Annotated in this window: 54 protein-coding genes (2 of these 54 running past the window's edge); 37 read left to right on the forward strand and 17 right to left on the reverse strand. The window is 67.2% G+C overall.

The genetic code is table 11. From position 1 onward, the window contains the following. Positions 1–2,242, forward strand: partial view of a penicillin-binding protein 1A gene (locus tag CMV14_RS23265; protein WP_066968738.1) — the 3' portion only. Its footprint begins 230 nt before the window's first position; the window shows 2,242 of its 2,472 coding nt (coding positions 231–2,472); its start codon lies beyond the left edge, outside the window; it ends in the stop codon at positions 2,240–2,242. 157 nt (positions 2,243–2,399) lie between these two features. Then, complete coding sequence (prfB, locus tag CMV14_RS23270; RefSeq protein WP_066968750.1) at positions 2,400–3,527, forward strand: peptide chain release factor 2; 1,128 nt, start codon at positions 2,400–2,402, stop codon at positions 3,525–3,527. 116 nt (positions 3,528–3,643) lie between these two features. Here prfB and CMV14_RS23275 read toward each other — a convergent pair whose 3' ends face one another. Both CMV14_RS23275 and CMV14_RS23280 read right to left on the reverse strand, forming a co-directional pair. Beyond that, a complete protein-coding gene (locus CMV14_RS23275) occupies positions 3,644–4,168 on the reverse strand; it encodes a CAP domain-containing protein (RefSeq protein WP_066968735.1) in 525 nt (174 codons plus the stop codon). 23 nt (positions 4,169–4,191) lie between these two features. After that, positions 4,192–5,412, reverse strand: a complete 1,221-nt coding sequence (locus CMV14_RS23280) for a hypothetical protein (RefSeq protein ID WP_139114782.1) — start codon at positions 5,410–5,412, stop codon at positions 4,192–4,194. A 136-nt stretch (positions 5,413–5,548) separates the two neighbouring features. On the opposite strand from CMV14_RS23280, the gene CMV14_RS23285 reads away from it, so the two are divergent. The 7 genes from CMV14_RS23285 to CMV14_RS23310 all read left to right on the forward strand — a co-directional run bounded on the left by CMV14_RS23285 (position 5,549) and on the right by CMV14_RS23310 (position 12,973). After that, a complete protein-coding gene (locus tag CMV14_RS23285; RefSeq protein ID WP_096367880.1) occupies positions 5,549–5,797 on the forward strand; it encodes a hypothetical protein in 249 nt (82 codons plus the stop codon). A 143-nt stretch (positions 5,798–5,940) separates the two neighbouring features. Then, positions 5,941–7,131 carry an efflux RND transporter periplasmic adaptor subunit gene (locus CMV14_RS23290; protein WP_066968729.1) on the forward strand — a complete coding sequence of 397 codons (1,191 nt, stop codon included), beginning with the start codon at positions 5,941–5,943 and terminating at the stop codon, positions 7,129–7,131. Positions 7,132–7,140: 9 nt separating this feature from the next. Further along, positions 7,141–10,302: an efflux RND transporter permease subunit gene (locus CMV14_RS23295; RefSeq protein WP_066968727.1), complete on the forward strand. Its 3,162-nt coding sequence runs from the start codon at positions 7,141–7,143 to the stop codon at positions 10,300–10,302. Next, the gene (locus CMV14_RS23300) at positions 10,299–11,723 is read left to right on the forward strand and encodes an efflux transporter outer membrane subunit (RefSeq protein WP_066968725.1); all 1,425 of its coding nucleotides are present in this window, start codon (positions 10,299–10,301) and stop codon (positions 11,721–11,723) included. The genes CMV14_RS23295 and CMV14_RS23300 overlap by 4 nt, the downstream gene beginning before the upstream one ends. Positions 11,724–11,776: 53 nt before the next feature. After that, complete coding sequence (locus CMV14_RS27255) at positions 11,777–11,968, forward strand: hypothetical protein (protein WP_238147129.1); 192 nt, start codon at positions 11,777–11,779, stop codon at positions 11,966–11,968. A 54-nt stretch (positions 11,969–12,022) separates the two neighbouring features. Continuing rightward, complete coding sequence (locus tag CMV14_RS23305) at positions 12,023–12,505, forward strand: hypothetical protein (protein ID WP_238147130.1); 483 nt, start codon at positions 12,023–12,025, stop codon at positions 12,503–12,505. Between the two features lie 66 nt (positions 12,506–12,571). Next, positions 12,572–12,973, forward strand: a complete 402-nt coding sequence (locus CMV14_RS23310) for an EF-hand domain-containing protein (RefSeq protein WP_066968723.1) — start codon at positions 12,572–12,574, stop codon at positions 12,971–12,973. Between the two features lie 73 nt (positions 12,974–13,046). Here the strand turns inward: CMV14_RS23310 and pyrG are convergent, their stop codons facing one another. From pyrG to tpiA, 3 genes are all read right to left on the reverse strand, one after another. After that, positions 13,047–14,681 carry a CTP synthase gene (pyrG, locus tag CMV14_RS23315; RefSeq protein ID WP_066968720.1) on the reverse strand — a complete coding sequence of 545 codons (1,635 nt, stop codon included), beginning with the start codon at positions 14,679–14,681 and terminating at the stop codon, positions 13,047–13,049. Between the two features lie 139 nt (positions 14,682–14,820). Beyond that, positions 14,821–15,192: a preprotein translocase subunit SecG gene (secG, locus tag CMV14_RS23320; protein WP_066968719.1), complete on the reverse strand. Its 372-nt coding sequence runs from the start codon at positions 15,190–15,192 to the stop codon at positions 14,821–14,823. 77 nt (positions 15,193–15,269) lie between these two features. Further along, positions 15,270–16,022, reverse strand: coding sequence for a triose-phosphate isomerase (gene tpiA, locus CMV14_RS23325; protein ID WP_066968716.1), 753 nt, complete (start codon positions 16,020–16,022; stop codon positions 15,270–15,272). A 133-nt stretch (positions 16,023–16,155) separates the two neighbouring features. Here tpiA and CMV14_RS23330 point away from each other — a divergent pair, with 133 nt between their 5' ends. The 3 genes from CMV14_RS23330 to CMV14_RS23340 all read left to right on the forward strand — a co-directional run bounded on the left by CMV14_RS23330 (position 16,156) and on the right by CMV14_RS23340 (position 20,611). Further along, the gene (locus tag CMV14_RS23330; protein ID WP_066968714.1) at positions 16,156–18,093 is read left to right on the forward strand and encodes a peptidylprolyl isomerase; all 1,938 of its coding nucleotides are present in this window, start codon (positions 16,156–16,158) and stop codon (positions 18,091–18,093) included. A 7-nt stretch (positions 18,094–18,100) separates the two neighbouring features. Then, positions 18,101–19,612, forward strand: coding sequence for an anthranilate synthase component I family protein (locus CMV14_RS23335; protein WP_066968712.1), 1,512 nt, complete (start codon positions 18,101–18,103; stop codon positions 19,610–19,612). A 144-nt stretch (positions 19,613–19,756) separates the two neighbouring features. Beyond that, complete coding sequence (locus tag CMV14_RS23340; RefSeq protein WP_066968710.1) at positions 19,757–20,611, forward strand: outer membrane protein; 855 nt, start codon at positions 19,757–19,759, stop codon at positions 20,609–20,611. Between the two features lie 76 nt (positions 20,612–20,687). On the opposite strand, the gene CMV14_RS23345 is transcribed toward CMV14_RS23340, so the two are convergent. The 3 genes from CMV14_RS23345 to hflK form a co-directional block, all read right to left on the reverse strand. After that, positions 20,688–22,247, reverse strand: coding sequence for a Do family serine endopeptidase (locus CMV14_RS23345; RefSeq protein ID WP_066968747.1), 1,560 nt, complete (start codon positions 22,245–22,247; stop codon positions 20,688–20,690). A 109-nt stretch (positions 22,248–22,356) separates the two neighbouring features. Continuing rightward, entirely contained in the window at positions 22,357–23,226 is an 870-nt protein-coding gene (gene hflC / locus CMV14_RS23350; RefSeq protein ID WP_066968708.1) for a protease modulator HflC, read from the reverse strand. After that, entirely contained in the window at positions 23,223–24,272 is a 1,050-nt protein-coding gene (gene hflK / locus CMV14_RS23355) for an FtsH protease activity modulator HflK (RefSeq protein ID WP_176489023.1), read from the reverse strand. The genes hflC and hflK overlap by 4 nt, the downstream gene beginning before the upstream one ends. Positions 24,273–24,343: 71 nt before the next feature. Between hflK and CMV14_RS23360 the strand changes: the two genes are divergently transcribed. Together CMV14_RS23360 and CMV14_RS23365 are read left to right on the forward strand one after the other, a co-directional pair. Then, the gene (locus CMV14_RS23360; RefSeq protein WP_066968704.1) at positions 24,344–25,345 is read left to right on the forward strand and encodes a P-loop NTPase; all 1,002 of its coding nucleotides are present in this window, start codon (positions 24,344–24,346) and stop codon (positions 25,343–25,345) included. A 26-nt stretch (positions 25,346–25,371) separates the two neighbouring features. Further along, on the forward strand, positions 25,372–25,788 hold the full coding sequence (locus CMV14_RS23365; protein ID WP_066968702.1) for a CoA-binding protein: 417 nt from the start codon (positions 25,372–25,374) through the stop codon (positions 25,786–25,788). Between the two features lie 9 nt (positions 25,789–25,797). Here CMV14_RS23365 and CMV14_RS23370 read toward each other — a convergent pair whose 3' ends face one another. From CMV14_RS23370 to ubiA, 3 genes are read right to left on the reverse strand one after another with little or no spacing between them, the layout of a single operon-like run. After that, the gene (locus CMV14_RS23370; RefSeq protein WP_066968700.1) at positions 25,798–26,577 is read right to left on the reverse strand and encodes a 3'(2'),5'-bisphosphate nucleotidase CysQ; all 780 of its coding nucleotides are present in this window, start codon (positions 26,575–26,577) and stop codon (positions 25,798–25,800) included. Continuing rightward, the gene (locus CMV14_RS23375; protein WP_066968698.1) at positions 26,570–27,916 is read right to left on the reverse strand and encodes a TldD/PmbA family protein; all 1,347 of its coding nucleotides are present in this window, start codon (positions 27,914–27,916) and stop codon (positions 26,570–26,572) included. The genes CMV14_RS23370 and CMV14_RS23375 overlap by 8 nt, the downstream gene beginning before the upstream one ends. Before the next feature lie 59 nt (positions 27,917–27,975). Then, entirely contained in the window at positions 27,976–28,935 is a 960-nt protein-coding gene (ubiA, locus tag CMV14_RS23380) for a 4-hydroxybenzoate octaprenyltransferase (RefSeq protein ID WP_408014354.1), read from the reverse strand. Here ubiA and CMV14_RS23385 point away from each other — a divergent pair. The 3 genes from CMV14_RS23385 (at position 28,934) to CMV14_RS23395 (ending at position 32,114) form a co-directional block, all read left to right on the forward strand. Beyond that, entirely contained in the window at positions 28,934–29,674 is a 741-nt protein-coding gene (locus CMV14_RS23385) for a 16S rRNA (uracil(1498)-N(3))-methyltransferase (protein ID WP_066968743.1), read from the forward strand. The genes ubiA and CMV14_RS23385 overlap by 2 nt on opposite strands. 111 nt (positions 29,675–29,785) lie before the next feature. Next, complete coding sequence (locus CMV14_RS23390; protein ID WP_066968695.1) at positions 29,786–31,156, forward strand: glutamate--cysteine ligase; 1,371 nt, start codon at positions 29,786–29,788, stop codon at positions 31,154–31,156. A gap of 442 nt (positions 31,157–31,598) precedes the next feature. Further along, entirely contained in the window at positions 31,599–32,114 is a 516-nt protein-coding gene (locus tag CMV14_RS23395) for a CAP domain-containing protein (protein ID WP_238147131.1), read from the forward strand. A 153-nt stretch (positions 32,115–32,267) separates the two neighbouring features. Here the strand turns inward: CMV14_RS23395 and CMV14_RS23400 are convergent, their stop codons facing one another. After that, positions 32,268–32,744, reverse strand: a complete 477-nt coding sequence (locus CMV14_RS23400) for a PEPxxWA-CTERM sorting domain-containing protein (RefSeq protein ID WP_238147132.1) — start codon at positions 32,742–32,744, stop codon at positions 32,268–32,270. Between the two features lie 254 nt (positions 32,745–32,998). Between CMV14_RS23400 and xrtV the strand changes: the two genes are divergently transcribed. Together xrtV and epsI are read left to right on the forward strand one after the other, a co-directional pair. Next, positions 32,999–33,931 carry an exosortase V gene (gene xrtV / locus CMV14_RS23405; protein ID WP_238147133.1) on the forward strand — a complete coding sequence of 311 codons (933 nt, stop codon included), beginning with the start codon at positions 32,999–33,001 and terminating at the stop codon, positions 33,929–33,931. Further along, a complete protein-coding gene (epsI, locus tag CMV14_RS23410; RefSeq protein ID WP_066968686.1) occupies positions 33,928–34,650 on the forward strand; it encodes an exosortase-associated protein EpsI, V-type in 723 nt (240 codons plus the stop codon). Before xrtV ends, epsI begins: the two co-directional genes overlap by 4 nt. Positions 34,651–34,652: 2 nt before the next feature. Here epsI and CMV14_RS23415 read toward each other — a convergent pair whose 3' ends face one another. After that, on the reverse strand, positions 34,653–34,922 hold the full coding sequence (locus CMV14_RS23415) for an XrtV sorting system accessory protein (RefSeq protein WP_066968684.1): 270 nt from the start codon (positions 34,920–34,922) through the stop codon (positions 34,653–34,655). Positions 34,923–35,031: 109 nt separating this feature from the next. On the opposite strand from CMV14_RS23415, the gene CMV14_RS23420 reads away from it, so the two are divergent. Continuing rightward, complete coding sequence (locus tag CMV14_RS23420; protein ID WP_066968682.1) at positions 35,032–35,886, forward strand: SurA N-terminal domain-containing protein; 855 nt, start codon at positions 35,032–35,034, stop codon at positions 35,884–35,886. Between the two features lie 126 nt (positions 35,887–36,012). On the opposite strand, the gene CMV14_RS23425 is transcribed toward CMV14_RS23420, so the two are convergent. Then, positions 36,013–37,479, reverse strand: coding sequence for an undecaprenyl-phosphate glucose phosphotransferase (locus CMV14_RS23425; RefSeq protein ID WP_066968680.1), 1,467 nt, complete (start codon positions 37,477–37,479; stop codon positions 36,013–36,015). Further along, positions 37,473–39,119 (reverse strand): tetratricopeptide repeat protein, encoded by a 1,647-nt coding sequence (locus tag CMV14_RS23430; RefSeq protein WP_238147134.1) that lies wholly within the window; start codon positions 39,117–39,119, stop codon positions 37,473–37,475. Before CMV14_RS23430 ends, CMV14_RS23425 begins: the two co-directional genes overlap by 7 nt. Positions 39,120–39,205: 86 nt before the next feature. Here CMV14_RS23430 and CMV14_RS23435 point away from each other — a divergent pair, with 86 nt between their 5' ends. Both CMV14_RS23435 and CMV14_RS23440 read left to right on the forward strand, forming a co-directional pair. Next, positions 39,206–40,210, forward strand: a complete 1,005-nt coding sequence (locus tag CMV14_RS23435) for a glycosyltransferase family 2 protein (RefSeq protein ID WP_066968676.1) — start codon at positions 39,206–39,208, stop codon at positions 40,208–40,210. Next, positions 40,207–41,322: a glycosyltransferase family 2 protein gene (locus tag CMV14_RS23440; RefSeq protein WP_066968674.1), complete on the forward strand. Its 1,116-nt coding sequence runs from the start codon at positions 40,207–40,209 to the stop codon at positions 41,320–41,322. The genes CMV14_RS23435 and CMV14_RS23440 overlap by 4 nt, the downstream gene beginning before the upstream one ends. Here the strand turns inward: CMV14_RS23440 and CMV14_RS23445 are convergent. Then, a complete protein-coding gene (locus CMV14_RS23445; RefSeq protein ID WP_066968672.1) occupies positions 41,319–42,686 on the reverse strand; it encodes an oligosaccharide flippase family protein in 1,368 nt (455 codons plus the stop codon). The two genes, CMV14_RS23440 and CMV14_RS23445, sit on opposite strands and share 4 nt — an antisense overlap. Continuing rightward, positions 42,683–44,182 carry an O-antigen ligase family protein gene (locus CMV14_RS23450; protein WP_066968670.1) on the reverse strand — a complete coding sequence of 500 codons (1,500 nt, stop codon included), beginning with the start codon at positions 44,180–44,182 and terminating at the stop codon, positions 42,683–42,685. The genes CMV14_RS23445 and CMV14_RS23450 overlap by 4 nt, the downstream gene beginning before the upstream one ends. Before the next feature lie 121 nt (positions 44,183–44,303). On the opposite strand from CMV14_RS23450, the gene CMV14_RS23455 reads away from it, so the two are divergent. The 15 genes from CMV14_RS23455 to CMV14_RS23525 form a co-directional block, all read left to right on the forward strand. Then, a complete protein-coding gene (locus CMV14_RS23455; protein ID WP_066968741.1) occupies positions 44,304–44,876 on the forward strand; it encodes a NifU family protein in 573 nt (190 codons plus the stop codon). A gap of 41 nt (positions 44,877–44,917) precedes the next feature. After that, positions 44,918–45,520, forward strand: coding sequence for a malonic semialdehyde reductase (locus tag CMV14_RS23460; RefSeq protein ID WP_066968668.1), 603 nt, complete (start codon positions 44,918–44,920; stop codon positions 45,518–45,520). A 9-nt stretch (positions 45,521–45,529) separates the two neighbouring features. Then, positions 45,530–46,147 (forward strand): tRNA (adenosine(37)-N6)-threonylcarbamoyltransferase complex dimerization subunit type 1 TsaB, encoded by a 618-nt coding sequence (gene tsaB / locus CMV14_RS23465; protein WP_066968666.1) that lies wholly within the window; start codon positions 45,530–45,532, stop codon positions 46,145–46,147. Continuing rightward, complete coding sequence (locus tag CMV14_RS23470) at positions 46,144–46,614, forward strand: GNAT family N-acetyltransferase (RefSeq protein ID WP_066968664.1); 471 nt, start codon at positions 46,144–46,146, stop codon at positions 46,612–46,614. The genes tsaB and CMV14_RS23470 overlap by 4 nt, the downstream gene beginning before the upstream one ends. Positions 46,615–46,742: 128 nt before the next feature. Next, positions 46,743–47,156 (forward strand): Ros/MucR family transcriptional regulator, encoded by a 414-nt coding sequence (locus CMV14_RS23475; RefSeq protein ID WP_066968739.1) that lies wholly within the window; start codon positions 46,743–46,745, stop codon positions 47,154–47,156. 99 nt (positions 47,157–47,255) lie between these two features. Next, on the forward strand, positions 47,256–47,678 hold the full coding sequence (locus CMV14_RS23480; protein ID WP_066968662.1) for a Fur family transcriptional regulator: 423 nt from the start codon (positions 47,256–47,258) through the stop codon (positions 47,676–47,678). Between the two features lie 6 nt (positions 47,679–47,684). Further along, the gene (locus tag CMV14_RS23485) at positions 47,685–48,401 is read left to right on the forward strand and encodes a lysophospholipid acyltransferase family protein (protein WP_066968660.1); all 717 of its coding nucleotides are present in this window, start codon (positions 47,685–47,687) and stop codon (positions 48,399–48,401) included. 83 nt (positions 48,402–48,484) lie between these two features. Then, a complete protein-coding gene (locus CMV14_RS23490; protein ID WP_066970399.1) occupies positions 48,485–49,465 on the forward strand; it encodes an IS481 family transposase in 981 nt (326 codons plus the stop codon). Positions 49,466–49,523: 58 nt separating this feature from the next. Then, positions 49,524–50,873: a tRNA (N6-isopentenyl adenosine(37)-C2)-methylthiotransferase MiaB gene (gene miaB, locus CMV14_RS23495; protein WP_066968210.1), complete on the forward strand. Its 1,350-nt coding sequence runs from the start codon at positions 49,524–49,526 to the stop codon at positions 50,871–50,873. Positions 50,874–51,059: 186 nt separating this feature from the next. Next, positions 51,060–52,058, forward strand: a complete 999-nt coding sequence (locus tag CMV14_RS23500; protein WP_066968213.1) for a PhoH family protein — start codon at positions 51,060–51,062, stop codon at positions 52,056–52,058. A 91-nt stretch (positions 52,059–52,149) separates the two neighbouring features. Continuing rightward, entirely contained in the window at positions 52,150–52,659 is a 510-nt protein-coding gene (gene ybeY / locus CMV14_RS23505) for an rRNA maturation RNase YbeY (protein WP_066968216.1), read from the forward strand. 2 nt (positions 52,660–52,661) lie between these two features. Continuing rightward, entirely contained in the window at positions 52,662–53,228 is a 567-nt protein-coding gene (locus tag CMV14_RS23510) for a hypothetical protein (protein WP_066968219.1), read from the forward strand. Positions 53,229–53,313: 85 nt separating this feature from the next. Next, positions 53,314–54,831, forward strand: coding sequence for a PQQ-dependent sugar dehydrogenase (locus CMV14_RS23515; RefSeq protein ID WP_202820878.1), 1,518 nt, complete (start codon positions 53,314–53,316; stop codon positions 54,829–54,831). A gap of 76 nt (positions 54,832–54,907) precedes the next feature. Then, positions 54,908–55,804, forward strand: coding sequence for a hemolysin family protein (locus tag CMV14_RS23520; RefSeq protein WP_066968222.1), 897 nt, complete (start codon positions 54,908–54,910; stop codon positions 55,802–55,804). 106 nt (positions 55,805–55,910) lie between these two features. Beyond that, on the forward strand, positions 55,911–56,575 hold the start of the coding sequence (locus tag CMV14_RS23525) for a PQQ-dependent sugar dehydrogenase (protein ID WP_066968225.1). The gene runs 682 nt beyond the window's last position; only the first 665 of its 1,347 coding nucleotides appear in the window; its start codon is at positions 55,911–55,913; the stop codon falls past the right edge of the window.

Genomic DNA, 56,575 nt, shown 5'->3' on the forward strand with positions numbered 1-56,575 from the left:
CGCCGATTTCGCCCGCGAGCGGCGGGTTCAGCTGAGCTATGGCGAATATCCGCCGCTGCTGATCAACGCCTTCATCTCGGCCGAGGACAAGACCTTCTTCAGCCACCCGGGCATCGACATCGGCGGCCTCGCCGGCGCGGTGGTCGACTATGCGACCAAGTTCGGCAGCGGCCGCCGCGCCAAGGGCGGATCGACCATCACCCAGCAGGTCGCCAAGAACCTGATCGTCGGCGACGACTATTCGATCGCGCGCAAGGTGCGCGAGGCGATCCTGGCCTTCCGGATCGAGGACGCGCTGACCAAGCAGCAGATCCTGGAGCTGTACCTCAACCAGATATTCCTCGGCCGCAACGCCTATGGCGTGCAATCGGCCAGCCGCGCCTATTTCCGCAAGGATGTCGGCGAGCTGACCCTGCCCGAGATCGCCTATCTGGCGATCCTGCCCAAGGCGCCGTCCAATTACACGGTCGAGCGCCACGCAGAGCGCGCGCTGGACCGGCGCAACTACGTCCTCCACCAGATGGCCGAGAATGGCTTCATCACCGAGGAACAGCGCCAGTCCGCCGCCGCCGCGCCATTGGGGATCGTGCCGCGCTATGCGCCGCGGCCCAGCGTCGGCGGCTATTTCATGGAGGAGGTCCGCCGCCAGCTGATCGAGCGATACGGCCAGACCGCGACGGACGGCCCCAACGGCATCTATTCGGGCGGCCTGTGGATCCGCACCTCCTATGACGGCAAGGTCCAGGATGCGGCCGAGGGTGCGCTGCGCGACGGGCTGGTGCGCTTCGAGGCGGCGGCCGGCTGGCGCGGGCGGCTCGGCAAGGTCGATGTCGACGGCAATTGGGCGCGCGACCTTGCCGCGCTCAATGTCGGCGCCGGCTATGCCAACTGGTATCCGGCGGTGGTCCTGTCGAAGAGCGGATCACAGGCCGAGATCGGCTTCGAGAATGGCACCAGGGGCGTTCTGCCCAGCTGGGGGGCGACGATGCCCAAGGCGGGGATCGGCGGCCGCGCCTTCGATTTCCTGAAGGCCGGCGACGTCATCGTCGTGCGGCGCGAAGGCGACGCCTTCTCCCTGCGCAGCATCCCCAACATCTCGGGCGGCATGGTCGTCCAGAACCCGCATACCGGCCAGGTGCTGGCGATGCAGGGCGGCTTCGATTCGCGCGGCTCCTCGTTCAACCGGGCTACCCAGGCGATGCGGCAGCCCGGCTCCACCTTCAAGCCGTTCGTCTATGCCGCCGCGCTCGACAACGGCATGACCCCGGCCTCGATCATCATCGATGGCCCCTTCTGCGTGTTCCAGTCGGCTCGGCTCGGCCAGAAATGCTTCCGGAATTTCTCGGGCGAGAATGCCGGCCAGCAGACTATGCGCTGGGGTGTCGAACAATCGCGCAACCTGATGACGGTGCGCACCGCCAGCCAGATCGGCATGGACAAGGTCGTCAAGACCGCCAAGGCGATGGGGATCGGCGATTATCCGCCCTATCTCGCCTATTCGCTGGGCGCCGGGGAGACGACGGTGCTGCGCATCGTCAATGCCTATTCGATGTTCGCCAACCAGGGCCGGGCCCTCACGCCGACGCTGATCGACTATGTGCAGGATCGTAACGGCAAGCTGATCTGGCGTGCCGACAAGCGCCCCTGCGAGGGCTGCAACATGGCCAAATATGACGGCAAGCCGATGCCGCGCCCACGCCTTCGCTCGCGCCAGGTGATCGATCCGATGACCGCCTATCAGATGCTCCACATCATGGAGGGCGTGGTCGAACGCGGCACCGCGACCGTGCTGCGCGATCTCGGCCGCCCGATGTTCGGCAAGACCGGCACCTCGTCGGGCCCCACCAATGTCTGGTTCGTCGGTGGATCGGCCGACATGGTCGGCGGCCTCTATCTCGGCTACGACAATCCGCGCTCGATGGGCGGTTACGCGCAAGGCGGCACGATCGCCGCGCCGATCTTCCGCAGCTTCGCCGGCAAGGCGATGAAGGACATGGACGTCGTCCCCTTCCAGGCCCCGGCGGGCGTCCGCATGATCCGGATCGATCGCAAGACCGGCCGCCGCGTGTTCGGCGCCTGGCCCGACGGCAGCTATTACAGCTCGGTCATATGGGAAGCGTTCAAGCCCGAGAGCGAGCCGCGCCGCACCATCCGCCGCGACGAAATCGCGAAGCGCGCCGCCCCCGCGCGCCGCGCGACCACCGACAGCGAGTTCTTGCAAAGCCAGGACGGAATTTACTAGGGCGGCGGCATCAGAATTGCCGTCATGCTGAACCCGTTTCAGCATCCACTCTTCAACCCGAGCGTCGCTCCTGTGGCCCGGTGGATGCTGAAACAAGTTCAGCATGACGGGATTGATGTGGTTCGCTCTCCACATCGCGTTCGAGAAGGAATTCGTTATGCGCGCCGAAGCGCAAGCCAGTGTCGATCAGATCAACCAGGCGATGGCGCTCGTCCGCCGCTTCCTGGACTGGGACCGCGCGCTGCGCCGGCTCGACGAGCTCAACAACCGGGTCGAGGACCCCAAGCTGTGGGACGACGCCAAGGCCGCGCAGGAGGTGATGCGCGAACGCCGCCGGCTCGACGAGGCGATCTCGGCGGTCAAGTCGATCGAGCAGGAGCGCGACGACACCGTCGAGCTGATGGAGATGGCCGAGGCCGAGGGTGACGAGGGCCTGGTGAACGATGGCGTCGCCGCGCTGGCGGCGCTGGCCGAGCGGGCCGAGAAGGACAAGATCGGCGCGCTGCTGGCGGGCGAGGCCGACGCCAACAACACCTATATCGAGGTCAATTCGGGTGCCGGCGGCACCGAAAGCCAGGACTGGGCCGGGATGCTCCAGCGCATGTACAGCCGCTGGGCCGAGCGCCACGGCTACAAGGTCGAGCTGATCGACTACCACGCCGGCGAGCAGGCGGGCATCAAATCCGCGACGCTGCTGGTGCGCGGCGAGAATGCCTATGGCTATGCCAAGACCGAGAGCGGCGTTCACCGGCTGGTGCGGATCAGCCCCTATGACTCGGCCGCGCGGCGCCATACCAGCTTCGCCAGCGTCTGGGTCTATCCCGAGGTGGACGACGACATCGATATCGAGGTGCTCGAGAAGGACCTGAAGATCGACACCTACCGCTCCTCGGGCGCGGGCGGGCAGCACGTCAACACCACCGATTCGGCGGTGCGCATCACCCATGTGCCGACCGGGATCATCGTCGCCTGCCAGAACCAGCGATCGCAACATAAAAACAAGGCCGAGGCGATGAAGCAGCTGAAGGCCCGGCTCTACGAGCAGGAGCTGCAGAAGCGCGAGGCCGAGGCAATGGCCGGCTATGCCGCCAAGACCGAGATTGGCTGGGGACACCAGATCCGCTCCTATGTCCTCCAACCCTATCAGATGGTGAAGGATCTGCGCACGGGCACCACCTCGACCGCGCCCTCCGACGTGCTCGACGGCGACCTCGATCGCTTCATGGCCGCCGCCCTGTCGCAGCGCGTGACGGGCGAGACGGTCGAGGTCGAGGATGTGGATTGACCGGGTTTCAGCAGAGCTGAAACGGGCGGTGCCGGCCCGCTCCCCCACCCAACCTCCCGATCAGAATACCATGTCGGGAGGTTGGGTGGGGGAGCGGGCCGGCACCGCGCTTCCATCTAATAGGTCATCTCGGTCATGACGTTGCCGCCTTCCATATAGCGGCAGACCATCACCTCATCCTCCCCCGCATCGGCGACCGCGCAGCCGACCAGCGCCGTCGAGCGCCAGATGAGCTGGGTATAGTGGCCGACATCCTCGATATCGCCGGTGGTGCTGACTTCGGGGAAGGGCTTGTTCACGAACACGCGGCGTTCGTCGATCCACAGCGTCACCATGTCCTCGGGCGAATAGGCGCCCTTGGTGCCGCGCCACAGATTCTCGCCCTCGACATCGAGCGACGCATCATGTTCCAGCACCGGCAGCCTCGAAAGGTGCACGGCATATTGGGACGCGTTGGAAGCCAGCGCATCGCTCCAGACGAGGGGCGGAACACCGATGCGAACCCGTTCGGCATTGTGGGTGGCGAGGACGCGCTCCCTGAAATTGGCCAGCCTGTCCTGCGGCCCCGCCGCGCCCAGCAGCAAGCCCGCCAGCGGCAGTGCGATCATGCGCAGGGTGTGGATGGCGATCCTGTTCGGCATGGCCCGGCCCCTCTCCCCATTTGTCACGCGACCTGCGCGATCCGCCCGTCGACGAACTTCTCGATCAGATATTGCGATATCCACCCATTGTTCGCGAAGGTCGGGAACAGCAGCGTCCTGCGGCGCGCGAAATCGAACTGGCGCGCGACGCCGTCGGCAAGCGAGGCCCCCGCCGCCAGCTGGTGCGGATTGAAGGTGTTGCGGATCGCACTGAGCGTCTTCGTAACGACGGCGCGATGCTCGGGCGAGAGGGTGGCGGGCAGGCCGGCTCCATAGGGCGTCCCATCGGCGATCAGCTTGCCGAGCCGCGCGAAATCACCGGGCTGGAGCGCGACCCAGCTGCGCCTTTCGGCCATCGCCTGGGGATAGAGGATCACCGACGTGGCCCAGACGATGCCGCCGGTCAGGAACACGCTGGGCATCGACATCGTCGCCGGCGCCGCCTGGAGCTGCGGCTGGAACAGCGGCGCCACGGTGTCGGCATAGAAGCTGTCGGCATGCTGCCCGAAATCATAGGTCCGCGCGGCTGGGAAACGGAACTTCACCGCACCGGCCATCGTCTTGGTGCCATAGGGCACCGACATGTCGATATAATGGGCGTTGCGGCCGCGGCGGTCATAATAGCCGCCCTTGGTGTTGCCGCTGCCGATATCGAGCTGCAGCACGTCCCCACGGCGGCGGCGCGGCACGATCCAGTCGAAGGCCAGCCGCGCCTCGTCGCGGGGCGAAACCACGTCGATGCGGTGGCCGGTGCGGCCCGCGAGCCGATCGCGGATGATCGCGAGCAACGGCGCCGAAAAGCTCGCCACCCCGCTCGACGCCACGATCGTCAGGTCCTGGTCGGCGACGCCGCGATCGGCCTTCAGCCGTGCGATATGATCGGCGACGAGATCGACCGTCCGTATCGCCGCCTGCTCGTCGGTGCCCGATTCGAGCGGGCTGGCCAGCACCGAATAGGGTTCCCCGTCGCGTTTCGGCGCAAGCCGCTCGAAGCCCGACATGCCGCTGTCGCCGCCCAGCATCTCCCGGCTGAGCTGATAGACCGACACGGTCATGCCGCTCGCCGATATCTCGATCATGCCGTAGCGCTTCCCGGCCGGCGCGGCGCACAGCGCGGAGGGCAGCAGCCCCGTGCCCGCGAGCAGCAGCCCGCCGCGCAACATCTCCCGACGCTCGATCAGCATCCCGCGCACCCCTCCAGCACGAACCGCCGAGCCATGCGCCCGCCCCGCGACTCGGACCATGCCGCATTATTACGTACACGTTCCGAAGGCGGAACCCGTTTTCCTGTACGGCCGATGAAGCCCCCGTTCAGCGAAGCTAAGGCTGGCGCCGCTTATTCTTCGATCACCCGCGGGGCTGGGCGAGAGGAGAAGGATGATGAAAATCAAGACGATGTTCGCCGCCATCGGCCTGGCGGTCGCGACCCTGGGCGTCAGCGGCACGGCCGAAGCGCGCGACCGCTGGGATGACCGCGACGATCGCCGTTGGGATCATGATCGGCGCTGGCACCGCGATCGCCATTGGGATCGTGGACGTCACTGGGATCGCCGTCGCCACTGGGGCCGTCACCGTGTGCACTGCTGGACCGAATGGCACCGCCATCAGCGCGTCCGGGTCTGTCGCTGACCCTTTGATATTGCACTGCGGCAGCCTTCCTCCCGGATTCGGGGGGAAGGAGCCCGTAATATTACAGTTTTGACACGCAAAAAACTTCGCAACCGCGAACGCCAGTGATTGTTTTGACTGGTCGGTACGGGTAGCAGCAACATATGCTCGCCGCGGTTCGCGAAGGTCATCGGATGAAATTCCCTGCAGTCGCCCGCAGCAGCGGACTTGTCCTGGCCATCTGTGCACTGGCGGCCTGCTCGAAGGACAAGCCCAAGCCGCCCCCGCCCGAAGCCGGCTTCATTGTCGTAAGAACGGAAGCCGTGCCGCTCTATATCGAGTTGCCGGGCCGGACCGCCGCCTATGAAAGCTCCGAGGTCCGCCCCCAGGTGACCGGCGTGATCAAGGCGCGGCTGTTCGAGGAAGGCGGCCTCGTCCGCGCCGGCCAGACGCTCTACCAGATCGATCCCAGCCTCTACCGGGCAGCGCTCAACCAGGCCGCTGCGAACCTGCAGAATGCCCGTGCCCAGCGCGAGGCCGCCGTGGCGCGCGCCGACCGCTTCCGCCCGCTGGCCCAGATCGAGGCGGTGAGCAAGCAGGACTATACCGATGCCGCCGCCGCCGCGAAGCAGGCAAACGCCGCAGTGGCACAGAATGCGGCCCAGGTGGAAACCGCGCGGATCAACCTGCGCTTCACCAATGTCCCGGCCCCGATCACCGGCCGCATCGGCCGGTCGCTGGTCACCACCGGCGCGCTCGTCACCGCCGGCCAGGCCGATCCGTTGACCACGATCCAGCGGCTCGACCCGATCTTCGTCGACGTACAGCAGTCCAGCGCCGATCTGCTCGCGCTGCGCCGCCAGCTTGCGGGCGGGGGCGCGATGCCGTCGGCCGCCACGGTGAGTCTGAGGCTGGAAGACGGCAGCGATTATCCACTGAAAGGCCGGATGGAGTTCGCCGAGGCGATGGTCGATCCCGCCACCGGCACCGTCACCCTGCGCGCGCGCTTCCCCAATCCGAACGGGCTGCTGCTGCCCGGCATGTATGTTCGCGCCGTCCTGTCGCAAATCACGGCGCGGGAGGCGATCCTGGTCCCCCAGGCTGGCCTGACCCGCAATCCCAGAGGCCAGGCGACGGTGATACTGGTCGGCAAGGACGACAAGGCCGAGCTGCGCCCCGTCACCGCAGACCGCACGGTCGGCGACAAATGGCTGGTGACCGCCGGCCTCAAGGCCGGGGACAGGGTGATCGTGGAGGGGCTGGGCAAGATCAAGCCCGATCAGCCGATCCGGCCGGTACCGGCGGGGTCGCCACCGCTGCCGAAGAAGCCGGGCGGCCAGGCCAGGGCCGGCTGAGCCGGATCGATGATCTCGCGCATCTTCATCGATCGTCCCATCTTCGCATGGGTCATCGCGATCATCATCATGCTGCTCGGTGCGGGCGGCCTGGTGAGCCTGCCGGTTTCGCAATATCCCAATATCGCTCCGCCTTCGGTGAACATCCGCGCCAATTATCCGGGCGCCTCGGCCGAGACGATCGAATCGAACATCACCCAGATCATCGAACAGCAGCTGACCGGTATCGACGGGCTGCTCTATTTCTCGTCCAGCTCGAACTCGGCGGGACGCGCCGACATCACCGTGACCTTCGACAAGGGCGTCGATCCCGACATCGCCCAGGTCCAGGTGCAGAACAAGGTACAGCAGGCGCTTCCCCGGCTCCCGCAGCAGGTGCAGCAGCAGGGTCTGGTCGTCACCAAGTCCAACAGCGACTTTCTGATGGTCGTCTCGCTCTATGACGAGAGCGACCGTTCCACCAACCGCGACATCGCCGACTATCTGATCTCGAACCTGCAGGACGGTATCGGCCGCATTCCCGGCGTCGGCGACCTCAACGTCTTCGGCGCCCCCTATGCGATGCGCATCTGGCTCGATCCCTACAAGCTGTCGGGGGTCGGACTGACGCCCGACGACGTCATCTCGGCAATCCAGGCGCAGAACGCGCAGGTGGCGGCCGGCCAGATCGGCGGCGTGCCGTCCTCCGACAAGCAGATGCTCAACGCGATCGTCACCTCCCGATCGCGGCTGACGACGGTCGACCAGTTCAACAAGATCATCGTCAAGCCGCAGGGCGACGGCGCGCGCGTGCTGCTCCAGGACGTCGCCCGGGTCGAGCTGGGCAGCGAGAACTACAACGTCATCGGCCGGGTCAACCGGCATCCCGGCGCCGGCATGGCGATCCTGCTCGCGCCCGGTGCCGACGCGCTCAAGACGTCCGAGCTGGTCCGCGCCTATGTCGAGGAGGCCTCGACCCGCTTCCCGGCATATTACAAGCACCAGTTCCTCAACGACGCGACGGCATTCATCAAGCTGTCGATCGAGGAAGTGGTCATCACCCTGCTCGAGGCGATCCTGCTGGTCGTGCTGGTGATGTTCATCTTCCTGCAGAGCTGGCGCGCGACTCTGATCCCGGCGATCGCGGTGCCCGTCGTGCTGCTCGGCACCTTCGGCGTGCTCGCGGCGGCCGGCTTCTCGATCAATACGCTGACCCTGTTCAGCCTGGTGCTTGCCATCGGCCTGCTCGTCGACGACGCGATCGTCGTGGTCGAGAATGTCGAGCGGGTGATGGAGGAGGACCCCGACATCACGCCGCGCGAAGCCACGATCAAGTCGATGGGCGAGATCAACACGGCGCTCGTCGCGATCGCGCTCGTCCTGTCCGCCGTGTTCCTGCCGATGGCGTTCTTCGGCGGATCGACCGGCGTGATATACCGCCAATTCTCGATCACCATCGTTTCGTCCATGGCGTTGTCGGTGCTGGTCGCGCTGGTGCTGTCCCCGGCCCTGGCCGCATCGCTGCTCAAGCGATCCGACAAGCAGGCCAAGATCGCACGGGGCGGTTTCGTCGGTCGGGCCTATGGCCTTGGCGAGCGCTTCAACAGCTGGTTCAAACGGGTTTCGGATCGCTATCGCGAAACGGTTTCCAGACTGTTCGGCTATACCCGCCAGGCCCTGATCCTGTTCGTGCTGGTCGTCGTCGCGCTGGTCTTCGCTTTCATGCGCCTGCCGACCGGCTTCGTCCCGAACGAGGATCAGGGCATCGCCCAGCTGCAGTTCAACCTTCCCCCCGGCGCCACCATCAACCGCACCGACAAGGTGATTCGGGAGGTCGAGGATTATCTCGCCAAGCACGAACCCCGGAATATCGCCAACACCTATATGCTCGCCGGCGCGAGCTTCGCCGGACAGGGCCAGAACACCGGCCGTGGCTTCCTTCGCTTCGCGCCGTGGGACGAGCGCAAGGGAGCGGAGAACAGCGCCGCCGAAGTCGCGCGCCGCGCCTCGATGGGGCTGTCCTCGATCCGCGATGCGCAGATCTTCGTGCTCACGCCGCCGTCGATTCCCGGCCTCGGCCAATCGACCGGCTTCTCGATGGAATTGCTCAACAGCGGCAATCTCAGCCGTGAGGAGTTCAAGGCGCGCCGCGACCAGCTGCTCGCCGCCGCCGCCGCCGATCCCGACCTCGCCAATGTCCGCCTCAACACGCTGGAGGACACGCCGACCCTGACGGTCGACATCGACAACGAACGGGTAGGCGCGCTGGGCATCAGCCAGGCGGCCGTCAACCAGACGCTGACGGCCGCCTGGGGCGGCCTCTACGTCAACGACTTCGTCGATCGCGGGCGGGTCAAGCGCGTCTATGTGCAGGGCGACACTGCCTTCCGCAGCCGCCCCGAGGATCTGGCGAGCTGGCACGTCCGCTCGAGCAGCGGGCGGATGATCCCCTTCTCGGCCTTCGCGACGATCCACTGGGCGCAGGCTCCCAATGTCCTGACCCGCTTCAACGGCGTGCCCAACTTCACCATCTCGGGCCAGGGCGGGCCGGGCAAAAGCTCGGGCGACGCGATGGAGCGGATTTCCGAGATGGCCGCCGAGATCCCGGGCACCTCGATAGGCTGGTCGGGACTCAGCTATCAGGAGCGGCTCTCGGGCGGACAGGCTCCGATCCTCTATGGGCTGTCGGTGCTCGTCGTCTTCCTGTGCCTCGCCGCGCTTTACGAGAGCTGGTCGATCCCGCTCGCGGTGGTCGCGGTCATCCCGCTCGGCCTGATCGGGGCCGCGCTGGCGGTGACCCTGCGCGGGCTGGAGAACGACATCTTCTTTCAGGTCGGCCTGGTCACCACCATGGGATTGAGCGCCAAGAACGCCATCCTGATCGTCGAGTTCGCGGAGCAGGCCGAGAAGGAGGGCAAGACGGCGGTCGAAGCCGCGCTGGAGGCGGCACGCATCCGCCTGCGGCCGATCCTGATGACCAGCTTCGCCTTCATGTTCGGCGTGCTGCCGCTCGCCATCTCGACCGGGGCCGGAGCCCGCGCCCGCAACGCGATCGGCACGGCGGTGCTTGGCGGGATGATGACCGCCACGCTGTTCGCGATCTTCTATGTGCCGATATTCTTCGTCCTGGTGCGCAAGCTGTTCGGCAAGAAGAAACATGCCCAGCCGCCGATGGCGGAGGCCGCACCATGATCCGCCGCGCCGTCCTGCTGCTGCCGGTGCTGGCGCTGCCGGCCTGCAGCCTCGCGCCCGCCTACAAGCGCCCAACCCCCGCGATCCCGGCCGCGCTGCCCGACGCCGGCCAGACCGCCGAGCCGGCCCCCGCCTCGCTCAGTTATCGCGACGTCTTCCGGGATCAGCGCCTTGCCACGCTGATCGACCAGGCACTGGCCAACAACCAGGACCTCAAGGCGGCGCTCGCCAATGTCGAATCGGCGCGTGCGCTGGTGACGGTCACCCGTGCCGACCTGCTGCCCCAGCTCGACGCCAATGCCGGCGTTACGACGGGGGACTCCTCGAACGCGACGCGCGGCAATATCGGCAACGGGAATGCCGGCGGCGGAGGCACGGGCGGCCGGCGCACCAGCTACAGCGCCAATCTGGGCGTCAGCTGGGAGATCGACCTGTTCGGCCGGCTGCGCAGCCTGAACGACGCCGCCTTCAACCAGTATCTCGGCACCGATGCCGCCCGGCGGGGCACGAAGCTGAGCGTGGTCGCCGGCGTCGCCAATGCCTGGCTGACGCTCGCCGCCGACCGCAGCCTGCTGGCTGTCGCGCGCGATACGCGGACAAGCGCGGCCAGGAGTGTCGAACTGACCCGGGCCCTGCTTCAGGGCGGCGTCGCCCCGCGCACCAGCCTGCGCCAGGCGGAAACGGTGCTGTCGCAGGCCGAGGCCGATGAGGCCAGCCTCGAAACGGCGGTGGCCCAGGACCGCAACGCGCTGGAGCTGCTGGTCGGCGCGCCGGTGGCCGACGAATTGTTGCCGGCCTCGATCGAAAGCCTGGACGGCACGCTCGCCGAAGCGCCGGCCGGGCTCGATTCGTCGATCCTGCTGCGCCGGCCGGACGTGGTACAGGCCGAATATGGGCTGCGCGCCGCCAATGCGCGGATCGGCGCCGCGCGCGCGGCCTTCTTCCCGCGCATCGGCCTCACCGCGCTCGCCGGCTTTGCCAGCAGCGCGCTATCCAGCCTATTCGACAATGGCGCGTTCAACTGGAGCGTCGCGCCGTCCGCCACGCTGCCGATCTTCGATGGCGGCGCGAATCTCGGAAACCTGCGCTATTCCCGGGCGCAACGCGACCTTGCCCTCGCCACCTACCAGAATGCGATTCAGTCGGCCTTCCGCGACGTTGCCGACGCGCTCGCCCGCCGCGCGACGATCGATCGGCAGCTTGCCGCCAGCACCCGGCTCGACGCCGCCGCGCGCGATTCCCTGTTCCTGGCCAATGCCCGCTTCCGCGAGGGAGTCGATCCCTATCTCAACCTGCTCGACGCGCAGCGCACCGCCTATGGCGCCGCCCGCAGCCTCGCCCAGACCCGGCTGCTCAAGGCGCAGAACCTCGTCACCCTCTACCAGTCGCTCGGCGGCGACGAACTGATCGACGCGCGCTGAACGCGTTCGAACCGTTCAACGCGCGTTCAACCGGCAGGCCGTCAGACGCAGCGATGCAGCCGCCCCCCGCGCAAGGGCCGTCCCCGGGCCGGCACGATCTGCTGAGGCGCCGGGCCATCGGCATGGCGGCGATGGCGGTCGTCCATATATTGGGCTTCCTGCTGCTGCTGTCGCTGGCCCCGGACATGGTACGCCGGATCGCGCCGGAACTGAAAAGCTTCCCGCTGATGTCCTATTCGGAGTAGCCAGCGCCCAAGCCGGCCGCCCGATCCGATGCGCCCCGCCGCCGGACCGAGCCGGTGCCGCAGCCGCAGACGCCCGTCCCGGTGCCCCAGTTGCCCCCGAACATGATCCTGATGACCTCGGACCAGTTCCGCGCGAGCGACATCGCCAATATCCGTCCGCAGCAGGCCGACGCCGCCACGGGCAACGGCGGCGGCGGCAGCGAGGTGGCGCAGGGGCCGGGGGAAGGCCCCGGAGGCGAGAAGCTCTACCCGGCCGACTGGTATCGCGAGCCGACCACCGCCGAGATGGCCTTCTACCTGAAGGGCAGGAGCCAGGCCGGCTGGGCCATGATCGCCTGTCGCACCGCCCCGGCCTTCCGTGTCGAGGACTGCCAGGAAATGGGGGAATCGCCCAGCGGATCGGGGCTGGCGGGCGCGCTTCGCCAGGCCTCCTGGCAATTCCGCGTCCGGCCGCCCCGGATCGGCGGCAAGCCCCAGATGGGCGTATGGGTGCGCATCCTCTTCGACTTCCAGCTGGGCGTCATCCGGCAGCGGTGAAACCCATTCACGCCTCGGTCAGTTGATCCCGGCCAATGCCCCGCTGACAATTTGGGATACGGACCGATGAAGAGATTGATGTTCGCAGCTTCGCTTATGCTTGTCGTCGCCGGCGCCGGCACCGCCCAGGCCGCGCTCCAGCTCGGCGAGCGACCCATCACCCGGGCCGAGGTGATCAGCGTCGCCAAGAAGCAGTTCGCCCAGATGGACACCGATCGGAACGGCACGGTCAGTCCGCAGGAGTTCGAGCGCTATCGCGAAATCCAGAACGCCCAGCCCGACCAGGGCCGGGGCCTCACCCGCATCGGGCGCGGCTGGTTCGACAAATGCGACACCAATGGCGACGGCCGGGTGAGCCAGGCCGAGGCGGTGGCGCGTCCGCTGGGCCTGTTCGACATGGCCGACGTCAACCGCGACGGCGTGGCGAGCCTTTCCGAACAGAATATGGCGATGCTGTTCATCAAATAGGGCACCGCCACCCCTCTCCCCGCCGCCCGTCCCGTCCGTTCCCGGGCGGACGCACGGCAGGCGGGGTCGGCCCTCAGACCAGCCGGCTCTGGTTCACCGCCGCCTCGATGAAGCTCGCGAACAGCGGGTGCGGATCGAACGGCTTGCTCTTCAGCTCCGGGTGGAACTGGACGCCGACGAACCAGGGATGGTCGGGCCGTTCGACCACCTCGGGAAGTTCGCCGTCGGGCGACATTCCGGAGAAGACCAGACCGCCCTTTTCCAGCGCGTCCTTGTAGCCGGCATTGACCTCATAACGGTGGCGATGCCGCTCGGAGATGGCGATGCCGCCATAGATGGTGGCGGCATGGCTGTTGCCGGAGAGCACCGCATCATAGGCACCGAGCCGCATCGTGCCGCCCAGATCGCCGCCCGCCTCGCGCTTCTGCAGGCCCGATTCGGTCATCCATTCGGTGATCAGGCCGACCACCGGCTCGTCGGTCGGGCCGAATTCGGTGGTCGAGGCGGCGGCGATGCCGGCGGTGTTGCGGGCGCCCTCGATGCACGCCATCTGCATGCCCAGGCAGATGCCGAAATAGGGCACCTTGCGCTCGCGCGCGAACTTCACCGCGGCGATCTTGCCCTCCGATCCGCGCTCGCCGAAGCCGCCGGGGACGAGGATCGCATTCATCGGCTCCAGCTGGGCGGCGATCTCGGCCTCGTCCTGCTCGAACAGTTCCGCGTCGATCCAGCGAATGTGGACCTTCACCCGGTTGGCGATGCCGCCATGGACCAGCGCCTCGTGCAGCGACTTATAGGCGTCGAGCAGGCCGACATATTTGCCGACGACGCCGATCGTCACCTCGCCCTCGGGATTCTCCAGCCGGTCCATGATCTCGGTCCAGCGGCTGAGCTCAGGCTCTTCCTTGGGCTCGATCCCGAAGGCGGAGAGGACGGCCTCGTCCAGTCCTTCCTCATGATATTGCAGCGGCACCGCATAGATGCTGCTGGCATCCAGTGCGGGGATGACATGCTCCTTGGGCACGTTGCAGAACAGCGCGATCTTCGCGCGCTCATTGTCGGGCAGCGGCCGCTCGCAGCGGCAGACCAGCACGTCGGGCTGGATGCCGAGCGAGGTCAGGTCGCGCACGCTGTGCTGGGTCGGCTTGGTCTTCAGCTCGCCGGCCGCCGCGATATAGGGCACCAGCGTCAGATGGACGAAGATCGAATTGCCGCGGCCGAGATCATTCCGCAGCTGGCGGATCGCCTCCATGAAGGGCAGCGATTCGATATCGCCGACGGTGCCGCCAATCTCGCACAGCACGAAATCGAGGTCGTCGACGTCGGCCCGGGCGAATTCCTTGATCGCATCGGTGACGTGCGGGATGACCTGGACGGTGGCGCCCAGATAGTCCCCGCGCCGCTCCTTCTGGATGATCGTCTGGTAGATCCGGCCCGAGGTGATGTTGTCCGACTGACGGCCGGGAACACCGGTGAAGCGCTCATAATGGCCGAGATCGAGGTCGGTCTCCGCCCCGTCGTCGGTGACGTAGACCTCGCCATGCTGATAGGGCGACATCGTGCCCGGATCGACGTTCAGATAGGGATCGAATTTACGGATACGGACCCTGTAGCCGCGCGCCTGGAGGAGGGCGGCAAGGCTTGCCGCCATGAGACCCTTGCCAAGCGAGGAGACCACGCCGCCGGTGATGAAAATGAACCGCGCCATGGGAAGATGGGCTTAACCGCGCGAGGGGGCGAAGAGCAAGGTGGGAACCTCCTGATTTTCGACAAAAATTGTGGACGAACGGACGAACGGACGCCCCGCCATAAGCGGCAACGTCCCTCATCCTACTGATCTTGTTTGTTTATTGCGGCGTCGCGCCGTTGGCTGGCGCGCTGCCGCCCTGCGCGGCGGCGGCGGCGAGAGGATCGGCCGCCGGCGGCGGGCCTGCCGGCTCCGCGCTGCCGCTCGCGGTCTTGCCGACCAGCGAGGTGTCGATCTTGGTCGGCGCTCGCTCCACCGAGGCCAGCGCCGCGAGGATGATCGAGAGCAGCACGAAGACCGTCGCAAGGATCGACGTGACCCGCGTGAGGAAATCGGCGGCGCCGCGCGCGCTGATCAGGCCCGAGGGGTTGCCCCCCGAAGCGAGTCCGCCACCTTCCGACCGCTGCATCAGGATGACGGCGACCAGGGCCGCCGCGACGATGATGTGGACAACGAGCAGGAAGGTGAACATCGCGAACTTTCAATTGCGGAATTGCCGCGCATCTAGTGCATCGGCGGCCAAGGTTCAACCTTGGCGCCTTGCGCTCCTCAGGCCGATGCCGCCACCGCGCCTTCGATGATCGGCACGAACTGCGCCGCGGTCAGGCTCGCGCCGCCGACCAGCGCGCCGTCGACATCGGCGACGGCCAGCAGTTCCCGCGCATTGTCGGGCTTCACCGAGCCGCCATACAGGATGCGCACGCCCGGGCCCTCGCCACCCAGCAGCGCGCCCAGCTTCGTGCGAATCGCGGCATGCATCTCCGCGACGTCGGCGGTCGACGGCGTGCGGCCGGTGCCGATCGCCCAGACCGGCTCATAGGCGACCACCAGGGTCGCGGCCTTGCCGTCGCGCGGGATCGAGCCGTCGAGCTGGCCTTCCACCACCGCGACCGCGCGGCCCGCGTCGCGCTCGGCCTCGGTCTCGCCGACGCAGACGATCGCGGTCAGCCCGGCGCCGATCGCGGCGACGGCCTTGGCCTGCACCTCGGCATCGGTCTCGTGCTGGTCGGCGCGGCGCTCGCTATGGCCGACGATGGCGAGCTTCGCGCCCGCCTCCGCCAGCATCGCGGCGCTGACGCAGCCGGTGTGCGCGCCCTTCGCGTTGCCGTGGCAATCCTGCGCGCCGATGGCGAGGCCCGGCTGGCGCTGCGCGGCGGGGGCGATGAGCGTGAACGGCGGGCAGACCGCGACGTCGACCCCGGCCTGCTCCCGCGCCGCTGCCGCGATCGCATCGAGTTCGGCCAGCGCCTCCAGCGATCCGTTCATCTTCCAGTTTCCGGCGACCAGCTTGCGCAATGCCATCTTGACCCTCGTTTCTCGTTCGCGACCGCCCTTAAGAGGCAAAGTCGCCCCCCGCAACCGTCCGCCCGTTGCGATGCCGGGCTTAGCCCCTTATGGCAACGCAACGCCCTTCCCGATCTCAGACGGAACACCGATGATCACCTTCTTCCGTAAAGCGCTGTCGTCGTGGATCGCCCTCGGCATCCTCGCGCTGGTCATGATCGCCTTCATCATCACCGGGGTCGAAAGCCCCAGCATGATGGGTGGCGGCAGCACCAGCGGCGGCACGATCGCCAAGGTCGGCGGGGAAAGGATCGGCGGCGCCGAACTCGCCCGCCTCATCCAGAACCAGATCGACGGCATCCGCCGCCAGCAGCCCAGCTTCGATCAGAAGACATTCCTGGCCCAGGGCGGCTTCGAAGGCGTCACCGAAGGCCTGATCGGGGGCCGCGCGGTCGAGGTCTGGGGCAAGGAGCATGGCTTCGCGGTCGGCAAGCGGCTGATCGATGCGGAGATCGCCGGTAACCCGGCCTTCCGGGGCATCACCGGCCAGTTCGACGAGAATGTGATGCGCAACATGCTGGCGCAGGCGCGGATCAGCGAAAAGGATATGCGCGCGAACATCGCCGGCGATCTGCTGCGCAACCAGATCCTCACGCCCGTCGCGGCAATCGCCATCCCGCCGGTCAAGGTCGCCCGCCCCTATGCAGCGCTGATGCTGGAGGAGCGGATCGGATCGGTCGGGATCATCCCGCTCGCCGCGCTCGCCGATCCGCGCCCGCCGAGCGAGGCCGAGATCGCCGCGGCCTACAAGGCGGATATCGCGGCCTATACCCGGCCGGAAGCGCGGGTGCTGCGCTATGCCCTGTTCGGTGCCGAGCAGGTCGCCGCATCCGCCGCGCCGACCGAAGCCGACATCGCCGCCTATTATCGCGAGAACGCCGCAACCTATGCCGCGCGCGAGACCCGCAGCCTCACCCAGCTGATCACCCCCAACGAAGCGCAGGCGCGCGCGATCGCCGCGGCCGCCAAGGGCGGTGCATCGCTGTCCGCCGCCGCGACCAAGGCCGGCCTCGAGGCGGTGAGCATCGCCAATCAGAGCCGCGAAGATTATGCCAAGGCCGCCGGCGCCGCCGTGGCGGGCCAGGTGTTCGCCACGGCCAAGGGAGGGCTGGCCGGCCCGATCAAGGGATCGTTCGGCTGGTATGTGGTGAGGGTCGATACCGTCACCGGCACGCCGGCCCGTTCGCTGGAGCAGGCCCGGCCCGAGATCGTCACGCTGCTGTCGGCCCGGAAGTCGCAGGAGGCGCTGGCCGACCTTGCCGGCCGGATCGAGGATGCCATCGCCGATGGCGGCAGCCTGGCCGAGATCGCGGCCAACAACAAGCTGACTGTCGTGGAGACCCCGCCGATCCTGGCGAACGGCCAGCCGGTGTCGGCGCCCGCCGGCTGGACGCCTCCGGCTGAACTCAACGCCCTGCTGAAGACCGGCTTCGAGAGCGATCCTTCCGATCGGCCGACGGTCGAGACGGTCATTCAGGAGCAGCGTTTCGCGCTGCTCGGGATCGCCCGCGTCATCCCGCCGACGCCCCTGCCGCTGGCCCAGGTCAAGCCGCTGGTGATGCGTGACATCATCGCCAAGCGCGCCGCCCAGCGCGCCAAGGCGATCGGCGAAAAGGTGACTGCCGCCGTCAACCGGGGCGTCCCCCTGGCCAAGGCGATGGCGGAAACCGGCGTCAGGCTGCCCCCGCCCGCCCCCGCCCGCGCGAAGCAGATCGAAATCGCCCGCGCGCAGCAGGGCGGCGCGCAGATTCCGCCGCCGGTCCAGGCCCTGTTCGCATTGCAGAAGGGCAAGGCGAAACTGATTCCCAGCGATCGGGGCGACGCGCTGTTCGTCACGGTGCTGGACAATGTCATCCCGGGCGATCTGGCCACCAATCCCCAGCTTCTCCAGCAGATGCGGGGCGACCTGCAACGCGTGCTCACTCCCGAGCTTGGCGAGCAGTTCATCCGCGCCGCCGGTGCCGAGGTGAAGATCAAGCGCTACCCGGACGCGATCGCGGCGGTGAAGCGCCAGATCGCCGGCCAATAGGCCCAGCATGACCGACGTGCAGGACCAGGCCGCCCGCGAGGCGCTGGCGCGGGGCGAACCCGCGCTGGTCTGGCGCAGCCAGGTCGCCGATACCGAAACGCCGGTCGCGGCGGCCCTGAAGCTGATCCGGCCGGGCCGGGGCGATTTCCTGCTCGAATCGGTCGAGGGCGGCGCCGTGCGCGGGCGCTATTCGCTGCTCGGCCTGGCGCCCGACCTGATGTTCCGCGCGCGGGGCCGCGATGCCGAGGTCAACCGCCGCTGGGCCACCGATCCCGAGGCGTTCGAACCGCTCGAGGACGACGCGCTGACGGCGATGCGCAAGCTCGTCGTCGCCTGCCGCATGCCGGTGCCGGAAGGGCTGCCGCGCGCGCTCGCCTGCCTGGTCGGCTATTTCGCCTATGAGACGATCGGCCTGGTCGAGAAGCTCCCCCGGCCGCCTGCCAATCCGCTTGACCTGCCCGACATGCTGTTCGCGCGGCCCACGCTGATCCTGGTCTTCGATCGGCTGGCCGACCAGCTCTATATCGTCGCGCCGCTCTGGCCGGACACGGCCGGCGCGCCCGACGCCAAGGTCGCCGGTGCGATCGAGCGGATCGAGGCGCATGCCGCCATGCTGGCCGGCCCGCTGCCGCCGCGCAACCGCAGCGATATCGACCCCGCGACCCTGCAGCCGGTGCCACAGCTGGCCCCCGGCCGCTATGCCGATATGGTGCTCAGGGCGAAGGACTATATCGCCGCCGGGGACATCTTCCAGGTCGTGCTGGCTCAGCGTTTCGCGATGGATTTCGCACTGCCGCCGATCGATCTGTATCGCGCCCTGCGACGGATCAACCCGTCGCCCTTCCTCTTTTTCCTCGATCTGCCCGGCTTCGCGCTGATCGGTTCCTCGCCCGAGATACTGGTCCGCGCCCGCGACGGGGAAGTGACGATCCGTCCGATCGCGGGCACCCGCCCGCGCGGCAGGACCGCCGCCGAGGACGCGGCCAACCGCGACAGCCTGCTCGCCGATCCCAAGGAGCGCGCCGAGCATCTGATGCTGCTCGATCTGGGCCGCAACGATGTCGGCCGGGTGGCGACCGCAGGCACGGTCGAGGTCACAGACAGCTATACGGTCGAGCATTACAGCCATGTGATGCACATCGTTTCGAACGTGGTCGGCCGGCTCGACCCGGCGAAGGACGGTCTCGACGCATTGTTCGCCGGCTTCCCGGCGGGCACCGTCTCCGGCGCGCCCAAGGTCCGTGCCTGCGAGATCATCGCCGAGCTCGAACCCGAGACGCGCGGCCCCTATGCTGGCGGCGTCGGCTATTTCTCCCCCGACGGATCGATGGACAGCTGCATCGTCCTGCGCACCGCCGTGGTGAAGGACGGCGTGATGCACGTCCAGGCCGGTGCGGGCATCGTCGCGGACAGCGACCCCGTCTATGAACAGCGGGAATGCGAAGCCAAGTCCGGCGCGCTCATCGCGGCGGCGCGCGAAGCATTGGCGAGGGCGGCGGAACCTGATTTCGGACAATAGACACTGTTGTTAGCAGTACGAAATTTTTGTTCGTTACCGTGGCAATTATGCATCAGAGCATACAAACCGACTTGCTTCCGGGATCGTTTTAGTATCGGAACCGTTTCCGCTCCGCCGTAACGGCAGCAGAAAGGGCTAGTATTTATGCGAAACCTCCTCCCCACCACCGCGGCCATCGGCCTCGCGGTCCTCGGCGCCAGCGCTGCCTCGGCGCAGGACAGCGCCGCGGCTTGGACCGGCTTCTATGTCGGCGGCCAGCTCGGCTATGGCTGGCAGCCGAAGGACGGCGACGAAATCGTCAATTTCGACCGCAATCTGGACGGCAATTTCGGCGACGCCTTCGTCAACTTCCAGCCGAACGCGCTCGGCCGCGGCGGCATGTGCGGCGGTGCGCCGACTTCGGCGGTTCCGAGCACCGGCTGCACCAAGGACAATGACTCGACCAACTGGAAGATTCACGCGGGCTACGACTATGGCTTCAGCCTGGGCGAATCCGGCACCTGGGTCGTCGGCGCGGTCGTCGAATATGGCAAGTCGTACCTGTACGACAACGTCACCGCCTTCAGCACCACGCCCGCCGTCTACAAGATGCAGGCGACCCTGAAGAGCGACGGCGCGATCCGTGCGCGCGGCGGCTATGCCTTCGACACCGGCACGCTGATCTACGCCACGGGCGGCGCCGCCTTCGGCAAGATCACCAACACCTTCTCGACCTCGAACACGGTCAACGCCAATTCGGTGACCGACCCCAAGAAGAACGCCTGGGGCTGGGTCTATGGTGGCGGTATCGAGCAGCAGGTCGGCAAGTTCTCGATCGGTACGCTCTACACCTTCACCGCGCTGAAGAACAACGACAGCCTGGTCCGCCTCGGCCCGCCGTTCGTGGCCAATCCGGCCAACCCGTTCATCGCGCAGAACGCTGGAGGCGTCGACTTCAAGCGGAGCTTCAGCAAGTTCGCCTTCCACTCGATCCGCGCGGTGGCCAGCTACCGCTTCTGATCGACACGGCAACGCAAAGAAAAGGGGCCGGAAGCTTTCGCTTCCGGCCCCTTTTTTGGTTGCTGTGGATGCAGCCTCAGTTCTTCAGCTGCACACCGACATAGCGCGGCGGATTGTTACCGCGCTGCACGAACAGCAGCGCCGTCGGCCGCTTGGCTTTCTGGGCCGCCGCGATCTGGGCGGCGGCGGCCTGTACCGTGGCCACCGGCACATTATTGATCTGCAGGATGATGTCGCGCGGCTGGAAGCCATTGGCGGCCGCATCGCTCGACGGATCGACATAGCTTACCACCACGCCCCGCAGGGTCGCCGCGACGCCGAGGCGACGGGCAAGGTCCGGGGTCAGCGTCTGGAAGCCCAGGCCGATGGCGTTGCGTGTCGCCTGGTCGGGCGCGATCGGGGCGCTGCCCGCGCCGTCATCCTGATCCTCGTCCCCGTCGCCGCTGTTGGCCAGCTGGTCCTCGGGGGGGCGCTCGCCCAGCGTCACCGTCACCGTCTTGCGCTGGCCCTCGCGGATCAGCTCAATCGGCAGGCGCGATCCCACCGCCGTCTTGCCGACGATGTAGGACAGCGTGTTATCGGGGGTGACGTCCTGGCCGTTGACCTTCACGATCACGTCGCCCTGGCGGATGCCGGCCCGCGCCGCGGCCTCGCCCGGCTCGACCCGCGCGACGATCTCGCCGCGGTCCTTGGGCAGGCCCAGGCTGCTGGCGATGTCCTGCGTCATCGGCTGGATACCGACGCCCAGATAGCCGCGCTTGATCCGCTCGCCGGTGCGCAGCTGATCGATGATCGGCTTCGCCTCTTCGGCCGGGATCGCGAAACCGATGCCGACATTGCCGCCGGTCGGCGAGAAGATCGCGGTGTTGATGCCGATCACATTGCCCTGGAGATCGAACATCGGGCCGCCCGAATTGCCCTGGTTGATCGACGCGTCGGTCTGGATGTAGCGGTCATAGGGGCCGTTGATGCCGATCGAGCGATGCAGCGCCGAGACGATGCCCGCGGTCACGGTGCCGCCGAGCCCGAAGGGATTGCCGATCGCCACTACCCAGTCGCCCACGCGGGTGCGCGTGGAATCGCCGAACTGGACGAAGGGCAGGTTCTTCGCATCGATCTTGAGCAGCGCCAGATCCGAGGTCTGGTCGCGGCCGACGATCGTCGCCTTATACTCCTTGCGGTCGGGGAGCGTGACCGTGATCGAGCTGACCACCGCCCCGCTGCCGCCTTCCGGCGAGGCCGAGATGACGTGATTGTTGGTCACGACATAGCCGTCGGGCGAGATGATGAAACCGGAACCGAGCGAGGTCGCCTCGCGGGTGATCGGCCTGCCATTCTCATTGCCACCGCCACCGCCGCCGAAGCGACGGAACAGTTCTTCGAACGGAGTACCGGAGAAAGCGTTGCCGCCGCTGCGCACCTGGATTTTCTGGGTGGTCGATATGTTGACCACCGCCGGTTGCAGCTTGGCCGCAAGATCGGCGAAGCTCATCGGCGCGCCGGGGCGCGGAGCCTCGGCGTTGATCGAGCCCGGGGCATTCTGCGCGACCTGCGCGCCGACCGGCTGCTGCATCGTCAGAGTTGCGGTGGCACCACCCGCCAGCAAGGCCGCGGTGATCGCATAGGCATAACGCACTTTGGCCAACTCCTTAAAACTCCTGTCCTGCCGTTGCCGATGATGATCCGGGCGATTTATCTCCGTCCCGGTCGCTGAACCCCGCTTGAACGGCGCCGTTCCTTACCTCTTATCGGCGCCCGCGAAATTCGCGCAGATATTCGTTATCGGGCGACAGTATCGCGTTGGACGATCCGGGCGCATCGGTCCCATCGGTGCCGAACGTGACCCGATAGGACTGCATCGCCCGATAGAAATTGTAGAAATCCGGATCCTTGTTGAAGCTCTCCGCATAGACGCCGGCCGCCTGCGCGTCGGCTTCCGATGTGACGATCTGCGCCTGCTTGCGGCCCTCGGCAAGGATCGACTGCGCCTCCTGCTGGCGCGCGGTGCGCATCCGGTTGAAGGCGGAATCGAGCGGAGTGCCGTCGGGCAGGTCGGCGCGCTTGATGCGGACGTCGACGATCTCGGCGCCATATTGGCTGGCGACCCGGTTGAGCCGGCTCTGGATATTGTCCATCACCGCGCCGCGCTCGGGGCTGAGCAGCGACGCGAAGGGCCGCTTTCCGAGCTCGTTGCGCAGCGAGGAACCGAGGATCGGGCGTAGCGCGTCCTCGACGCGGCGCTCGCTGCCCGCCGAGATCGCCATCTGCAGCGGATCGATGATGCGGTAGCGCGCATAGGCGTCGACCTCGAGCCGGAGCTGATCGGTCGACAGCACCGACTGCCGCTCCATGTCGAAATCGCGAACCCGCTTGTCGATCCAGTGGACGCTGTCGACGAACGGGATCTTGGCGATCACGCCGGCGCCGGTCTGCCCGAAGTCCTCATTGGGCCGATAGGCGTTGTAGACCTTGTAGGGCTTGCTCAGCCGGATGACGAGCGCCTGCTTGGTTTCGGGCACCACCGAGAAGATGTTGCTCAGCACGACCAGGACGATCATCACCGCGATCGCCCCGCCGATCATGTTGCGGCTGGCGAGATTGTCGGAAACGTTCATTGCTGGGCCTTCGGGGGTTGCGGCGGAAGCGGGACATAGGGGATCACGTTGGGCGCCTCGACGATCGTCTTGTCGGTCTTGGCGAGAACCCGCTCCATCGTCTCGTAATACATGCGCCGCCGCGTCACTTCGGGCGCCAGCTTATACTCGGCATAGACCTTGTCGAAGGCCGCCGCCTCGCCTTCGGCCTTCGCGCCGAGCTGCTGGGCATAGGCGCGCGCCTGGTTGAGATAGGCCTGCGCCTGCTGCTGCGCGGCCGAGACCTCCTTGAAGGCATCGTTGACCGCGGCCGGCGGATCGGCCTGCTTGATCGCGACGCCCTGCACGGTGATGCCCGCACGATAGCCGTCGAGTATCTCCTGCATGCGCTGCTGGACGCGGCCTTCGATCTGGCTGCGCTGCGAGCCCATCGCGTCGTTCAGCGCGACCCCCGCGATCTCAGCGCGCATCGCGCTCTCGGCGACCTCGGCCACCGTCTCGTCCGGCTCGGCCAGTTCGTAGAGATAGAGTTCGGGATCACGGATGTTCCACCGCACCGAATAGGCGAGATCGATGATGTTCTGGTCGCCGGTCAGCATCAGATTCTGGCTGTTACCACCGCTTTCCGGGATGTCCTTCACCCGGATCTCCTCGACGTTGATCTTGGTGACGACGTCGATCGGCGCGGGAAAGCTGAGGTGGAAGCCGGGATCGAGCGTGCGGGCATAGGAACCGAGCCGGGTGATGACGCCGCGCTCCTGCGGATCGATCATGTGGCTGCTGGTCCAGACGATCCAGAGGAGCAGGATTCCGCCCGCAGCCCAGAAGATGAGGCGGCCCGCCTCGGGCTCGGGCCCGCCGCGTCCGCCGAAGCGCGCACGGCCACGCCGGAGCAGTTCGTCGATCGCCGAACGGCCCGCAGGGCCACACCCCGGCCGTCCACGCGGGGGCTGGTTCCAGGGGTTGGAATCGCCCCCGTCTCCGCCGCCCGATCCTCCACCGCCCCACGGTCCGCCCTCGTTGAGCAGGGGGCGGGGCGCCAATTCGCTGCTGTCACTATGGTTCATGCGATCATTATAGGAGCGGATCGGCGGAAAAACAGTGCCCTTTCCCCGCAGACTCCTTATTTGCACCCGCCATGGACATGACGGAATCGCTCTCCCCCGCGCTCGACAGCGTGGCAGACCCCATCAGCGGCAAGGGCCTCATCGCCTCCGGACGCGCCGCAGAACCCCGCTTCGACAACGGAACGGTCAGCGTCGTGATCGATGTGACCGGCCTGTCGGGCGATGCCCGCAGCAAGCTCGAAGCATCGGTCAAACAGGCGCTGATCGCGGTGCCGGGGGTCGAGACGGTGCGCGTCGCGATGACCGCCGAGAAGCGCGGGCGCAAGATCATCGCGATCGGATCGGGCAAAGGCGGGGTCGGCAAGTCGACCCTGTCCGCCAATCTCGCGGTCGCCTTGAAGCGGATGGGCAAGAAGGTGGGGCTGGTCGACGCCGATATCTATGGCCCCTCGCAATCCCGTCTGCTCTCGACCGAAGGCATGCGGCCGACCGCGCAGGGACAAAAGATGGACCCGGTCATCTCCCCCTTCGGCGTGCCGATGCTGTCGATGGCGCAGCTCGTCCGCCCCGGCCAGGCAATCGCATGGCGCGGCCCGATGGCGGGCAATGCGCTGGGCCAGCTGGTCGACGCCGAATGGGGCGACGTCGATCTGCTGCTGCTCGATCTGCCGCCGGGCACCGGCGACGTCCAGCTGACCATGGTACAGAAGTTCAAGCCGGCCGGCGCGATCATCGTCTCGACGCCGCAGGACCTCGCGCTGATCGATGCGACCCGCGCGATCGACTTCTTCAACCAGAGCCAGGTGCCGATCATCGGCATGATCGAGAATATGGCGGGCTATGCCTGCCCGCATTGCGGCGAGGTTTCCGATCCCTTCGGCCAGGGCGGCGCGCAGGCGGCCGCGGTATCGATGCAGCTGCCTTTCCTCGGCCGGGTACCACTCGACATCGGCATCCGCACCGCGTCGGACGCGGGACGCCCGCCGGCGGCCGAGGAAGGCGACACGGTGTTCGCGCCGTTCGCGCAAAAGATCGCCGACTGGTTGAACCCGGCCAAGCCCGCATCATTTTAGGGGGACCATGATCCAAGGAGCCCCCCATGCCGCTCACCGCCGATAACGAAATCGCCGACCTGCTGCGCGCCACTAAGACCATCGCGATGGTCGGCGCGAGCGACCGGCCCGACCGGGCGAGCTTCGGCGTGATGCGCTTCCTGCTCGGCCGGGGCTACAAGGTGATCCCGGTCAACCCGCAGCTCGCGGGGCAGAGCATCCACGGCCAGCCCGTGGTCGCCACCCTTGCCGAGATCGGCGAACCGATCGATCTGGTCGACATCTTCCGCAACTCCGCCGCCGCCGGCCCGGTGATCGATGAAGCGATCGCGGTGGGCGCCAAAGCCGTGTGGACCCAGCTGGGCGTTTATAATGACGAGGCGGTGGCCCGCGCCGAGGCCGCCGGCCTCAAGGCAGTGGTCGACCACTGCCCGAAGATCGAGATACCCCGGCTGGGGCTCTGACGCAGGTCCTCAGCGGATAACCGCCTTCGCGGCGCGATCCGCCAGCCGTTCCACCGCATGGGCGTGGATCGCCGGGGCGGTCGCTAACACGCCGAACTGCTCGCCCTTGGTGCTGTTATAGCGCAGCGGCCGGCCGAGCGCGTCGGTGACGGTGGCGCCGGCCTCCTGCGCGATCAGCGCGGCGGCGGCGATGTCCCATTCATTGCCCCAGCGCAGCGTCGCCAGCAGATCGGCCTGATCGGCGGCGACCATCGCGATGCGCAGCGCGATGGAATTGGGCTTGCCGACCATCACGAGGTCGGAATCGGCACGCGGCAGGACATCGGCGGGAACCCGCGCGCCCGGAAGCTCCAGCCGCCGCGACGCGCGAACCGGCTCGCCGTTGCGGGTGGCGCCGCGCCCGGCCTGGGCGCGCCAATGCTCGCCGCGCGCCGGGGCATCGAGCACCCCGATCACCGGCCGGCCGCCTTCGACCAGCGCGATCGACACCGCCCAGCCTTCGCGCCCGCGCACATAATCGCGGGTGCCGTCGATCGGATCGACCACCCATACGCGCACGCAATTCAGCCGGTCGGCGCTGTCGGCGGTCTCCTCGGACAGCCAGCCGGCCTCGGGATCGAGCGCCATCAGCCGCTCGCGCAGCAGCGCGTCTGCGGCAAGATCGATGTCACAGACCGGGCTGCCCGGCACCTTGTCCCAATATTTGAAATCGCCCCGCCATGAGGCGTGCGCCATCGCGCCGACCTCGGCCGCGACCGCGCTCACCGCATCAAGAAGCGTTTCAGGCACCGGCTACCGTCATTCCTTCGATCCGGATCGTCGGGGCATCAACCGCGCGGCGGAACACAAGATCCGAAGCGGGCGTCAGTTCGCGGAACATATCCTTCAGATTGCCGGCGACGGTGATTTCCGCGACCGGCTCGCAAATCCGGCCATCGCGGATCACGAAGCCCGATGCGCCCCGGCTGTAATCACCGGTCACGCCATTGACGCCCTGGCCGATCAGCTCGGTGACATAGACGCCCAGCTTGATGTCGGCGATCAGCTCCTCCGGCGAAAGCGCGCCCGCTTCCAGATAGAGGTTGGTCAGCCCCGCCCCCGGCGGGCCGCCGACGCCGCGCGTCGCATGGCCGGTCGGCGCCAGGCCGAGCTGGCGTGCGGAGGCCGAGTCCATGATCCAGCCGGTCAGCACGCCGTCGGCGATGATATCGCGCGCGGCGGTGGGCAGGCCTTCCCCGTCGAACGGCTTGGAGCGGAGACCGCGCCGCCGCAGCGGATCGTCGCGCACGGTGATGCCCCTGGCGAAGACCTGTTCGCCCAGCCTGTCGAGCAGGAAGCTGGTCCGCCGCGCCACCGCCGCGCCGGTGATCGCCCCGGCAAGATGGCCCAGCATCCCCGCGCTGACCCGGGGATCGTAGACGATCGGCATCGCCCCGCTCGACAGCTTTCCGGGGTTGAGCCGCTTGACCGCGCGGTCGCCGGCGCGGGCGCCGATCGCGGCGGCATCCTCCAGATCGGCGATGTGGCGGGTCGAATGATAGGCATAGTCGCGCTGCATGTTGGCGCCCTCGCCCGCGATCACGCTGGCCGAGCAGCCATAGCCGCTGGTCGAATAGCCACGCGCGAAGCCGGTGCTGGTGGCGAGCGCGATGACGCTGCGGCTCGCCGAAGCTCCCGCGCCTTCGCTGTTGGTGACGCCCTTGACGGCGCGCGCCGCATCCTCGGCCGCCTCGCCCCGCTCGCGCAGCGCGGCGGGCGAGGGATCGGCGCCGTCATCGCCATCGACATCGGGCGCGGGACCGCGCAGCAGCCGATCCTCGGGGGCGAGCCCCGCATAGGGATCCTCGGGGGCCTCGCGCGCCATCGCCACGGCGCGCACGACCAGCTGGGCCAGCGCATCGGCCGACAGGTCGGACGAGGAGACGCTCGCCGAGCGGCTGCCGACGAACAGGCGCAGGCCGATCTCCTCACCCTCCGACCGCTCGACATCCTCCAGCGCCCCGAGGCGGACCGATATCTGGGTCGAATTGTTGCAGACATAGAGCGCGTCGGCCGCGTCGGCCCCGGCCTTGCGGGCGGCGGCGACGAGATCGGCGGTACGGCTTTCGGCTTCGGAGAGGCTCAGCATCCCGGCGACTTAGGTATCGGGATGCCGAAGGTCAAACCCTTGGTGCCGATGAAACGGGTTCAGGCGGTCTGGCCCACCACCAGACAGGCGAGCGCCATCAGCAGCCCCGTCATGCGGTTCGAGCGGAAACGCATCAGCGCATCGGCGGGGTCATGGCGGTTCAGCCCCGCAACCTGCCAGACGAGATGGAGCGCGACCGGCAGCAGCGCCGCCGTGGCGAGCCATTGCGGCCGAACCTGCCACAGCGCCATCATCCAGCAGCCAAGCGCCACCGCATAGCATAGCCCGATACCCAGCCTCGCCCGGGCCCCCAGCGCGCGGGCCGAGGACTTCACACCCGCCAGCGCATCATCCTCGATGTCCTGCAGGGCGTAGATGGTGTCATAGCCGATCACCCAGAAGACCGAGCCGGCGTAGAGCCACCACAGCGCCGGCGCGAAGCCACCGGTCACCGCCGGCCAGCCGACCAGTGCCGCCCAGGAGAAGACGAGGCCGAGCCATGCCTGCGGCCACCAGGTGATCCGCTTCATGAAGGGATAGGCCGCGACCGCACCGAGACTGGCTAGCGCGGCAATCGCGGCGGTCCCGTTGAGCTGGAGCAGCACGACCAGCCCGACCAGGCACAGCAGCAGCAGCCACGCCCAGGCGGCCTTGAGGCTCACCCGGCCGCTGGCAAGCGGGCGCGCGGCGGTGCGCGCCACCTTCCGGTCGAGATCGCGATCGACGATGTCGTTATAGACGCAGCCCGCGCCGCGCATCGCGACCGCGCCCAGCGCGAACCACAGGATCAGGTCCCAGCGGTCGACCGCATGCCCCGCCAGCGCCATCGCCCATGCGCCGGGCCAGAACAGCAGCCAGCTGCCGATCGGCCGGTCGAAGCGGGCGAGCAGCCAATAGGGGCGCACGCCTTCGGGCACGCGCAGCGCCAGCCGCCTGCGCTCGCTGTCGGGTACGATCTGCTCGACTTCCTTCGCCATGGGCGGCAGGTAGGACAAAAGACCAGCCTTCGGAAGTCCCATGGCCCAGACCCCCGCATGGCCCCCGGCCAGCCTCACCCGCCTGTTCGTCGACCAGCCGCTGGCCGACGGCATCACCATCCTGATCGAGGGCGGGCAGGCGCATTATCTGTCGGGCGTGATGCGGCTGAAGGCGGGGGACGCCATCGCGCTGTTCGACGATGTCAGCGGCGAATGGCGCGCCGAGATCGAGCAGGTCGCCAAGCGCCACGTCCAGCTGCGCGTCACCGCCAGGCTGCGCGAGCGCGAGGATGTTCCCGACCTGTGGCTGGTCGCCGCGCCGATCAAGAAGGGGCGGATCGACTGGGTGGCGGAGAAGGCCTGCGAACTGGGGGTGGCGCGCTGGCAGCCGGTCATCACCCACCGCACCATCGTCGACAAGCTCAACCTCGATCGGCTGCGCGCGCATATGATCGAGGCGGCCGAACAGTGCGAGCGGACCGCGCTGCCGATCCTCGACGAGCCGATGAAGCTGGCGAAGCTGCTCGGAAACTGGCCAGCCGGCCGCGCCCTGATCTTCGCCGACGAGGAAGGCGGCGTGCCGATGGCCCAGGCGGTGAAGCCCGGCCCCGCCGCGATCCTGATCGGCCCCGAAGGCGGCTTCACCGACGAGGAGCGGTCCGCGATCAAGGCGGTGCCGCAGGCGGTGGGCGTCTCGCTGGGCCCGCGCATCCTGCGCGCCGATACCGCGATGGCGGCGGCGGTATCGCTGTGGATGGGGCTGGCCGGGGATTGGAGGTAAGCCTGCGCGCCGGCCGTCATCCAGCGCTGCGGCAATGGATGCTGAATCAAGTTCAGCATGACCACGCGAGAGACTAGCCACGTACCGATCGGTCCGCTATGGGCGCGGGCCATGAGCACGCGCAAGGCCGCCGAGGGCGAAGACCCCCAGATCGAGACGATCGAGGACCTGATCTCGGTCTTCGCCGAGGGCGAGAAGCCCAAGGATCGGTGGCGGATCGGCACCGAGCACGAGAAGTTCATCTTCTTCGAGGATTCGCACCGCGCGCCCTCCTATGAGGAGAAGGGTGGCGTCCACGCGCTGCTGATCGGCCTGACCAAATATGGCTGGAAGCCGGTCTATGAAGGCGAGAACATCATCGCCCTCGAAGGCGCTGACGGCAATGTCAGCCTGGAGCCCGCCGGCCAGTTCGAGCTGTCGGGCGCGCCGCTCGACAATCTCCACCAGACCTGCGCCGAGACCGGCCGCCACTTGGAACAGGTCAAGGCGATCGGTGAGCGGCTGGGCATAGGCTTCCTCGGCCTGGGTCTGTGGCCCGACAAGAGCCGCGAAGAACTGCCGATCATGCCCAAGGGCCGCTACGACATCATGCTGCGCCACATGCCGCGGGTCGGCACGCTCGGCCTCGACATGATGCTGCGCACCTGCACCATCCAGACCAATCTCGACTATGCGAGCGAGGCAGACATGGTGCGCAAGTTCCGGCTGAGCCTGGCGCTGCAGCCACTGGCGACCGCGCTGTTCGCCAATTCGCCTTTCCTCGACGGCAAGCCCAACGGCTATCTCAGCTATCGCAGTCATATCTGGACCGACACCGATCCGAAGCGCACCGGCATGCTGCCCTTCGTGTTCGAGGACGGCTTCGGCTATGAGCGCTATGCCGAGTATATGCTCGACGTGCCGATGTATTTCGCCTTCCGCGACGGCTACGTCGACGCGGCCGGGCTGAGCTTCCGCGACTTCCTGAAGGGCGAGCTTTCCGTCCTGCCCGGCGAGAAGCCGACGATCAGCGACTGGAAGGATCATCTCTCGACCGCCTTCCCCGAGGTGCGGCTGAAGAGCTTCCTGGAGATGCGCGGCGCCGATGGCGGCCCGCATGGCCGAATCTGCGCGCTGCCCGCCTTCTGGGTGGGTCTGCTCTATGAGGACAGCGCGCTCGACGCCGCCTGGGACCTCGTCAAGCACTGGACCATCGAGGACCATCAGCGCATCCGCGATGAGGTGCCCCGGCTCGGCCTCCGGGCACGCGGCCCGCGCGGTCGCAGCCTGCTCGAGCTGGCCGGCATCGTGCTCGACATCGCCGCGGGTGGCCTCAAGGCCCGCGCCCGGCTCAATGGAGCGGGCGACGACGAGACCGGCTATCTGGCGCCGCTGCGCGAGATCGTGGCGAAGGGCAAGACCCCGGCCGAGCAGCTTCTCGACCTCTATCATGGCGCCTGGGGCGGCGACATGTCGCGCGTCTACGAGGACGCACGCTTCTGAGTGCGCGCAAAGCGTGACGTCTCTGCAACAGTCGGACCGGAATCTCCGACGTGCGGCGAGCGTGCTGGCCGTGCCCTTCGTGATGCGATAGATCGACTGCGCTACGTCAGCAGGAGACATCCGCACATATAGCGGAGCTCTCGCGGGAGAGGAATGCGCCGGTGAAAGTCCGGCAACGGCGAGCAGGACGTGGTGGCTGCGGTAAAATCGAGGATCAGGCGTCCCGCCGATCCCGAGCCGGGGGGACCGGACCGCAGTCCCGCCTGCTGGCTTCCCATCGCCAACGATCCCTCCATCCGGCGCCCGATCGCATGTCGCGCGGCAATATGATGAATTTTTTCCTCACCAATAACCAAAACCCGGTTTCAAACCGTAGCTCCTAGCGTCCGGGGGGTCGAATGGTTGGAGCACAGGCATGTCTTTCGGGCTTGGACAGACGAAAGTGGCGAGAATCGCAGGAGCGCTAGCGCTCGCTTTTCTGTCGCCGCTGACGCAGGGCGCTACCGGAATCGGCAATAATCTGGAGGATCGGCTGCTCGCCGGCCACAACCGCGAACGCGCCAGCCTCGGCATCCCACCGCTCGCCTGGAACGAGCTGCTGGAACGCGACGCGCGGCTCTATGCACAGCAGCTGGCCCAGCTCGGCTATCTCGAACATTCGGTCGACGAGCCCAATGAGGTGGAGCCCCAGGGCGAGAATCTATGGGCCGGCACCCACGGCTATTACGGGCCCGAGCAGATGGTCGGGCTGTGGATCGACGAGAAGAAGGATTTCAAGGCCGGCATTTTCCCCAACAACAGCCTGAGCGGCGATCTCGAGAATGTCGCCCACTACACCCAGGTCGTCTGGCGCAGCTCGCGCGCGGTGGGCTGCGCCGTGGCGCACGGCAAGGAGGATGATTTCCTGGTCTGCCGCTACAGCGAAGGCGGCAACGTGATAGGGGAAGAGCCGTTCTGAGAATTGTGGGGAAGCCCAGCCTCCGCACACCGTCATGCCAGCCCGGGCTGGCATTCATGTCTGCTTTCTGCTCGGATGCCACCGCAGGTGACGAGAGACCTGGACTCCAGCCTGCGCCAGGCTGACGCACTTTAGAGTTCGTCGAAAATTCGGTCAGGAAGCCTGCGCTTCAGGCTCCTGATCCGGCGCGGTGCCGTTCTTCCTGTACGTCACGCGAGCGACGCCGCCGATCAGGCCGAAACCGAGCATCAGCTGCACCCAGGTCGAGGGTTCGGGCACGCCCGGCATGTCCTCGCTGGGCGGTGTGCCGGTGGTCGGCGGCACGAAGATCGTCGGGGTCAGCGGCACCGCCGGATCCGGCGGCGGGGCCTCGGCCACCTGGAGCGGCGGGCTGTCCATCGGAACCGGGGTCTGCTGCGGCAGGTTCGACAGCGCGAACGGCGTGACCGTGGGGCATGGCGTGTCGGCCGAAGCGACCTGGACGCCTTCCTCGGCGATCGGCGTCGCGCGGACGCGCGTCTTGGGTTTGGCATATTGGCGCGGCTGGGTGGCCTTGTGCACCGCATCGCGGACCTGAGGAACGCCAAGGCTCAACGCCGTGGTGCCCGCGACCGGACAGACACAGGTCATCAGCAACTTGGCCGCTTTAGACGCAACTGCTTCCTTCAACATGAAGAACTACCCCAATACCCCCGCGCAATGGCGCGTAGCGCCTGATATCATATATTTCCAACAACTACAAAACCGCCCCGGTAAACATGTGCAACATGGACCGGCCGGGACGGTGCAACCGGCTATGCCCCCGCCCGCCGATCCGCTATGGCCATGCTGGGGCGGCGGCCGGAAAAGGCGCGCGGCGATAGACGTAGAGACGGCGTATATCCTTGAGCGAGTTGGCGAAGGACAGCAGGGAACGGCAGGCGGGTGCCCGGGTGGAGCGGTACGGCCTGGCCGATATGAAACCGCTGGCGCTTGCCCTGCGCCGACACTGGCTGCTCGCGATCGGCGCCGCCGCGCTGATCGGCCCCACCCTCTACGGCGTCGCCAGCCAGAGCTGGATCACCGAGCAGGGCGCGCACGGCCCGATCGTCCTGGCGACCGCCCTATGGCTGTTCTGGCGCCGCTGGAGCGAGGTGCGGGCGCTGGCCCGGCCGGGCGACACCCGGATCGCGCTGGCCGCCTTCCTGATCGTCGCGCCCATCTACATCGTGGCGCGCATCATCAACATCATCGAGGTCGAGGGCTTCATGATGTACGGCCTGCTGCTGGTCACCGCCTATTGGCTGATCGGCTGGCCCCCGCTGCGCGCGATGTGGTTCCCGATCGTCTACATGCTGTTCATCTTCCCGCCGCCCGACACGGTGGTCGCGATGGTCACCCAGCCGCTCAAGATCGGCATATCACAGGCGGCGATCGATCTGCTCTATGGCCTGGGCTATCCGATCGCGGGATCGGGCGTGATGATCGTCATCGGCCAGTATCAGCTGCTGATCGCGGCGGCCTGCGCAGGGCTCAACTCGCTGATCAGCCTGTCGGCGATCGGGCTGTTCTACATCTACATCCGCCACAATGCGAACTGGCGCTATGCACTGCTGCTGATGCTGGCGATCGTGCCGGTCGCGATCCTCGCCAATTTCACGCGCGTCCTCGCGCTGATCCTGATCACCCATTATCTGGGCGACGAGGCGGCCCAGGGCTTCCTCCACGGCTTTTCGGGCATGACGATGTTCCTCTTCTCGGTGCTCGGCATCTTCGCCGTGGATGCGGCGGCCTCGCCGCTGCGGCACCGGCTGGCGCGCAGGAGCAACCCGGCATGAGCGACGAGCAAAAGGGCATGCCGCTGATCACGCGCCGCTCGATGATCGCCGGCGGCCTGCTGCTCGGCGCGGCGGGCATCGCCAATTCGCGGCGTCCGGACGAGCCTTTCAAGATGCTGCCGGAGGCGGAGCCCCGCCTCAACCCGCTCTTCCCCTGGAAGATCGCCGACTGGGAATATCAGACCAGCAGCGGGCTGGTGCTGCCGCCGCCTGACCAGCTCAGCGATCGGCTCTACAACGCCATCATCACCCGCTACTACGCCTCGCCCACCAACCTGCCGGTGATGATGCTGGTGGCCTATAATGGCGTGCAGGACGGGATGCTGCAGGTTCATCGACCCGAGGTCTGCTACCCGGCGGCGGGCTATCAGATCGAGCATGACCGCTTCATCCCGCTCGATGCCGGCGGCGGGGTGGAGGTGCCAGGCCATTATCTGGCGGCGCGCAGCACCAGCCGGCACGAGCAGATGATCTACTGGACCCGGATCGGCAATGACTTTCCCGTGCGCTGGTGGCAGCAGCACTGGTCGGTGGCGAAGGAGAATCTGAAGGGGCGGGTGCCCGACGGCGTGCTGATCCGCTTCTCCACCGCCGCCCCCGACGACGAGACCGCGATCCGGACCCTGCGGCGCTTCATCGGCCCGCTGTTCCGGCAGCTCTCGCCCAAGGCGCGGCGATTGCTGTTCGGCGAGGCGGGCGCGCCGGCCCCCAGAGGCTGAGCTTACCGAGGCGGTTTGTCGAGCGGCCGCAGCACGATGTGGACGAAGGCGAGGGTCGCGGCGATGATCGCGATCGCGATCAGATGATAGACCAGACCGCCCCCGGCCACCGCCTCATTGCCGAAATAATTGGCCACCGCGCACCCGCCCGAGGCGAGAAGATAATGCAGCATCGAATCGCCCGGCGGTCGATAGCCGGCCGACCGCTGCAGGAACAAAACGACCAAGCCGGCGAAGATCGCGACCGTGACCCAATCGTAAACTGTTTCCAAATCAATGCCCTCCGCCCCGAAATGGTGCCATACAGGCTTGTCCCGAGTGCTGACAATCATGTAGCAGTTCGTAGCGGCATATGTCGCACAGGCGTCGGGGGAATGGGAAGTGAAGGTAAAGGCTGCACTTTTGGGCGGCGCGATCGCTGCTGCCGCCATGCTGGTAACGGGCTGCCACAAGGAACCCAAGGGCCAGATTCTCGCCATCGTCAACGGTGAGGAAATCTCGCTTCAGGAACTCAATGCAGAGCTTCAGGGCGCCCGCGTCCCCGACTCGGTCGACCGCGCGGTGCTGCGCAGGCAGGTCCTCCAGCGGCTGATCGATCGCAAGCTGATCGTTCAAAAGGCCCGCGAGCAGGGCCTGGACAAGACCCCCGAATTCATCACCCAGCAGCGGCGGATGGAGGAGAATCTCCTCGTCACCCTGCTCGGCCAGAAGATCGCGTCGCAGGTCCCGATGCCCGACGATCGCGACATCACCCAATATATCGCCGACAACCCCACCCAGTTCAGCGGGCGCGAACGGCTGCTGCTCGACCAGATACAGTTCGGGGCGCCCAAGGACGTCAAGCAGCTGCTGACCCTGCGCGACGCCCATAATCTGGAGGATCTCGCCGCGGGCGTGAAGCGGCTCGGCCTGCCGATGTCGCGCGGCAAGGGCGTGATCGATACCGGCCGGCTCGATCCGCAGCTGATCGACATGATCAACAAGCTGCCGCCGGGCGAGCCCTTCGTGCTGCCGTCGAACGGCCAATATGTCGCCAGCGTCATCGTCGGCCGCGATGCCACGCCGACGCCAACCCCGGTCGCCAAGGCCGCCGCCGCCGAGCTGGTCCGCCGCAAGGAGCTGGTGGCCGAAAGCAAGGCCCAGGTCGCCCGCGCCCGCTCGACCGCCGAGATCCAGTATCAGCCGGGCTATGAGCCGGACAAGTCGGCGATCAAGGCATCGCAGGCGAAGAAGTAGAAGCCGACGAGTTACCCCAGCGCAGGCTGGGGTCCATGTCTGCCTTCGCCATAGGCGACACCGAGCCTGGAGTCAGACATGGATGCCAGCCTGCGCTGGCATGACGGAGGGTTTTCCCCCTCTTCCTCAATACACATTCCTATCCCAGATCAGCCGCCACACCGTCTCCAGGATGATGCGCAGGTCGAGCAGCAGCGACCAGTTCTCGATATAGTACATGTCGTACTCGACCCGCCGCTTGGCGCGCTCGATCGTCGCGATCTCGCCGCGCAGGCCGCGGACCTGGGCAAGGCCGGTGATGCCGGGCTTGACCCGGTGGCGCGCCGCATAGCCGCGCACCGCCTCGAAATAATATTCGTCGCCGACCTTCATCTGCGTCGCGTGCGGGCGCGGCCCCACGATCGACATCTCGCCGGTCAGCACGTTGAACAGCTGGGGCAGCTCGTCGATCGACAGGCGACGGATGATCCGGCCGAACGGGGTGACGCGCGGATCGTCGCGCGTCGTCCGCTCGGCGCCGCTCACATCCTGCCGGTCGACATACATGGAGCGGAATTTGAGCACGCTGATCCGGACATTGTTGAAGCCGAACCGTTCCTGCCGGAACAGCACCGGCCCCCGGCTGGTGAGCTTGATGACCAGCGCGGTGAACAGCAGCAGCGGTGAGAGCAGCACCAGCCCGAGGATCGCCAGGGTGCGGTCCTCGATCGCCTTGAGCAGCCGGTTGAAGTCGCGCATCGGCCGCTGCCACAGCGCGAACAGCGGCAGCGATCCGATGAAGCGCATCGTATATTGCTGCGACAGGTCGAGCGCCTCGCGCGGCATCAGGCAGATGTCCACCGACACTTGCTGCAGCCGTTCGGTGATCTGGTCGAGCCGGCTCTGGCTGATCATCGGCAGCGCGATCACGACCATGTCGACATCGCCGCGCGCGATCCGCGCGACGAGGGCATCGAGCCCGCCGAGGAAGGGCACCTGCCAGGGCCGGTCACGCTCGATCCGGGTGGTGCGGTCGTCGGCGATGCCGACCACCGAGACATAGGGTAGCCGCTCCAGCTCCAGCAGCCGCAGCACCCGTTCCGAACTCGCCTGATCGGCGCCGTAGATGACGATGCGCTGGCCGATGAAACCGGCCTGGACGAGATACCAGACCAGCTTGCGGACGACGAACCGGCTGACGAACAGCAGGCTGGGCGTGATGGTGAGATAGCAGAGCGCGAGGCCGGTGGAGAAGGGCTTGGCGACGCCGAGCTGCCAGACCGTGGCATAGACGAGCAGCGCGGCGAGCAGGAATTCGAAGGCCACCGACTGGTCGCTGTCGCCGCCGCGGCCCATCGGATGGGCATAGCTGTTGCGGGATAGGCGGATCAGGAAGAAGTTGACCGAGATGATCACGGCGACGTTGACGTGCCGCTCGATGAAATATTGCGGGCCCAGGATCAGCTCATAGGCAACCGGCGCAAGCAGCGCGCCGAGCATCAGGCAGAACAGGTCTACGCCAACGATGATCGTCGCGATCACGTTGGAAGTGAAGCGATATTTGCGCGACCGGGGTTCGGCGGCCGCGATCTGCCCCTCGACGATGTTCAGCATCCCGCCCCCGTGGTGCCACAGGAAGGCCTGGCTTGCCCAGCCGCCCCGCGTTCCTTCTCCTCGCCCTCCCGCTTCGCCACTGCGGCGGCGACGGCCGCGGCGAAGCCGGGCGAGTGCGCCTCGATCCGGCGGCGCAGCTTCATGCTGCCGGCCACCTGGTCCAGCGCCTGCAGCGTCTCGACCAGGCACGTCTTGTCGTCGGCGGCCAGGCACAGCTCGGCCCGCACCTTCCAGCCGGCCAGCATGCGGGGATTGGAGCGGGTGAAGCGCTTGGCCACCTCGCGCGCCATCGGTTCGCGCTGGGTGTCGCGCAGATAGGCGACATAGGCGGTCAGCATCGGCCCGCTGTCGGGAACCTCGTTGAGCGCACGGGCGAAGGAGGCATCGGCGAGCACACGCTCCTTGCGGCGGACATAGATGTCGGCCAGCGCCACCCGCGCCTCGGCCAGCGCCGGATTGTCGCGCACCAGCGCCTGCGCGTCGCGCAACGCACTGGCAAGGTCCCCGGTCGCGATCGCCACCTGCACCTGCATCAGCAGCGCGCGGGGGTTGGCGGGGTCGAATTTCAGGACGCGGTCGACCAGCGCCTGTGCCTCGCCGCCGCGGCCGAGGCCCGCGAGGGCACCGGCATAGAGCACGTCGGCCTCGACCTTCGCCGCGGTGACGTCGCCCGTGTCGATCAACGGGCGCAGCAGCGCCTCGGCTTCGGCATGGCGTTTCTGGTCGAGCAGGAGGTGGCCGAGCGCGATCTTCATCTGCTTGTCGCCGCTGGTCGTAACGAAGCGCCGCAGCCCGTCGACATCCACCCGGTCGCTACCCACCTCGGTCCACAGGTCGACGATCTTCTGCTCGATCGCGGGGTCGTGGCGGTGGCGCCGGGCGAGGCGCGCCAGCATGCCCAGCGCGCGATCGGGACGGCCGCGTTCATAGAGCAGCTTGGCATATTCCAGGCGCAGCTCGGCATTGCCGGGCTGGAGGGTGAAGAGCCGGGCGAAGGTGCGCGCGACGCGCGGGAAGTCCTCGCGGCTGTTGTAGAGGTCGAGCAGCGCCATGAGCTTGGCAACCGACTCCCCGTCCTTCGCGATCGACTCCTCGAGCAGCGCCATGGCGGGAGCGCGCTCTCCGCTCATGTTCATCACCCGGGCGAGCAGGATCTTGGCGCCTTCGTTGCCGGGATCGATCGCCAGCATCTGCTCGGCTATCCCGCGCGCGCCGGGCACATCGCGCCGGCTGGCGGCGACCGCGCCCTTGACCAGCAGCATGCGCAGCGAGCGGGGCTGCTTCTTCAATATCTTGTCGGCAAGCCGGTCGGCATCCTCGAACGAGCCGGCCTGATAGGACAGCTCGGCCATGGTCTGGGTGGCCTCCTCATTGTCCGGGTCTATCTCGACGACGCGGGCATAGGCCTGGTAGGCCTCCAGATAATGGCCGTCGGCCAGTTCGATCCGGGCGAGCTTAGCCCAATATTCGGGAACGTCGTCCTGCGCGCCGATCGCGCGCTTGATCTCGACCCGCGCCGAATAGAGATCGCGATGGCCATAATAGAGGTCGGAGCGGACCGCCGCCTTCTCCGCCTTCTGCTCGGGCGAACCGCAGGCGGCGAGCGCGAGCAACGCCGCTGCCGCCACCCTGCGTGCCACCACCGAAGCCATCACTTGCCAGCCGCCCCTTTCCGCTCGATTACAGCCATGTGCGCGAACGCAGGCAATAGGGCAAAGCGTAAACAATGTGCCGGACCGATGTCGCAGTGGTGGTGATCGGCCGCAACGAGGGGGCCCGGCTGGAGCGCAGTCTTGCGTCGGCGCGCGGATATCGCACCATCTATGTCGATTCCGGCTCGACCGATGGCAGCCCCGAACGCGCCCGCGCGGCCGGGGTCGAGCTGATCGAGCTGGAGGAACTGGACGGCTATTCGGCGGCACGGGGGCGCAACGCCGGGATAGACCGGGCGTTGGACGATCCGGACATCGGCTTTGTCCAGGTGCTCGATGGGGATTGCGCGCTCGATCCCGGCTGGATCGCGGCGGGGGTGGCGGCGCTCGACGCCCATCCTGGGGTAGGCGGCGTGTTCGGCAGGCTGCGCGAGCAGGATCCCGACCTCTCCATCTATGCCTGGATGTGCGACGTGGAATGGGCGACGACGCCGGGCCCGGCCGAATTCTTCGGCGGCGACGTGCTGTTTCGCGCCCAGGCCCTGCGCGACACCGGCCGTTACCGCGCCGGGATGATCGCCGGCGAGGATCCGGACTTCGCGATCCGGATGCGGACGGCCGGCTGGCACCTGCTCTGCCTGGCCCAGACGATGGCGATCCATGATTCGTCGATGGCCCGTTTCGGCCAATGGTGGCGGCGGACGGTGCGCGCGGGCCATGCCTTTGCCGAACTGGTCGATCTCCATCCCGGCTCGCCCTTTCACCACTTCGCCCGCAACGAGCTGCGCATATTGTTCTGGGCCGGCGCCGTGCCGGTGGCCGCCGTGGCCGGGCTGTCGCTGGGTGTGATCGCCGACCGGCGCTGGACGCTGCTCGCGCTGGCGGCACTGCTCCTCCTCGCCTTCCAGATCGCGCGGGTCGCGCTGCGCGAGATGCGGCATCACCCCCCGCGCCGGGCCTGGGCGCACAGCCTGTTCCTGGCGATCGGAAAATATGCCGAGATGATCGGCCTGCTGCGCTATCATCGCGACCGGCGCCTCGGGCGAAAGGCCCGGCTGATCGAGTATAAGGCGCGATGATCGAGGCCGCCGCCTGGGTGCTGCTGCTGCTCGCGGCATGGCCGGCGCTGGTGCTGGCGGTCGAGCTGGCGGCCGCCCAGCTGCCGGCGCGGCGGATCGCGGCGGCCGGCCAGCCGCGCATCACCATCCTCATCCCTGCCCATGACGAGGCGGCGGGGATTGCCGGCACCATCGCCGCGCTCAGGGGGCCCGAAGGCAGCAGGCTGCTGGTGGTCGCCGACAATTGCGGCGACGGCACCGCCGCCCTGGCGCGCGAAGCGGGTGCGGAGACGATCGAGCGGCACGACCCCGGCCGGCGCGGCAAGGGCCATGCACTGGCCTTCGGACGCGATCATCTCGCCGCCGATCCGCCCGACGTCGTGATCGTCCTAGACGCCGACTGTGCGATCGAAGGCGACAGCATTCCCCGCCTCGCCGCCGCCGCCTGGACGCTCGGGCGGCCGGTCCAGTCCGTCTATCTGATGCGCCCCCGGCCCGGGCATGGGGCGATGGTGGGACTGTCGGGCTTTGCCTTCCTGCTGCGCAACCTCGTTCGCCAGCGGGGGCTGGCGCGGCTCGGCGCGCCGGTGCTGCTGACCGGATCAGGCATGGCCTTCCCATGGGCCGCCTTCGTGGCCGCGCCGCTCGACAGCGACGACCTTACCGAGGATCTCGGCATTGGCATTGCGCTCACCCGCGCCGGCCTGCCGCCGGCCTTCCTGCCCGACGTCACGACATGGTCCGATCCGGCCCGGCGAGTGGCGACGCTGGCGCAGAGATCGCGCTGGGAACAGGGTTTCCTGCGCACCGCCCTGCGTCAGGCGCTGCCGCTGCTCGGCAAGGGAAGCTGGCTCGGCCTCCACCTGATGGTGCCGCCGCTCGCGCTGCTGGCCCTGATCGAACTGGCGGCGCTGCTGCTGCTTTTCGCCGCGCCTTTGCCCTTCGCGATCCTTGCCGCGATCCTCGGCCTGCTCGCGAGCCTGTTGCTGCTGAGCTGGTTCCGCTTCGGGCGGGCGCAGATCTCCGCCGGGCGGCTGCTGCTGATCCCCTTCTACATCATCTGGAAACTGCCGCTCTATGGGGCCGCACTGCTTCGCCCCGAAAGGCGCTGGGTGCGGACCGAGCGGGATTAGCCGATAACCGCGAGCCCCGCTCCGATCACCTGCGGCGCCAGATACAGGCTGATCCCCGCCCCCACCGCGGCCGCGCCGAGCATCATCGCATAATAAAGCATGTGGATCTGGCTGCGGAACAAGCCGGCGCCGCGCAGCAGGGCAATGGTGTAGAGCAGCGCCCCGGCCTCGGCGAGGGTGAGCGCAAGCGGCAGCGCGAGTGGGCCGACCGGGCGGTACAGCGCCGCCACCCACAGCGCGAACAACAGCAGCCGGATCAGATTGGCGACCAGCATCGGCCGGGTGCGGCCCATAGCCAGCAGCGTCTGGACGTTGGTGAAGCCGTCGAGATCGAAGGCCATGCGCAGCAGCAGCACCGACAGGTAGATCCAGCCATATTCGTAGCGGTGGTCGAACAGCAGCCGGAACAGTGCCGGGGCGACGCCGATGCCGAAGCCGATGCCCGCGAACAGCAGCAGATAGAGCCGCGTCCGCGCGGTGTAGAATATCCCGGCCAGGCTCGCCGGCGCCTCGTTCCAGGCGCGGGAGACCAGCGGGAAGAAATAGCGCTCGACATAGTTGCGCCCGAACGGCTGGACCGCGAGCGCGAGGTTGGCGGGCAGCATGTAGACGCCGAAATCGGCAACGCTGAACAGCTTGGCGAACAATATCTTGTCCGACTGGGTGATCAGCAGGGTGATGAGGGTCGAGGCGATGATCCAGCGCGAGAAGCCGAGGAACTCGCGCGCCAGCCCGCGATCCCAGGCCGGGCGCGATCCGCCGCCGATGATGGTGAAGGTGAGCAATATCCGCGCGACCGCGCTGACATAGAGGCCGATCACCAGCGCGCGGTAGTCGGGCATCACCAGCGTCAGCGCCAGATTGGCGACGATCTGGATGGCGAGCGCGATCAGCTCGACCGCGCAGGTCGCGCGCACCCGCCCCTCGCGCTGGGCGAGCAGCAGCGACATCGGGCAGAGCGCGTTGACGAGGAACAGCGGCGCGGTCGCCGCGATCGGCACGGCCAGCTCGGGCTTGCCCAGGAACGCCGCGATCGGCCAGGCCCCGGCCAGCATCGCCGCGGACTGCAGCCCCGCCTGCCCCAGCCGGATCGTCCAGATCACGTCGAGGAAGCGGCGATCGGCGCCCTTGGCGTGGCGGATCACGAAATCGAACACCCCGAGGTCGGACAACATGGTCAGCACGATCATCACCGAGACGATCACGCCGACGACGCCGAAGGCGTGCGGATCGAGCAACCGGGTGAGAACGACATTGCCGCCCAGCCGCAGCAGGATCGTGGCGGCGGTGAAGGCGATCAGCATCGCCCCCGCCTCGCTGCGCATCAGCCGGTGCGCCCAGGCGCGAAGCGCGGCGGCGGTCATCGGAGGGCGGGTAGCCGCTCGCCCTGGTCGACGGGCAGGGTTGCGACGAGCGGCGCGGCCACGGGCCTGGCGGCACGATGGGCGGCGGTCAGCTCGGTACGCAGCGCCACCAGCAGCGCCACCACCACGAAGCTGATCTGCATCGGCGCGACCCAGCTGCTGAGCAGCGCGAGCGAGAGCAGCAACGCCGCCTGGATCGAGATCAGAACCCGCGCGAGGGTGAGATGGGCGGGATCGGGATCGAGGCGGCGGATCGCGCGATAATGGGGAAAGGCCGAGAGCAGGAAGACGACGTAGAAGGCGAGCGACACCAGCCCGCCCTCGACGATCAGCGCCAGATAGACATTGACCAGATCGACGATGCCCTGGCCCTGGATGAAGCGGTCGAGCAGCCCTTCGCTGATCGCCTCGCGATAGCCCAGCCACACCCGGCTGCCGAGCGCCTCCGGCACGCCGGTGATCAGGCCGAGCCGGTAGTCGGTCGAGAATTGCGCATCGGCGCCGCCCAGGATCGGCAGGCCGACCAGCACCGCGAGCCCCGCGACCGGGGCGGCCACTGCGAGCAGATAACGGCCGCGCAGCAACTGATAGACCATGATGCCGACGGCGAGCGCGACCAGCCCCGAGCGCGACAGCGTGGCGGCGAGCCCCGCGACCACCGCGACGGAAAGAAAGGCGAGCGGGCCGGATCGGCCGCGCAGCTGCCACAGCCCCCAGGCGCCGATCGCGGCGAGACCCAGCATCGCCCCGCCGGTCAGCGGGTGGGCGAATGGCCCATAGGCGCGCGATATCCCGCCGCGCAGCAGCCAGACACGCGGCGAATCGATCGTCCAGAGATCGGCCTTCACGCCCATGATCCCCGAATAGAGCGGCCATTGCCGCACTGTCTCGAACAGGCAGAGCAGCCCGGCCGCCGCCGCCCCGAACAGCATCAGCCGCAACAGAAGCTCGGGCCGCACGATCTTCATCCGCGAAATCAGCTGGTAGGTGAGAAGATAGGGGATGAAATAGGTGAAGATGTTGCGCGCGATCGTGGTCGGCGGCGCGCGCAGCGACATACAGACGCAATAGGCCAGGATGAACAGCAGCATGTAGATGTCGCTCATCGCCAACCGGCGGCGCAGATGGTTCTCGGGATGGATCAGGAAGCCGAGCAGCAGCGCGAGCGAGAAGAAGACGAACGGGGTGATGGGCGCGATATAGGCGCCCGCCACCGCGAGCAGCGATCCCGCCGCCGGCGTCCAGAAGGAGAAGAACAGCCAGGTTCCGGCCATCGGCACGCGCGGGTCGAAGCAGGCGACGAGCAGGACCATGAACACCAGCTGCGTCCACAGCATGGGCAGCGCCGAGTTGGCGAGGCAGGCGATCAGGGCGCCGCAGATCACCAGCCGGGCGATATAGCGCTTCTCCCAGCGCTCGCGGACGAGCATCGTCATCGGCAGGGTGGCGACGCCCAGCAGCCCGACCAGCACCACGGCGTTCTTCCAGAGAAACATCGGCCCCCCAGTCCGCCAACGACGTTCGCCAGCCAGCGCGGCTCCCCTAATCAAGCCAGAGGCGTCCAAGGTAAAGAAGGAATGGCTTGATCCGCTGCCGATCTGTCCCCAAATGGCGCTCATGCTGATCGAGACCGAACCGACGCCCAATCCGGCGACCCTGAAATTTCTGCCGGGACGGACGGTGATGAGCGCGGGCACCCGCGACTTCATCGACCCGGAGGAGGCCGATGCCTCGCCGCTCGCGGCCGCGCTTTTCTCGCTCGGCGACGTCACCGGCGTGTTCTTCGGCCAGAATTTCGTCTCCGTCACGGCCGCGCAGGGCGCCGAGTGGCGCGACCTTAAGCCGCAGGTGCTCGGCGTGCTGCTCGATCATTTCGCGTCCGAGGCACCGCTGTTCAACCCCGGCTCCGCGGCAGGGATCGCGATCGACGACAGCTCCGACTTCGAGGAGGATCCCGCCGATGCCGACATCGTCGCGCAGATCAAGGACCTGATCGACACCCGCGTCCGCCCCGCCGTCGCCAAGGACGGCGGCGACATCGTCTATCGCGGCTTCCAGCGCGGCACCGTCTATCTGGCGATGCAGGGCGCCTGCTCGGGCTGCCCTTCCTCGGCGGCGACGCTCAAGCAGGGCATCGAGACGCTTCTGAAGCATTATGTGCCCGAGGTCACCGAAGTCAGGGCTGCCTGAGTTCCTGCTGAAACCATCGAATAATCAGGGAATTTCCATCCATGGCCGAACCTTTGTCCGATGCCGGGCTCGACACGCTGTTTCGCAAGGCGCGCAGCTATAATGGCTATCTCGACAAGCCGGTCAGCGAGGACCAGCTCCGCCAGATCTGGGAGCTGATGAAATACGGCCCGACCTCGGCCAATCTGTTCCCGGTCCGGGTCGTCTGGTGCGTCAGCCAGGACGCGAAGGAGCGGCTCGCCAAGCTCGTGTCGGGCAACAACCATGACAAGGTGCTCAAGGCCCCGGTCACCGCGATCATCGGTATGGACACGAAATTCTACGATCACGCGGCGCGGCTGTTTCCGGTGACCGACGCGCGCAGCTGGTTCGTCGATGCCGAGGGCAAGCCCGGTGCGCACGCGGCGCCGACCGCGTTCCGCAACAGCTCGTTGCAGGGCGCCTATTTCATCATGGCGGCCCGCGCGATCGGTCTCGACACCGGGCCGATGTCGGGCTTCGACAATGACGCGGTGGACCGCGAATTCTTCGCTGGCACCGATACCAAGTCCAATTTCCTCTCGACCCTCGGCTATGGCGATCCGGCGTCGATCTTCGATCGGCTGCCGCGTCCCTCGTTCGAGGAGTTCACCCAGATCGCCTGAAAACGGCCGATGCCGCGCACCCTGGTGATCGATACGGCGACCGCCGCCTGCTCGGTGGCGCTGATCGCGAACGGCGCGGTGATCGCCGAAATGCATGAGGAGGTGGGACGCGGCCACGCCGAACGGCTGATGCCGATGATCGCGGCGCTGCCCGATGGCGGCCGCGCCGATGCGATCCTGGTCGATTGTGGTCCCGGCAGTTTCACCGGCGTACGCGTCGGCCTGGCGGCCGCGCGTGCGCTGGGGCTAGGCTGGGGCGTGCCCGTCTCGGGCTACAGCTCGACGGCCGTCCTTGCCACCGCCGCGTCCGCTTCGGGCGATACGGTAGGCATCGCCCTGATCGGCGGCCATGGCGAGCTGTTCGTCCAGCGCTACGCCACCCGGCCGCTCGCCCCGCTGTCCGAACTCCGGTCACTGGTGCCGGCCGATGCCGCGCTCGCGCTCTCCGATACCGAGATAGTCGGATCGGGTGCGGCCCAGCTCATTGCCGCGCGCGGCAACGGCACCGCGCACCCGGCCCTTCCCCGCGCCGCCGATGCGCGCCTGCTGCCCTCCGCGCTGTCCGCGCTGCCGCCGAGCCCGATCTACGGCCGTGACGCCGACGCCAAGGCGGGGCCGGGCGGATGAGCGCGATCAGCATCACCGAGATCGGGATCGACGAGCTCGACCCGGTCATGGCGATCATGGCCGCGGCGTTCGACCCTGGCTATGGCGAGGCCTGGACCGAATCCCAGACGCTGTCGATGCTCGTCCTGCCCGGCGTGTGGCTGTCGCTCGCGCGGATCGACGGGCGGCCGGCCGGCTTCGCGCTGAACCGCCAGATCGCCGACGAGGCCGAACTGCTGCTGCTCGCCGTTGCGCCGGATTGCCGGCGGCAGGGCGTCGCCCTGGCCCTGATCGATCGGACCCTTGCCCTGTTACGAAACCGCAACGGACATCGGCTCCATCTCGAAGTACGGCATAATAACCCCGCGATCGAACTGTATAAAAGGGCCGGCTTTACGTTGATCGGCCGGCGGCCCGGCTATTACCACGGAATTGACGGGCAGATTCACGACGCGCTTACATTGTCTAGTGTTGTTCAACCGGCCTGATCAGTCGCCTTACTCCGAATCACGGTTGCATTCCTATTGGAATGGGCGCAGAGCGCGCCGATCGAATGCCGTTTGCTGTGGCTTTCCAAGACAAGATTTTACCTCTGTTGATGAATAAGGACTACACCATGTCGGACAATGAAGGGCTTGCCGAAACTCTGATTGCTTTGACCGCGGACATCGTTTCCGCGCATGTCAGCAACAACAGCGTCGCGGTTTCCGATCTGCCGCAGCTCATCCAGAATGTGCACAACGCGCTGTCCACCCTGGGTGACGAGCAGGCCGCGCCGGTCGTGAAGCAGGAGCCGGCGGTGTCCGTCCGCGCGTCGATCAAGCCCGACTACATCGTCTGCCTGGAGGACGGCAAGAAGCTGAAGATGCTGAAGCGGCACCTGATGACCCATTATCAGCTGACCCCGGAGCAGTATCGCGCCAAGTGGAACCTGCCGGCCGACTATCCGATGGTCGCCCCCAACTATGCCGAGCAGCGCCGCTCGCTGGCCAAGAAGATCGGCCTGGGCACCAAGCGCCGCACCAGCTGATCGCTGAATTTGCGCGGGGGGCGGCGAAATCCGTCCCCCGATGCACAAAGCTGACACGCGACCTTGTCTTCGCAACCGCAATACGGCTAACAAGGCGGCATGCCGGGCAAGATCGACATCGAACAACTCTGTGCCGACAAGGGCCTCCGTATCACCGAGCAGCGCAGGGTGATCGCGCGGGTCCTTTCCGATGCCGAGGACCATCCCGACGTGGAGCTTCTCCACCAGCGTGCCGCCGCCATCGATCCGGGCATCTCGATCGCCACGGTCTACCGCACCGTTCGCCTGTTCGAGGATGCCGGCATCCTGGAGCGCCACGATTTCGGCGACGGCCGCGCCCGCTATGAGGCTGCGCCCGAAACCCATCACGATCATCTGATCAACGTCGAAACCGGCGAAGTGATCGAATTCGTTGACCGCGACCTTGAGGAATTGCAGCGCCGCATCGCCGAGAAGCTGGGCTTCCGCCTGGTCGACCATCGGCTCGAACTCTACGGCGTCTCGGCCCAGCGCCCCAAATAACACGGCGTGGAGCGGTTGAGGACGATCGCTCGCACGGCCCTGGCGCTGTTCGTGCTCGGCTTCTGCCTCGCCGGCTATGCGCTGAGCAGGCCGTTCGGCAAGCGGTTTGGCTGGCCGCGCTTCTTCCTGCAGTGGTTTGGCGAGGCGATGGGCCTCGATGTCCATGTCGAGGGCCGACCGCTCGGCCGCGACGTGCTCTACGTCGCCAACCATGTCAGCTGGCTCGACATATTGGCGCTGGGCGGAGCGACCCCGACCTATTTCGTCTCGAAGGATGATGTGAGCGGCTGGCCGCTGGTCGGCATGCTCGCGCGGATCGGCGGCACCATCTTCATCGACCGCGAAAGCCGCCGCGCCGCGCGCGGCCAGGTCGACCAGCTGGGCGCCGCGCTGCTCGGCCATCACCCCGTCACCCTGTTCCCCGAGGGGACGACCGGGGATGGCCGCAGCCTCTTCCCATTCCGCCCCGCCCTCTTCGCCTCGGTGGCGCCTCCGCCGCCCGGCATCGCGGTCCAGCCGGTGGCGATCGACTATGACGCGGCGGCGGCCGAGATCGCCTGGACCGGCGACGAGGATCTCGGCCCCAATGCGAAGAAAGTGCTGGCACGGCCCGGTCCCCTGCGCTGCACCCTGCGCTTTCTCGATCCGCTTCCCCCGTGCGACGACCGCAAGGCGCTTGCCGCGCGGGCCCAGGCCGCGATCACCGCAGCGCTGGCGCTCTAGGTGTGAGCTTTCAGGAGGTTGTTCATCCGGCGTGACCGGATCAGACTGATGTTGCGACACGTCAGGTCTGGAGGAACGACCGGATGAACATCCACAAGAATGCCCGAACCACGCCCTTCAGTCGAGCCGAGATCGTCCGGCGCGTGATGGTTCTGCGCGAGACGCCCAGGGCGGTCGCGACCGCCCTGGGCGTCTCGGAGCGAACCGTAGCCAAGTGGCTGGCACGTTATCGGATCGAAGGCGAAGCCGGTCTCGTCGACCGCAGCTCGCGCCCACACGCCATGCCCCGCGCCACGCCCGCCGACCGCATCGAGCAGGTCATCGCCCTGCGCCGTCAGCGCCTCTGCGGCAAGCAGATCGCCGCCACGCTGAAGCTCTCGCCAGCCACTGTCAGCCGGATACTGCGCAACGCACGCTTGAGCCGAATGCGCGATCTCGATCCTCCCGAGCCCATCCGTCGCTATGAGCGCGCGCACCCCGGCGAGCTGATCCACATCGACATCAAGAAGCTCGGCCGCTTCGAACGCGTCGGCCATCGCATCACCGGCAATCGGACAAAGCAGAGCAGCACTCGCGGCAGCCGTGCTGGCGAGCGCTACGGCGCGGGCTGGGAGTTCGTCCACGTCTGCATCGACGATGCCTCGCGCATCGCCTTCAGCCAGATCCTCCCCGACGAAAAGAAGGAAAGCGCAACCGCCTTCCTCTTCGCCGCCATCGCCTATTATCAAAGCCTCGGCATCACTGTCTCGCGCGTCATGACCGACAACGGCGCCTGCTACAAAAGCTTCGCCTTCCGCGACGCCTGCAAAGCACTCGGCCTCAAGCACATCCGCACCAAACCCTACACGCCCAAGACTAACGGCAAGGCCGAACGCTTCATCCAGACCAGCTTACGCGAATGGGCATATGCTCGCGCCTATCCAACCTCCGAGCACCGCAAACGCGCCCTCAGTCCATGGCTCCATAATTATAACTGGCACCGCCCCCACGGCAGCTTACAATCACAACCGCCCATCAGCCGACTACGTCAGCCAATGAATAACCTGTTGAGGCTCCACATCTAGGCGCTCCTCCCCTATAGGCGCGCGCCTGCGGCGCTTTTTATTTGTCGCCGCTTCGCCTATAGGCGCGGCGATGTCGCGCCCCGCCCCCAAGAGCTTCCACGTCAAGTCGTTCGGCTGCCAGATGAACGTCTATGACGGCGCGCGCATGGCCGAGCTGCTCGAAGGCCAGGGGATGAGCGCGGCCGAAAGCGCCGACGAAGCCGATCTGATCGTCCTCAACACCTGCCACATCCGCGAGAAGGCGGCCGAGAAGGTCTATTCGGACATAGGCCGAATCGTAAAGAAGGCCGAGGGCGACAAGCCTATGATCGCGGTGGCCGGTTGCGTCGCGCAGGCCGAGGGTGCCGAGATCCCGCGCCGCGCGCCCGCGGTCGACATCGTCGTCGGGCCGCAGGCCTATCACAACCTGCCCCGGCTCGTCGCCGAGGCGGCCGAGGGCAAGCGCGCGCTCGACACCGACATGCCGGCCGCCTCCAAATTCGATGCGCTGCCGAAGCGCCGCCGCCAGGGCCCGACCGCCTTTCTGACCGTGCAGGAAGGCTGCGACAAATTCTGCACCTATTGCGTCGTGCCCTATACGCGCGGGGCCGAGATTTCGCGTCCTTGGGCCGCGATCGTCGACGAGGCGAAGGCGCTGGTCGATGCCGGAGCGCGTGAGATCACCCTGCTCGGCCAGAACGTCAATGCCTGGGCTGGCGAGGACGGCGCGGGGCGGCCGCAAGGCCTGGACGGCCTGATCCGCGCGCTGGACGCGCTGCCCGGCCTTGCCCGCCTCCGCTACACCACCAGCCACCCCAATGACATGAGCGATGGCCTGATCGCCGCGCATGGCGAGGTGGCGAAGCTGATGCCCTTCCTCCACCTGCCGGTGCAGGCGGGATCGGACCGCATCCTGAAGGCGATGAACCGCAGCCATGACGCGGCCAGCTATCTGGAGCTGATCGATCGGGTCCGCGCCGTCCGCCCCGACATCGCCATCTCGGGCGACTTCATCGTCGGCTTCCCCGGCGAGACCGAGGCCGAGTTCGAGGAAACCCTCACCATCATCCGCGCGGTGAACCACGCCCAGGCCTTCAGCTTCAAGTATAGCCCGCGCCCCGGCACCCCCGCCGCGACGATGGACGGCCAGATCGCCGCCGCCGTGATGGACGAACGGCTGCAGCGGCTCCAGGCGCTGCTCAACGAACAGCAGCATGGCTTCAACCTCGCCACCGTCGGCCGCCGCTGCGACGTGCTGATCGAGCGCGACGGCAAGAAGCCCGGCCAGCGCATCGGCAAGTCGCCCTGGCTGCAATCGGTGATCGTCGAGAACGGCCCCGCGATCGGCGAGCTGGTGACGGTGGACATCGTCGCAGCGGGGCCGAACAGCCTGAACGGGGTTGTGGTGGCGGAGCAGAAGGCGGCGTGACCTGAAGATCCTCCCCATGCTCCGCATAGGGAGGATCTTTTATCGTCACCCGATTGCCACATCGGCGGTGGATAAGTTCGGGGGCCTACCGCTTTCCCCCTTCGCATGGGTCCAATTGCGCGTAGGATCGTTGTCGTCGGATGATCCACATCCGGTACCAGAACGGAAAGGAAGCGCCCGCACCCTATGTCGCGCAAGCCAGTCCCCGCGCAGGCCGGAGATCGCGCCCGGCTCGAGATCCTCTTCGACAAACCCCAGTTGCTCGGCCGATTGTTCGGCGAATTCGATCAGAATCTGGTGGCGATCGAGAACCGGCTGGGGGTGTATATAGCGGCGAGGGGCAACAAGCTTCAGATCGAGGGCGAGGCGGAGGCCGCTGGACGCGCCCGCGAGGTGCTGACCGGGCTCTATAACCGGATCGTGCAGGGCCAGGATATCGACAGCGGCGCGGTCGAGGCGGTGATCGCCATGTCGGCTGAGCCCACCCTGGACGGTATCATCCGCAGCGACGTCGCCGATCCGCCCAAGGTGATGATCCGCACGCGCAAGAAGACGATCGTCCCGCGCTCCTCGACCCAGATCCGCTATATGGAGGCGCTCAACCGTTCCGACGTGATTTTCGCGCTCGGCCCGGCGGGCACCGGCAAGACCTATCTGGCGGTCGCGCAGGCTGTGCAGCAGCTGATCCAGGGCACTGTCGACCGGCTGATCCTGTCGCGCCCTGCGGTCGAGGCGGGCGAGCGGCTGGGCTTCCTGCCCGGCGACATGAAGGAGAAGGTCGATCCCTATCTCCGCCCCCTCTACGACGCGCTCTATGACATGCTGCCGACCGAGCAGGTCGAGCGGCGCATCGCCTCGGGCGAGATCGAGATCGCGCCGATCGCCTTCATGCGCGGCCGCACGCTCAGCGACGCCTTCGTCATCCTGGACGAGGCACAGAATACCACGCCCGCGCAGATGAAGATGTTCCTCACCCGCTTCGGCCAGAACAGCCGGATGGTGATCTGCGGCGATCCGCGCCAGATCGACCTGCCCGATATCGGCAAGTCGGGCCTCGCCGACGCGGTCGGCCGGCTGGAGGGTATCCAGGGCATCGCCACGGTGCGCTTCGGCGCGGCCGACGTGGTCCGCCATCCGATCGTCGGCCGCATCGTCGAAGCCTATGAAGGGCCCGACGACGCCTGAGGTTGATCGGATTTGAATTTCGGCGACCTTGAATAAGAAGCGGTATCGCGGACCAAGTCCGGGATGACGGCTGTGTCATGTAAGGAATGCGATGATCGAAGTCGCCGTTCAGGCCGAGCCCGACTGGGACGACGGCACCGACTGGGAAGCCCTGGCGATCGAGGCGGCCACCGCCGCGCTGCACGCCACCCCCTATGCCGCGATCCTGACCGCCAGCTACATGGCCGAGATATCGGTGCGGATGACCGACGACGACGAGGTCCACGCGCTCAACCGCCAATATCGCCAGAAGGACAAGCCCACCAATGTGCTGAGCTTCCCGATGGTGCAGGACGACCTGCTCGAACTCCTCGACAATAGCGACGACGGCGAGGTGCTGCTCGGCGACATCATCCTGGCGCGCGGCGTCTGCGAGCGCGAGGCGGCCGAGAAGGGCGTGACCACGAAGGAGCATGCCACCCACCTGATCGTCCACGGCACGCTACATCTCGTCGGCTATGATCATATCGAGAATGACGAGGCCGAGGCGATGGAGGATATTGAGCGCGCGGCGCTGGCCAAACTCGGCGTCGCCGATCCCTATGTGATCGACGGAGATTGAGCATGGCGCCGCACCGGACATTGGCTTTTCTGGTTGCCGCCACCCTCCATGCCGGCCCGCTTCCCCTCCAGGCGGCCGAGCCATCGGTGATGATGGGCATGCCGGTCGGGACGACGGTGGTCGTCAGGATGCGCGAGGACGGCCTGCCTGGCTTCATCGTCGATTCGATGACGGCGATATCGGCAACGCCGGAGACCGGTTTCGAGCGCCGGGCCGCCGACGTGTCGCACGCACAGGGAGCGACCGACAAGACGTTCCCGATCGATGGAGGCCCCGACGGTCCCCTGCCCAAGCCCACCAAGAATGTCATCCGCTTCTCCTTGAAGCAAATGGAAGGCCGCCCCGGCACGCTGCTGTTTATCGAGAATGGCTATGAACAGGGCATCTTCTTCAAGGCCGAGATTACCAACGACGCCACTCCGCTGGCCAAGGGACGGCCGACCAGCATCTGTCCAGTGATGGCATCCTTCCGGAGCGTCGAGCATTGGCCCTATGCCTTTCGCTACCTGAAGATTTCGGAGCTGGCCTTCGAAGACATCAAGCCCGGCGAACCACTGGCCTGTCGCTGATACCCCGAACAGCCGCGCAGGCTTCGCCGGGAACGAGTTTGCCGCAATCTCGTTGCAGGAGCGCTCCCCAGGAAGGAAGAGCCCCATGTCAGCCCGCACCGCACCGACCCTGGCGATCCTCCTCATGCTCGCCGCCTGTGGGGGTGGCGGTTCCTCGGGCGGCGGCGGCAGCGCCAACCGGGCGCCCAGCTTCACATCGGGGACGACAGCGAGCGTCGCGGAGAACAGCAGCGGCACCGTCTATACCGCCGCCGCGACCGATCCGGACGGCAACAGCCTGACCTATTCGCTCGTCGGTGGGCCCGATCGCAACGCCTTCCAGATCAGCGCAAGCGGAGCGCTCAGTTTCGTCAGCAGCCCCGATTTCGAGGCCCCGGCCGATGCCAATGGCGACAATGTCTATCAGGTCGACATCCAGGCGAGCGACGGTAGCCTGACCGCGACACTCTCGCTCAGCATCACCGTCACCAACGGCGGCAACGATGCGTTCCGCGTGCGCCGGGCCGGCACCGGCTTCGTCCAGCCGGTCTTCGTCGCCCCGGTGCCCGACAATTCCGGCCGCGTCTTCGTGGTCCAGCGCGGCGGTCTGGTCCGCATCCTCAATCCCGCCACCGGCGCCGTTGCCGCGCAACCCTTCCTCGATGTTTCGGGCATCATCGCCAGCGATGGCGAGCGCGGCCTGCTGGGTTTCGCCACTGCCCCGGATTTCGCGAACAGCGGCGCCTTCTTCATCTACATGACCAACAGCGCGGGCACCAACGAGGTGCGGCGCTACACCGCCAGCGCCGGAAATCGCGACGTGGCCGATCCGGCCTCCGGCGACATCATCCTCTCGATGCCACACCCCGGCTTCTCCAACCATAATGGCGGCTGGATCGGCTTCGGTCCCGACAATCTCCTCTATGTCGCGACCGGCGATGGCGGCGGCGCCGGCGATCCCAACGGCAATGCGCAGAACCGCAATTCGCTGTTGGGCAAGATACTGCGCATCGACGTGCGCAGCGACGGCTTCTCCAGCGATCCCGCGCGCGATTATGCGATTCCCCCGGGCAACCCCTTCGCCTCGTCGGGCGGCGCGCCGGAGCTGTGGGCGCTCGGCCTGCGCAATCCGTTCCGCAACAGCTTCGATCCCGTCAGCGGCTTCCTGCTGATCGGCGATGTCGGCCAGGGCGCGGTCGAGGAGATCGATCTGATGCGGCCAACCGATGGCGGCGCCAATTTCGGCTGGAACCTGCGGGAGGGAAGCCAGGCCTATAATGGCGGCGCCAACAGCAGCGCCTTCACCCCGCCAGTCGCCGAATATGGCCATGGCAGCGGGCCGACCCAGGGCAACACCGTGACCGGCGGCCATGTCTATCGCGGCCCGGTCGAAGGTCTGCGCGGTCATTATGTGTTCGGCGATTTCATCAGCGGCAATATCTGGTCGATCCCGCTGTCGCGCTTCGTCCTGGGCCAGACGGTACCGGCAAGCCAGTTCACCATCCGCAATCCAGCCCCCAATGCCGGCACAATCGGCATGCCGGTGAGCTTCGGCGTCGACCAGTCGGGCAACCTCTACATCGTCGATTTCGATGGCGAGATTTTCGTGATCGAACCGGCCTGATCCGAGAAGATGATTGCTCCCGCCCCCAAAAATCGTTTAGCGAATCGCGCGAACAGGGAACGGCACCAGAAAGACGATGCCCGACGACAGTAGTAGCAGCGCCGCGGACAGCGGCGGACGATGGTGGCGCGGGCTGCGCGCTTTGTTTGCGCCCGAGCAGGAACCCAGCCTGCGCGACCAGATCGAGGAAGCGATCGAGGAGCATGACGCCGAGGGCGGCGAGGATGACGACCTCTCCACCGCCGAGCGCGAGATGCTGCGCAACATCCTTCATTTCGACGAACGCAATGTCGGTGACATCGGCGTCCCGCGCGGTGACATCATCGCGGTCCCGGAGACGATCGGCTTCGACGATCTGGTGGCCCGCTTCGCCGAGGCCGAGCATAGCCGCCTGCCGGTCTATGGCGAGGATCTCGACCATGTCGTCGGCATGGTCCATGTAAAGGATGTGTTCCGGATCATCGCCACGGGCGCGCCGAAGCCGGAAACGATCGCCGGTCTGATACGCCAGCCGCGCTATGTCCCCTCCTCGATGCGGATCATCGACCTTCTGGCCGAGATGCGCGAGACGCGCACCCACCTCGCCATCGTCCTCAACGAATATAGCGGCACCGACGGCCTGGTCACGATCGAGGACCTGGTCGAGGAGATCGTCGGCGACATCGAGGACGAGCATGACGAGGAGGAGGAGGACCTGCTCATCCCGCTCGGCGACGCGATCTGGTCCGCCGACGCCCGCGCCGAGCTGGAGGACGTGGCCCGTCTGATCGACCCGCGCCTGGCCGACATCGAGGATGATGTAGAGACGCTGGGCGGTCTAGCCTCGGCCCTGGCCGGGCAGGTGCCGCAGACGGGCCAGATATTGGCGCATCCCAGCGGCTGGCGGCTCGAGATCGCCGATGCCGACGAGCGCCGGGTGAAGAAACTGCTGCTTCATCCGCCGGCCGTGGCGGATGAGGCGGAGGGCGAATAATCTTCGCATGCCGGTGATCTTCCCACACCGGCATATCGGACCTCTCCGGAATGACGAATCCGGTTATCATGCGCTATAGGCGCAGCACGAAGTACGGAGAGTACCGGTGACGACCAAGACCAAGCTGCTGATCGCGCTGCCTGTCCTTCTCGTTCTGGCAGCGCTGGCAGGTATCTACGCGCTGGCGACGAACGAGCGGGCCCAGCTACCCTTCGCGAAGACGGTGGGTGTCCGGCCCCAGCTGAGTGAGCCGAATGAAACGCTGATCCCGACGGTCGCCGTCGCCAAGGCCGTCGGCTGGAAGGCGGGCGAGAAGCCGGCCGCCGCCGCCGGGCTGTCGGTCGCGGCGTTCGCCGAGGGGCTGACCCATCCGCGCTGGATCTATGTGCTGCCCAATGGCGACGTGCTGGTCAGCGAGAGCAACTCGCCGCCCCGCACCAAGGACAATGGCGGCGGCGGCATCACCGGCTTCGTCATGAAGAGGATGATGGCGCGGGCCGGTGCCGGCGTGCCGTCGCCGAACCGCATCATCCTGCTGCGCGACGCCGATGGCGACGGGAAGGCCGAGCTGAAGACCGTGCTGATCGGCGGTCTCAACTCGCCGAGCGGCATGGCCTGGGCGGATGGCCAGCTCTATATCGCCAACACCGACGCGGTCGTCCGTGTCCCCTTCACCCCCGGCCAGACGAAGATCGACGCCAAGCCGGCCGTGGTGGCGAAGCTGCCCGGCGGCTACAACCATTGGGCGCGCAACCTGCTGCTCTCGGCCGA

It is taken from the genome of Rhizorhabdus dicambivorans, from assembly GCF_002355275.1.
Lineage (GTDB): Bacteria > Pseudomonadota > Alphaproteobacteria > Sphingomonadales > Sphingomonadaceae > Rhizorhabdus > Rhizorhabdus dicambivorans.

Bases quoted from the DNA above. Each gene is read 5' to 3' on its own strand.
- prfB (WP_066968750.1), top strand. From the start codon at position 2,400: ATGCGCGCCGAAGCGCAAGCCAGTGTCGATCAGATCAACCAGGCGATG.
- CMV14_RS23275 (WP_066968735.1), bottom strand. From the start codon at position 4,168: ATGCCGAACAGGATCGCCATCCACACCCTGCGCATGATCGCACTGCCG.
- CMV14_RS23280 (WP_139114782.1), bottom strand. From the start codon at position 5,412: ATGGTCCGAGTCGCGGGGCGGGCGCATGGCTCGGCGGTTCGTGCTGGA.
- CMV14_RS23285 (WP_096367880.1), top strand. From the start codon at position 5,549: ATGAAAATCAAGACGATGTTCGCCGCCATCGGCCTGGCGGTCGCGACC.
- CMV14_RS23290 (WP_066968729.1), top strand. From the start codon at position 5,941: ATGCTCGCCGCGGTTCGCGAAGGTCATCGGATGAAATTCCCTGCAGTC.
- CMV14_RS23295 (WP_066968727.1), top strand. From the start codon at position 7,141: ATGATCTCGCGCATCTTCATCGATCGTCCCATCTTCGCATGGGTCATC.
- CMV14_RS23300 (WP_066968725.1), top strand. From the start codon at position 10,299: ATGATCCGCCGCGCCGTCCTGCTGCTGCCGGTGCTGGCGCTGCCGGCC.
- CMV14_RS27255 (WP_238147129.1), top strand. From the start codon at position 11,777: ATGCAGCCGCCCCCCGCGCAAGGGCCGTCCCCGGGCCGGCACGATCTG.
- CMV14_RS23310 (WP_066968723.1), top strand. From the start codon at position 12,572: ATGAAGAGATTGATGTTCGCAGCTTCGCTTATGCTTGTCGTCGCCGGC.
- pyrG (WP_066968720.1), bottom strand. From the start codon at position 14,681: ATGGCGCGGTTCATTTTCATCACCGGCGGCGTGGTCTCCTCGCTTGGC.
- secG (WP_066968719.1), bottom strand. From the start codon at position 15,192: ATGTTCACCTTCCTGCTCGTTGTCCACATCATCGTCGCGGCGGCCCTG.
- tpiA (WP_066968716.1), bottom strand. From the start codon at position 16,022: ATGGCATTGCGCAAGCTGGTCGCCGGAAACTGGAAGATGAACGGATCG.
- CMV14_RS23330 (WP_066968714.1), top strand. From the start codon at position 16,156: ATGATCACCTTCTTCCGTAAAGCGCTGTCGTCGTGGATCGCCCTCGGC.
- CMV14_RS23335 (WP_066968712.1), top strand. From the start codon at position 18,101: ATGACCGACGTGCAGGACCAGGCCGCCCGCGAGGCGCTGGCGCGGGGC.
- CMV14_RS23340 (WP_066968710.1), top strand. From the start codon at position 19,757: ATGCGAAACCTCCTCCCCACCACCGCGGCCATCGGCCTCGCGGTCCTC.
- hflC (WP_066968708.1), bottom strand. From the start codon at position 23,226: ATGAACGTTTCCGACAATCTCGCCAGCCGCAACATGATCGGCGGGGCG.
- hflK (WP_176489023.1), bottom strand. From the start codon at position 24,272: ATGAACCATAGTGACAGCAGCGAATTGGCGCCCCGCCCCCTGCTCAAC.
- CMV14_RS23360 (WP_066968704.1), top strand. From the start codon at position 24,344: ATGGACATGACGGAATCGCTCTCCCCCGCGCTCGACAGCGTGGCAGAC.
- CMV14_RS23365 (WP_066968702.1), top strand. From the start codon at position 25,372: ATGCCGCTCACCGCCGATAACGAAATCGCCGACCTGCTGCGCGCCACT.
- CMV14_RS23375 (WP_066968698.1), bottom strand. From the start codon at position 27,916: ATGCTGAGCCTCTCCGAAGCCGAAAGCCGTACCGCCGATCTCGTCGCC.
- CMV14_RS23385 (WP_066968743.1), top strand. From the start codon at position 28,934: ATGGCCCAGACCCCCGCATGGCCCCCGGCCAGCCTCACCCGCCTGTTC.
- ubiA (WP_408014354.1), bottom strand. From the start codon at position 28,935: ATGGGACTTCCGAAGGCTGGTCTTTTGTCCTACCTGCCGCCCATGGCG.
- CMV14_RS23390 (WP_066968695.1), top strand. From the start codon at position 29,786: ATGAGCACGCGCAAGGCCGCCGAGGGCGAAGACCCCCAGATCGAGACG.
- CMV14_RS23400 (WP_238147132.1), bottom strand. From the start codon at position 32,744: ATGACCTGTGTCTGTCCGGTCGCGGGCACCACGGCGTTGAGCCTTGGC.
- epsI (WP_066968686.1), top strand. From the start codon at position 33,928: ATGAGCGACGAGCAAAAGGGCATGCCGCTGATCACGCGCCGCTCGATG.
- CMV14_RS23425 (WP_066968680.1), bottom strand. From the start codon at position 37,479: ATGCTGAACATCGTCGAGGGGCAGATCGCGGCCGCCGAACCCCGGTCG.
- CMV14_RS23435 (WP_066968676.1), top strand. From the start codon at position 39,206: ATGTGCCGGACCGATGTCGCAGTGGTGGTGATCGGCCGCAACGAGGGG.
- CMV14_RS23440 (WP_066968674.1), top strand. From the start codon at position 40,207: ATGATCGAGGCCGCCGCCTGGGTGCTGCTGCTGCTCGCGGCATGGCCG.
- CMV14_RS23445 (WP_066968672.1), bottom strand. From the start codon at position 42,686: ATGACCGCCGCCGCGCTTCGCGCCTGGGCGCACCGGCTGATGCGCAGC.
- CMV14_RS23450 (WP_066968670.1), bottom strand. From the start codon at position 44,182: ATGTTTCTCTGGAAGAACGCCGTGGTGCTGGTCGGGCTGCTGGGCGTC.
- CMV14_RS23455 (WP_066968741.1), top strand. From the start codon at position 44,304: ATGCTGATCGAGACCGAACCGACGCCCAATCCGGCGACCCTGAAATTT.
- CMV14_RS23460 (WP_066968668.1), top strand. From the start codon at position 44,918: ATGGCCGAACCTTTGTCCGATGCCGGGCTCGACACGCTGTTTCGCAAG.
- tsaB (WP_066968666.1), top strand. From the start codon at position 45,530: ATGCCGCGCACCCTGGTGATCGATACGGCGACCGCCGCCTGCTCGGTG.
- CMV14_RS23470 (WP_066968664.1), top strand. From the start codon at position 46,144: ATGAGCGCGATCAGCATCACCGAGATCGGGATCGACGAGCTCGACCCG.
- CMV14_RS23475 (WP_066968739.1), top strand. From the start codon at position 46,743: ATGTCGGACAATGAAGGGCTTGCCGAAACTCTGATTGCTTTGACCGCG.
- CMV14_RS23480 (WP_066968662.1), top strand. From the start codon at position 47,256: ATGCCGGGCAAGATCGACATCGAACAACTCTGTGCCGACAAGGGCCTC.
- CMV14_RS23490 (WP_066970399.1), top strand. From the start codon at position 48,485: ATGAACATCCACAAGAATGCCCGAACCACGCCCTTCAGTCGAGCCGAG.
- CMV14_RS23500 (WP_066968213.1), top strand. From the start codon at position 51,060: ATGTCGCGCAAGCCAGTCCCCGCGCAGGCCGGAGATCGCGCCCGGCTC.
- ybeY (WP_066968216.1), top strand. From the start codon at position 52,150: ATGATCGAAGTCGCCGTTCAGGCCGAGCCCGACTGGGACGACGGCACC.
- CMV14_RS23510 (WP_066968219.1), top strand. From the start codon at position 52,662: ATGGCGCCGCACCGGACATTGGCTTTTCTGGTTGCCGCCACCCTCCAT.
- CMV14_RS23515 (WP_202820878.1), top strand. From the start codon at position 53,314: ATGTCAGCCCGCACCGCACCGACCCTGGCGATCCTCCTCATGCTCGCC.
- CMV14_RS23520 (WP_066968222.1), top strand. From the start codon at position 54,908: ATGCCCGACGACAGTAGTAGCAGCGCCGCGGACAGCGGCGGACGATGG.